Annotated in this window: 47 protein-coding genes and 1 riboswitch (1 of these 48 running past the window's edge); of the genes, 30 read left to right on the forward strand and 17 right to left on the reverse strand. The window is 52.6% G+C overall.

The genetic code is table 11. The features are described 5' to 3' along the window. Positions 1 to 226 precede the first annotated feature (226 nt). A complete protein-coding gene (locus tag ACFVTB_RS26195) occupies positions 227 to 640 on the forward strand; it encodes a hypothetical protein (RefSeq protein ID WP_387756087.1) in 414 nt (137 codons plus the stop codon). A 69-nt stretch (positions 641 to 709) separates the two neighbouring features. Here the strand turns inward: ACFVTB_RS26195 and ACFVTB_RS26200 are convergent, their stop codons facing one another. Next, positions 710 to 1,438, reverse strand: a complete 729-nt coding sequence (locus ACFVTB_RS26200; protein WP_387756089.1) for an SOS response-associated peptidase — start codon at positions 1,436 to 1,438, stop codon at positions 710 to 712. Between the two features lie 224 nt (positions 1,439 to 1,662). Between ACFVTB_RS26200 and ACFVTB_RS26205 the strand changes: the two genes are divergently transcribed. Beyond that, entirely contained in the window at positions 1,663 to 2,928 is a 1,266-nt protein-coding gene (locus tag ACFVTB_RS26205; protein ID WP_387756091.1) for a DUF2515 domain-containing protein, read from the forward strand. A 168-nt stretch (positions 2,929 to 3,096) separates the two neighbouring features. Beyond that, the gene (locus tag ACFVTB_RS26210; protein WP_387756093.1) at positions 3,097 to 3,714 is read left to right on the forward strand and encodes a cyclase family protein; all 618 of its coding nucleotides are present in this window, start codon (positions 3,097 to 3,099) and stop codon (positions 3,712 to 3,714) included. 81 nt (positions 3,715 to 3,795) lie between these two features. On the opposite strand, the gene ACFVTB_RS26215 is transcribed toward ACFVTB_RS26210, so the two are convergent. Continuing rightward, positions 3,796 to 4,263, reverse strand: coding sequence for a YhjD family protein (locus ACFVTB_RS26215; protein ID WP_387756095.1), 468 nt, complete (start codon positions 4,261 to 4,263; stop codon positions 3,796 to 3,798). Beyond that, positions 4,260 to 5,516, reverse strand: a complete 1,257-nt coding sequence (locus ACFVTB_RS26220; RefSeq protein WP_387756097.1) for a DNA polymerase IV — start codon at positions 5,514 to 5,516, stop codon at positions 4,260 to 4,262. Before ACFVTB_RS26220 ends, ACFVTB_RS26215 begins: the two co-directional genes overlap by 4 nt. 428 nt (positions 5,517 to 5,944) lie before the next feature. On the opposite strand from ACFVTB_RS26220, the gene ACFVTB_RS26225 reads away from it, so the two are divergent. The 8 genes from ACFVTB_RS26225 (at position 5,945) to ACFVTB_RS26260 (ending at position 12,533) form a co-directional block, all read left to right on the forward strand. Further along, positions 5,945 to 6,403: a putative periplasmic lipoprotein gene (locus ACFVTB_RS26225; protein ID WP_387756099.1), complete on the forward strand. Its 459-nt coding sequence runs from the start codon at positions 5,945 to 5,947 to the stop codon at positions 6,401 to 6,403. 40 nt (positions 6,404 to 6,443) lie between these two features. Continuing rightward, positions 6,444 to 6,887, forward strand: a complete 444-nt coding sequence (locus ACFVTB_RS26230; RefSeq protein WP_387756217.1) for an NUDIX domain-containing protein — start codon at positions 6,444 to 6,446, stop codon at positions 6,885 to 6,887. A gap of 38 nt (positions 6,888 to 6,925) precedes the next feature. Then, on the forward strand, positions 6,926 to 7,627 hold the full coding sequence (locus tag ACFVTB_RS26235; RefSeq protein ID WP_387756101.1) for a Crp/Fnr family transcriptional regulator: 702 nt from the start codon (positions 6,926 to 6,928) through the stop codon (positions 7,625 to 7,627). A 19-nt stretch (positions 7,628 to 7,646) separates the two neighbouring features. Further along, positions 7,647 to 8,237 (forward strand): hypothetical protein, encoded by a 591-nt coding sequence (locus ACFVTB_RS26240; protein WP_387756103.1) that lies wholly within the window; start codon positions 7,647 to 7,649, stop codon positions 8,235 to 8,237. Between the two features lie 14 nt (positions 8,238 to 8,251). Next, complete coding sequence (locus ACFVTB_RS26245) at positions 8,252 to 9,031, forward strand: energy-coupling factor transporter transmembrane component T family protein (protein WP_387756105.1); 780 nt, start codon at positions 8,252 to 8,254, stop codon at positions 9,029 to 9,031. 18 nt (positions 9,032 to 9,049) lie between these two features. Further along, positions 9,050 to 10,804 carry an ABC transporter ATP-binding protein gene (locus ACFVTB_RS26250; protein WP_387756107.1) on the forward strand — a complete coding sequence of 585 codons (1,755 nt, stop codon included), beginning with the start codon at positions 9,050 to 9,052 and terminating at the stop codon, positions 10,802 to 10,804. Beyond that, positions 10,801 to 11,583 carry an MBL fold metallo-hydrolase gene (locus ACFVTB_RS26255; protein ID WP_387756109.1) on the forward strand — a complete coding sequence of 261 codons (783 nt, stop codon included), beginning with the start codon at positions 10,801 to 10,803 and terminating at the stop codon, positions 11,581 to 11,583. Before ACFVTB_RS26250 ends, ACFVTB_RS26255 begins: the two co-directional genes overlap by 4 nt. Positions 11,584 to 11,819: 236 nt before the next feature. Then, the gene (locus ACFVTB_RS26260) at positions 11,820 to 12,533 is read left to right on the forward strand and encodes an HD domain-containing protein (RefSeq protein WP_387756111.1); all 714 of its coding nucleotides are present in this window, start codon (positions 11,820 to 11,822) and stop codon (positions 12,531 to 12,533) included. 148 nt (positions 12,534 to 12,681) lie between these two features. On the opposite strand, the gene ACFVTB_RS26265 is transcribed toward ACFVTB_RS26260, so the two are convergent. Both ACFVTB_RS26265 and ACFVTB_RS26270 read right to left on the reverse strand, forming a co-directional pair. After that, entirely contained in the window at positions 12,682 to 14,001 is a 1,320-nt protein-coding gene (locus tag ACFVTB_RS26265; RefSeq protein WP_387756113.1) for a DUF4179 domain-containing protein, read from the reverse strand. Beyond that, positions 13,998 to 14,510 (reverse strand): sigma-70 family RNA polymerase sigma factor, encoded by a 513-nt coding sequence (locus tag ACFVTB_RS26270; RefSeq protein WP_387756115.1) that lies wholly within the window; start codon positions 14,508 to 14,510, stop codon positions 13,998 to 14,000. The genes ACFVTB_RS26265 and ACFVTB_RS26270 overlap by 4 nt, the downstream gene beginning before the upstream one ends. A 257-nt stretch (positions 14,511 to 14,767) precedes the next feature. Between ACFVTB_RS26270 and rpoD the strand changes: the two genes are divergently transcribed. From rpoD to ACFVTB_RS26285, 3 genes are all read left to right on the forward strand, one after another. Beyond that, the gene (gene rpoD / locus ACFVTB_RS26275) at positions 14,768 to 15,739 is read left to right on the forward strand and encodes an RNA polymerase sigma factor RpoD (RefSeq protein ID WP_387756117.1); all 972 of its coding nucleotides are present in this window, start codon (positions 14,768 to 14,770) and stop codon (positions 15,737 to 15,739) included. A 361-nt stretch (positions 15,740 to 16,100) separates the two neighbouring features. After that, the gene (locus ACFVTB_RS26280) at positions 16,101 to 16,670 is read left to right on the forward strand and encodes a histidine phosphatase family protein (RefSeq protein WP_387756119.1); all 570 of its coding nucleotides are present in this window, start codon (positions 16,101 to 16,103) and stop codon (positions 16,668 to 16,670) included. A 118-nt stretch (positions 16,671 to 16,788) separates the two neighbouring features. Further along, the gene (locus tag ACFVTB_RS26285; RefSeq protein WP_387756121.1) at positions 16,789 to 17,358 is read left to right on the forward strand and encodes a histidine phosphatase family protein; all 570 of its coding nucleotides are present in this window, start codon (positions 16,789 to 16,791) and stop codon (positions 17,356 to 17,358) included. Positions 17,359 to 17,532: 174 nt separating this feature from the next. Here the strand turns inward: ACFVTB_RS26285 and ACFVTB_RS26290 are convergent, their stop codons facing one another. Then, positions 17,533 to 18,888 (reverse strand): dicarboxylate/amino acid:cation symporter, encoded by a 1,356-nt coding sequence (locus ACFVTB_RS26290; RefSeq protein ID WP_387756123.1) that lies wholly within the window; start codon positions 18,886 to 18,888, stop codon positions 17,533 to 17,535. A 470-nt stretch (positions 18,889 to 19,358) separates the two neighbouring features. On the opposite strand from ACFVTB_RS26290, the gene ACFVTB_RS26295 reads away from it, so the two are divergent. Next, positions 19,359 to 21,035: a cellulase family glycosylhydrolase gene (locus ACFVTB_RS26295; protein ID WP_387756125.1), complete on the forward strand. Its 1,677-nt coding sequence runs from the start codon at positions 19,359 to 19,361 to the stop codon at positions 21,033 to 21,035. A gap of 163 nt (positions 21,036 to 21,198) precedes the next feature. Here the strand turns inward: ACFVTB_RS26295 and ACFVTB_RS26300 are convergent, their stop codons facing one another. After that, a complete protein-coding gene (locus ACFVTB_RS26300) occupies positions 21,199 to 21,903 on the reverse strand; it encodes a FadR/GntR family transcriptional regulator (protein ID WP_387756127.1) in 705 nt (234 codons plus the stop codon). Between the two features lie 140 nt (positions 21,904 to 22,043). On the opposite strand from ACFVTB_RS26300, the gene ACFVTB_RS26305 reads away from it, so the two are divergent. The 5 genes from ACFVTB_RS26305 (at position 22,044) to ACFVTB_RS26325 (ending at position 34,369) form a co-directional block, all read left to right on the forward strand. Next, a complete protein-coding gene (locus ACFVTB_RS26305) occupies positions 22,044 to 23,459 on the forward strand; it encodes an FAD-binding oxidoreductase (RefSeq protein ID WP_387756129.1) in 1,416 nt (471 codons plus the stop codon). Continuing rightward, a complete protein-coding gene (locus tag ACFVTB_RS26310) occupies positions 23,452 to 24,825 on the forward strand; it encodes a (Fe-S)-binding protein (protein WP_387756131.1) in 1,374 nt (457 codons plus the stop codon). The genes ACFVTB_RS26305 and ACFVTB_RS26310 overlap by 8 nt, the downstream gene beginning before the upstream one ends. Before the next feature lie 229 nt (positions 24,826 to 25,054). Then, entirely contained in the window at positions 25,055 to 31,132 is a 6,078-nt protein-coding gene (locus ACFVTB_RS26315) for an S-layer homology domain-containing protein (RefSeq protein ID WP_387756133.1), read from the forward strand. A 155-nt stretch (positions 31,133 to 31,287) separates the two neighbouring features. Further along, the gene (locus ACFVTB_RS26320; RefSeq protein WP_387756135.1) at positions 31,288 to 32,163 is read left to right on the forward strand and encodes a hypothetical protein; all 876 of its coding nucleotides are present in this window, start codon (positions 31,288 to 31,290) and stop codon (positions 32,161 to 32,163) included. Between the two features lie 190 nt (positions 32,164 to 32,353). After that, the gene (locus ACFVTB_RS26325) at positions 32,354 to 34,369 is read left to right on the forward strand and encodes a copper amine oxidase (RefSeq protein ID WP_387756137.1); all 2,016 of its coding nucleotides are present in this window, start codon (positions 32,354 to 32,356) and stop codon (positions 34,367 to 34,369) included. Positions 34,370 to 34,588: 219 nt separating this feature from the next. Here ACFVTB_RS26325 and ACFVTB_RS26330 read toward each other — a convergent pair whose 3' ends face one another. Together ACFVTB_RS26330 and ACFVTB_RS26335 are read right to left on the reverse strand one after the other, a co-directional pair. Then, on the reverse strand, positions 34,589 to 36,757 hold the full coding sequence (locus ACFVTB_RS26330) for a sensor histidine kinase (protein ID WP_387756139.1): 2,169 nt from the start codon (positions 36,755 to 36,757) through the stop codon (positions 34,589 to 34,591). Further along, positions 36,735 to 37,448: a response regulator gene (locus tag ACFVTB_RS26335; RefSeq protein ID WP_387756141.1), complete on the reverse strand. Its 714-nt coding sequence runs from the start codon at positions 37,446 to 37,448 to the stop codon at positions 36,735 to 36,737. The genes ACFVTB_RS26330 and ACFVTB_RS26335 overlap by 23 nt, the downstream gene beginning before the upstream one ends. Positions 37,449 to 37,726: 278 nt before the next feature. Between ACFVTB_RS26335 and ACFVTB_RS26340 the strand changes: the two genes are divergently transcribed. Together ACFVTB_RS26340 and ACFVTB_RS26345 are read left to right on the forward strand one after the other, a co-directional pair. Further along, positions 37,727 to 38,410: a DUF554 domain-containing protein gene (locus ACFVTB_RS26340; protein WP_387756143.1), complete on the forward strand. Its 684-nt coding sequence runs from the start codon at positions 37,727 to 37,729 to the stop codon at positions 38,408 to 38,410. A gap of 387 nt (positions 38,411 to 38,797) precedes the next feature. After that, a complete protein-coding gene (locus ACFVTB_RS26345; RefSeq protein WP_387756145.1) occupies positions 38,798 to 40,297 on the forward strand; it encodes an IMP dehydrogenase in 1,500 nt (499 codons plus the stop codon). A gap of 104 nt (positions 40,298 to 40,401) precedes the next feature. Here ACFVTB_RS26345 and ACFVTB_RS26350 read toward each other — a convergent pair whose 3' ends face one another. Beyond that, the gene (locus ACFVTB_RS26350) at positions 40,402 to 40,548 is read right to left on the reverse strand and encodes a hypothetical protein (RefSeq protein ID WP_387756147.1); all 147 of its coding nucleotides are present in this window, start codon (positions 40,546 to 40,548) and stop codon (positions 40,402 to 40,404) included. A gap of 135 nt (positions 40,549 to 40,683) precedes the next feature. Beyond that, positions 40,684 to 40,833: riboswitch (FMN riboswitch) on the forward strand. A 131-nt stretch (positions 40,834 to 40,964) separates the two neighbouring features. Here ACFVTB_RS26350 and ACFVTB_RS26355 point away from each other — a divergent pair. Beyond that, entirely contained in the window at positions 40,965 to 41,912 is a 948-nt protein-coding gene (locus ACFVTB_RS26355; RefSeq protein ID WP_387756149.1) for an EamA family transporter, read from the forward strand. A 135-nt stretch (positions 41,913 to 42,047) separates the two neighbouring features. Then, positions 42,048 to 43,262, forward strand: coding sequence for an NO-inducible flavohemoprotein (hmpA, locus tag ACFVTB_RS26360; RefSeq protein ID WP_387756151.1), 1,215 nt, complete (start codon positions 42,048 to 42,050; stop codon positions 43,260 to 43,262). Here hmpA and ACFVTB_RS26365 read toward each other — a convergent pair. Further along, complete coding sequence (locus ACFVTB_RS26365; protein WP_387756153.1) at positions 43,229 to 43,747, reverse strand: Crp/Fnr family transcriptional regulator; 519 nt, start codon at positions 43,745 to 43,747, stop codon at positions 43,229 to 43,231. The two genes, hmpA and ACFVTB_RS26365, sit on opposite strands and share 34 nt — an antisense overlap. 257 nt (positions 43,748 to 44,004) lie before the next feature. Between ACFVTB_RS26365 and gmd the strand changes: the two genes are divergently transcribed. Next, positions 44,005 to 45,117, forward strand: a complete 1,113-nt coding sequence (gmd, locus tag ACFVTB_RS26370) for a GDP-mannose 4,6-dehydratase (protein ID WP_387756155.1) — start codon at positions 44,005 to 44,007, stop codon at positions 45,115 to 45,117. A 44-nt stretch (positions 45,118 to 45,161) separates the two neighbouring features. Here the strand turns inward: gmd and ACFVTB_RS26375 are convergent, their stop codons facing one another. Beyond that, positions 45,162 to 45,887, reverse strand: a complete 726-nt coding sequence (locus ACFVTB_RS26375) for a TioE family transcriptional regulator (protein WP_387756157.1) — start codon at positions 45,885 to 45,887, stop codon at positions 45,162 to 45,164. Positions 45,888 to 46,112: 225 nt separating this feature from the next. On the opposite strand from ACFVTB_RS26375, the gene ACFVTB_RS26380 reads away from it, so the two are divergent. Beyond that, complete coding sequence (locus ACFVTB_RS26380) at positions 46,113 to 48,572, forward strand: ATP-binding cassette domain-containing protein (protein ID WP_387756159.1); 2,460 nt, start codon at positions 46,113 to 46,115, stop codon at positions 48,570 to 48,572. Between the two features lie 145 nt (positions 48,573 to 48,717). Here the strand turns inward: ACFVTB_RS26380 and ACFVTB_RS26385 are convergent, their stop codons facing one another. Beyond that, positions 48,718 to 49,836, reverse strand: a complete 1,119-nt coding sequence (locus ACFVTB_RS26385) for a DegT/DnrJ/EryC1/StrS family aminotransferase (RefSeq protein WP_387756161.1) — start codon at positions 49,834 to 49,836, stop codon at positions 48,718 to 48,720. A gap of 42 nt (positions 49,837 to 49,878) precedes the next feature. Further along, positions 49,879 to 50,523, reverse strand: coding sequence for an acetyltransferase (locus ACFVTB_RS26390; protein ID WP_387756163.1), 645 nt, complete (start codon positions 50,521 to 50,523; stop codon positions 49,879 to 49,881). A 215-nt stretch (positions 50,524 to 50,738) separates the two neighbouring features. Between ACFVTB_RS26390 and ACFVTB_RS26395 the strand changes: the two genes are divergently transcribed. Beyond that, positions 50,739 to 52,631 (forward strand): glycosyltransferase, encoded by a 1,893-nt coding sequence (locus ACFVTB_RS26395; protein ID WP_387756165.1) that lies wholly within the window; start codon positions 50,739 to 50,741, stop codon positions 52,629 to 52,631. On the opposite strand, the gene ACFVTB_RS26400 is transcribed toward ACFVTB_RS26395, so the two are convergent. Genes ACFVTB_RS26400 through ACFVTB_RS26410 form a run of 3 tightly spaced genes read right to left on the reverse strand, consistent with a single transcriptional unit; the run spans position 52,628 to position 55,592 of the window. Beyond that, entirely contained in the window at positions 52,628 to 53,800 is a 1,173-nt protein-coding gene (locus ACFVTB_RS26400) for a glycosyltransferase family 4 protein (protein WP_387756167.1), read from the reverse strand. The two genes, ACFVTB_RS26395 and ACFVTB_RS26400, sit on opposite strands and share 4 nt — an antisense overlap. A 26-nt stretch (positions 53,801 to 53,826) precedes the next feature. Continuing rightward, on the reverse strand, positions 53,827 to 54,909 hold the full coding sequence (locus tag ACFVTB_RS26405; RefSeq protein WP_387756169.1) for a glycosyltransferase family 61 protein: 1,083 nt from the start codon (positions 54,907 to 54,909) through the stop codon (positions 53,827 to 53,829). 5 nt (positions 54,910 to 54,914) lie between these two features. Further along, positions 54,915 to 55,592 carry a class I SAM-dependent methyltransferase gene (locus tag ACFVTB_RS26410; RefSeq protein ID WP_387756171.1) on the reverse strand — a complete coding sequence of 226 codons (678 nt, stop codon included), beginning with the start codon at positions 55,590 to 55,592 and terminating at the stop codon, positions 54,915 to 54,917. Between the two features lie 194 nt (positions 55,593 to 55,786). Between ACFVTB_RS26410 and ACFVTB_RS26415 the strand changes: the two genes are divergently transcribed. The 3 genes in view from ACFVTB_RS26415 to ACFVTB_RS26425 are tightly spaced (at most 30 nt apart) and all read left to right on the forward strand, a layout consistent with a single transcriptional unit that may run on beyond the window. Continuing rightward, positions 55,787 to 56,842: a glycosyltransferase family 2 protein gene (locus tag ACFVTB_RS26415; RefSeq protein WP_387756173.1), complete on the forward strand. Its 1,056-nt coding sequence runs from the start codon at positions 55,787 to 55,789 to the stop codon at positions 56,840 to 56,842. Beyond that, positions 56,839 to 57,573 carry a glycosyltransferase family 2 protein gene (locus tag ACFVTB_RS26420; protein ID WP_387756175.1) on the forward strand — a complete coding sequence of 245 codons (735 nt, stop codon included), beginning with the start codon at positions 56,839 to 56,841 and terminating at the stop codon, positions 57,571 to 57,573. The genes ACFVTB_RS26415 and ACFVTB_RS26420 overlap by 4 nt, the downstream gene beginning before the upstream one ends. Positions 57,574 to 57,603: 30 nt before the next feature. Beyond that, positions 57,604 to 57,671, forward strand: partial view of a GT-D fold domain-containing protein gene (locus tag ACFVTB_RS26425; RefSeq protein WP_387756176.1) — the 5' end (the start) only. Its footprint extends 988 nt past the window's final position; only the first 68 of its 1,056 coding nucleotides appear in the window; its start codon is at positions 57,604 to 57,606; its stop codon lies beyond the right edge, outside the window.

A 57,671-nucleotide genomic window follows, 5' to 3' on the forward strand; every position in this document is an offset into this window, starting at 1 on the left:
TATTGGTTACATGACCCCACATCTGTGTGAAAAACGTTACTACGAGCAGCACCAGGTTGCATAATGAGCGTGTCTACTTTCTTGACAGAGGTACATCGTCGCCTCGAAACGACGCTGTAAGGCACCGAAGCGCCTTGCAGGATCCGCGCCGGCTGCCTTTAATCGGGTCTGTAAGCTGGAAAACCGTCTTACAGAGGCAGCTGGCTCGCTGAAACGAGTCTGTAAGGTGGAAAACCGTCTTACAGAGGCAGTTGTCTCGCTGAAACGAGTCTGTAAGGCGGAAAACCGTCTTACAGAGGCAATTGTCTCGCTGAAACGGGTCTGTAAGGCGGAAAACCGTCTTACAGAGGCAATTGTCTCGCTGAAACGAGTCTGTAAGGCGGAAAACCGTCTTACAGAGGCAATTGGCTCGTCGAAACGGATCTGTAAGACGGAAAACCGTCTTACAGAGGCAATTGTCTCGTTGAAACGAGTCTGTAAGGCGGAAAACCGTCTTACAGAGGCAGTTGACTCGCCGAAACGGGTCTGTAAGGCGGAAAACCGTCTTACAGAGGCAGTTGACTCGCGAAAATGGATCTGTAAGACGGAAAACCGTCTTACAGATCCATTTTTCAAGTTTGTCGTATGCACGCATTCATAGCTTTTGAGCGGAGTTTCGACGAAATAGTTCTTGGTGTGTGTATTGGTTAGTTAAAGTGCCGATGCCGAGTTACCAGAGCTCCATTTGTCCGCCATTTCCTTCTACAGGGTCTTTTGTCGGGAGTTCGATCGGATTGATGCAGTCGGGTTCGTCATAGCGGACATTGCCTACAGCGGCCGTAACCGGGTATGCTTCGAGCTCGTCCGATGCATAAGGGGAGAACAGCTGAATGAGCGCCTGCGGTTCCTGTACGCGCCGGTCCAGCCAGAGGGCCTCATCTTCCGGGTGAAGAATAACCGGCATCCGGTCATGTATCGGCTCCATCAACGAGTTAGCTCCCGTCGTCATAATGGTGCAGCTGCTTACAGTCGTGCCATCCGCAGCAATCCACGTTTCGTACAAGCCGGCCATGCTGAACAATGAACGATCTTTGCGAACAATGCGCATTGGCTGCTTTTTCTGATTGCCGGATTCGTTCTTCCACTCGTAAAACCCGTCGGCTGGAATGAGGCAGCGTTTGCGCTGAAGCGGCGTTTTGAAAGCCGGCTTGGTTGAGGCCGTCTCTGAACGGGCGTTAAGCATGCTGTACCCGACTTTGGGATTGTCCGCCCATGGAGGGATTAAACCCCATTTGAGCTCGCCAAGCCGGTTTTGCTTGCCGTCATTCACGACAGCGAGAATCATCTGTCCAGGAGCTACATTGTATTTGGGGCGATGATAAGGAACCGACACCGCGCCGATCATGTAGCGGATCATCAATTCCTCAAGCGATACGGTTATCGTATATCTGCCGCACATGGCCCCGCCCTCCTTCGTTCCACTTCTTCTTGTTATCTATTATAAACGATTCGCGGCCATTGACTCTTCTCCTTTAGCGGAACGCACAGCTGTATGACTAAAACGAACAGCGGCGAAATACGTTACAATAGAGCACCGCTTGGAAATCTGTTCCGGTTTGATCCTTGCGAGAACGGTAAATGATGAGAGTAGACGATTTCCGTTTTTGGGAGAGGATGACTGCAATGAGTGAACGCCCGTCATCGCGAAGCAGCAGGGAAGGCCCGCTAGGTTGGTTAAAACGGATAGCAGCATTGCCAGGAACGGCCATAGGCTATGCGATTGGAAAATGGAAGGGGCTGTCGAAGTCTCACCAGATGTCCGCCGATGCAGTACCGCTTCGGCTGGAGCAAGGCGCGGTGGAAGAGCTGATGGCCGCTTGGCGGAGGTTAGAGATGACGCCGGCCGCTCCGTTACAGGAATCGTTCGAGCCTGCATTGATTGAACGCATACGCGGTGAAACGTCGCACTGGAATCGCAACAACACAACGCGCACCGAGGCTTACCGGCTTGTCTACGTTCGTCAGCCGGAGCTCCATTGGGCGATGCTAGCTCACCTCGTTTCCCGCAACGGGGGCTGGAACATGACCGATTTGCAAGGCGAGTGGGTGCCAAGGCTTCTTTCTACCGAACAAAGGGAGGACGTGTTCCGTTTCTTGGAGCGGGCCAATGCGCTTATTTTTCAGGATGCGTATCCCCAGTTGCTGCTTTATGAGCAAAGTTTGCGTGAGGGTCGATCATTGTTTCACTTGCTTCCGGCATTCGGTGTGTCGCGTTTTATGAGGCCGGTATGGGAACGATTCTGGGTGCGTCGCGATTCGCCGTTACTGACGACGGCGCTAATTGTAAATGAGCAGCATTATATCGAGGAGCGTGTCGTCAAGCACCCTTACTTTCGCGAAAATGTCGTCGATACGCTGTTTTTTGGCATGCAATCGCTGCTGCAGCTTAATGCCGTTTGTTTTCCTTACGGGCCTCCTGGCGAAATGCGGCTGGCTGGGCTTGTTATTGAGCGCTTCGAACATTTAAAGGAACGGATCGAGTTCGGCAAAAGGTTGTATGCACTGTTGTTCGGCATTCCGGCAATTCTCGACGGTTCGCACGCTTTCGCAAGCCGGATCCGTCACAGCGGCTCACGTACCGATTATGCGCCTCAGTTGTTCGCGAAGCTTCGCCGCAACCCACCGGAAAAACGGTATACCGAGCGGCTTCAAGGAGGACGTCTGCTGGCGGGTGCGGCCCCTCTTTTTAGCCCGGAGCTGGAAGCAGCTTGGCTTGACCGGCCGGTTGAGCCCGCGGAGCAAGGTGACTGGTTTGTTTCCGCGGCAGATGTTGAAAAGTATTTTCGCAAGCTTCCGTTACCGCATACTTTCGAAATAACGAATGAGTATGGACTGCTGTTAAACAAAATTGAGCTTGCGGTGCTGGCAGCTGAGCAATGGAAGTCATAGGAGTGATGTGGAGGTGCTAGAGAATAGGGCGGCGCGTTACCCATAACGAAGAGCAAGAACGGCATAGCCCGCCGGGCTCCTTGCGCCGCTCCGGCTATCTTCTTCCTTCATACCGCGTTTGTGGTAAACTATAGGAAAAGCCACTTTTTATCGAAAGGAAGATTGCGTGTGATCATCGATCTTTCACGGCGGGTCGAAGAGGGGATGCCGGTTTATCCTGGCGATACGCAAACGGTCCTTGCGCAGACAAGCTCGGTGCCGCAGGACGGCTATACGAACCATTTGCTGACGATTAATATGCACGCCGGCACCCATATCGACGGTCCCATGCATTTGCTGGACTGCAACGTTTATTTAGATGAATTTCCTATCGAATCATTTATTGGGGACGGCTGCTTGTTGGATGCGACTGGACAACCGGACGTCGATTATGACGAACGGTACGAGACGCTCATTCCCGAAGGAAGCATCGTTGTCGTACATACCGGTCACGGCGAGTTTTACGGGCAGTCGGACTATTTCACGCAATATCCGTCGTTGACCGAGGCGTTCGCCGAACTGCTCATCCGAAAAAGGGTGAAAATGGTCGTTCTCGACACGCCGTCACCGGACTATTCACCGTTCGCGATTCACAAGCTTCTGTTCCGCAACCGCGTTCTGATCGCGGAGAATGCGGTCAACACCGAACGGCTGCTTGGCGCAGGCGCTTTCGAGGTCACGGCGCTGCCGCTTCATATCCGCGCAGATTCCTCTCCGGCTCGCATCGTCGCGCGTTTGAAATCATAGCTTTGTTGTATGTATGGCGCTTCCCTTATGGTGTCCGATGGCTCGGCAAGGGCAAGCGTCTTTTTCTGTCTTTGGCCGATTTTATTTGAACATTTTAGCAATATATTTTGAAATGCCGACGCTGATCTCCGCCCGGGCGACGTCGCGAATGATCGAGAAACGGTCCTCGTAACCCCGACAGACGAACCGATAATGAATCGCGCCCCCTTCGCTTTCCATCTCATCTTGATATACTTTGATCTTATGAGCCTTCAGTTCCTTCCGAACGGCGTCCAGATCGCGGTGAATGATGGTCATCAGGGCGTGGGAGGCTCTGATATAAAGCGGCTTCATCGAGTAAAAGCTCAGCTCGATATCCCGGCTGTTTTTCTCGACGACGCTTAGCATCATCGGCAGCAGAATGCAATCGCGCACCCATTCCAGCTCTTCCTTGGTTGGAACTTGGACGGGCGATTGCGGCGCACGCTGCTGCAAAAATTGCTCCCGGTGCTCGGGCAGCATCATGCGGCTCGATTCCCAGCGGCCGTTTCCTTCCAGTTTTTTGCTCATTTATAATGCCCCCCAATTTTGACGCTGCGTTCGCGGGCCTGAGCCGCATCGAGCAGAGAGGAAGCCCGCAGTATCGCGGTCGTTCCAAATTTGTTTCGAATGGCGTCCGTCATGCGCTCCAATCTTCGTTCCTTTTCCCGGTTGCCAAACAGCGTCAGCTGGTACTGATCGTCGGGAACGAGCCGCGACAGCGTCACGCCGAGCTTACGCACGGGAAGACGGTCCCAATGGGCGTAAAACAACGTTTTCGCCGCAGCGTATACTTCCTTCGCGATGTTCGTCGGATCGGGAACCGTCATTTGCCGGAAAAAGCCGGTCGGCTGGCTGAAATCGGCTCCTTGCGCTCCAGCCGCTACCACATGCCCCATATAGCCCTTAGCCCGGCTGCGACGGCATACCTCCTCGCTCAGCTCCAGCAGCACGACGTCAATCTCGCGCGGCTCGGAATAATCGCGCGGCAGCGTCATCTGATGGCCGACCGCCTGCTGGGCGTCGTGCGTGCTCGGCTTGACGGGACTCGGATCGATGCCGTTCGCCGTCTGCCAGAACAGCTCCGCTTGAATGTCGCTGTTTCGTCCCATGCGGGCGCGCATACGGCGCTTTAAATCAGCGAGCGGCATACGGCCGAGATCGCCGATCGTATCGATGCCCATTCGATGGAAATGAGCGGTCATGCGCGAGCCGACGCCGAACATCGCTTGAATCGGCTGCGGCCAAAGCACCCGTTCCACATCCAGCTTCCGTAAGGTGAAAATGCCGCTCTCGCTTTTTTTCGCCCAAATGTCTGTCGCCATCTTCGCTAAAATCTTGTTCGAGCCGATGCCTACCCGCGACCATACACCGGTGTACAGCAGAATTCTCGTCTGAATTTGGACCGCAATCTCCTCGGGCGCGCCAAAGTAAGGAATGGAGCCGGTGACGTCGAGAAATTGCTCGTCGATAGAAAAGGGCTCGACTAGATCGGTGTATTTGCCGAAAATGCCGCTGATGAGCAGAGATACGTCGATGTAGTTTTGCATGCGGGGACGGATGATGACGAGCTCCGGGCATTTGCCGAGCGCCTCGCCGAGCGATTCGGCGGTCTTGACGCCGCGGCTCTTCGCGATCGGGCAGGCGGCTAGAATGATGCCGGAACGGCGCGAAGGATCACCGGCGACGGCGACCGGAGCGTCCTTATGCTCGGGATGCGCCGCCTTCTCGACCGAGGCGTAAAACGATTGGCCGTCGATCAGCATAATGGTTCGTTCTTGCATAAGTTCACCTTCGATGCGAAAGTATGTTCGTATCCTTATTATATACCGAATGTATGTTCTGTATGCAAGGGATAAATGCAGGTAATTTCAGACAGGGGGCTAAACACGCGAAAAGAATATAATTAAACATGAGCGAGCATTTAAAGCAATAGATCCGTATATCTAGTAGCTGGCATTCGTACATCCTTCTAGTGTGCCTCTGGCAAGTTGCTTTAGAAGAAGGAGTAAACAGTATTGCTAATCCTTCCATTAAATGGACGTGGAGGGGTTTATCATTATTACATGGTTCTTCATCAAAATCAGTTCTTGACAAAGAAAAAGAGAGTAGCGGAAGAACCCTCTGACCTGCAGCGATTCCCCTCGCTTCAAGTCAAGCACTGATTTCGGTTTTGAGCCTATTACATTAAATAAACAAGGTTGTAAATACAATGAAAATCAAATTAAATTTAATGATTATGGTGATTATACTCTTGCTGCTGGCTGGTTGTTCACAGAATAACTCCACTTATCCTAGCTCCGTAATTGTCAATGACAAAGTATACGGAATTTCTGTGAGTGAAGTGTCAGCTGATAAAGTTGGGGAAAAACTCGGTAAAGTTCTTAAGAACCGTCAACCCATGCCAAAAGAAAATTGGGAATCAAACAATGATAAAAGCAGAACGGATATTGGAAGAGCCTTAATAAGATTTGGAGGGCGTAGCAAGCCACTTGGTGATAATAGGGGAAAATATTCATATAGGACATTCCGAATGGGAGCTAAATTCCATTCAGAATGTCCTTTTTATAAGTTTAACATTCATTTTACCGAATACGACCCGTTAGTTAACACTACTAGACAATTGTCCTTTTTTCGAATTGCGAGGATCTCTAAAATAAAAATCAAATAAGGCAAGCGAATGGAGGTGAGAAGAAATCGAGCAGAAGCGAATTAGAGAATTTACCGCTACGGTTTATGTCTTGAATGAAGAGCACAACGCATTATTGTTTATGCGGAGGCGAAAACCGCCGTTTGTGGGGTGCTTTTTTCCGCCAGGCGGGCACTTGGAGTCGAACGAAACACCGGATGAAGCGGCTGTCAGAGAGGTGCTAGAAGAGACAGGCTATTCGATTCGGCTGTTGTCGGCACAAGAAGACAGTCATCCAGAGCCTGGTGTAATCCCCTTGGCTTTCCCGATCAACATTCAGCTCGAACGTATCGATGATCAGCATGACCATATCGATTACATCTATGTTGGAGAAGTTCTTCGCAGAGAGCGAACGGAAGTCGGGGAGGAGTGGATGTGGTTTGATGACGCCCAATTAGATGAAAAGTCGGTGCCAGCAGCTATTCGGGAAGTCGCCAAGCGAGTCTTGCAAGACCACAAGCACTAGGGGAATACTAGCTGTAAAAAGGTAATTGGAGGCTGCAAATGGACAAGTCAGTCCTGCTCAACATGATGAACAACTACAGATGGCTGCATGAAATGCTGGAGCACATGCCGCCGGACCTGTTTGTCCATTGGGAGCTATGGCGCTATTATCCGGAAGAGCTGGTATGCGAGCAAGGAGAGCATCCTGATGTCTTCTATATCGTTATAGAGGGGCACTTGAAAGTAGAGCACATTCTGGATGACGGTACGGTCCTTATTATCGCCTATCTTTATCCGGGTCAGATGATCAGTGATATCGAAATTGCCTTAATGACGCCGTACGTCTGCCGCATTACAGCTGAGACCCAGGCTTCTACGCTTGTGTTGAAAAAGGAAATTTATCAAAAATGGCTGCTGGCGGATAACCACTTCTTGCTGTACTTGACGAAACAGTTGGCCGGGAAGCTGTATGAGACGGTGCGCAAATCGATTGACAATGTGTCGATGTCTCTCAGGCACAAGCTGCTCCGCTATTTGTACAGCCAGGTCGAGCCTATCAATTTTAATCAGCAAGCTTCATTTATCATTCCCATCTCGCGTGAAGATATTGCCTCCCAGTGGGGAGTGACGCTGCGCAGCGTGAACCGAGTGCTCAAGGAACTGAAGGACCGGGAGATCATTTACGTAGATAAAAACCGGATTATTTGCAATGAGTGGAGCCGCTTTTTATTAAAAAAAGAATTAACGGACATGGAAAAATAACATCTAGGGAGTGTTTATTGTGAACCAAATGAATTCCATGCAATCAGGATTACCCAATAGAGGAGTGACTGCCCGCCATATTGTGGCGATGGTGATCAGTGCGCTGATTTTTGGAGCGACCATCTATATTTCCCGATTTGTCCCGATCAAGCTAGGTACGGTTCAAGTGCTGTATCCTGCTGCGATCTTTGCTCCGCTGTTCGGCGTTTGGTTTGGCGTATGGGGCTCGGCGGGACTTGTGATCGGCAATGTTTTATCGATGGTCGTTGTTGGCATGAATCCAGCGATCTATCCTTTAGCTTTGCTCGCTCAATTCGTTATGGGATTCGTTCCGGGGATCGCTTTCCGCAAAGTTCGGTTTGAAGGCGCAAGGGATCGTATCGTTTTCATCGTAACGGTAACTCTCGGCATGGTGCTGTCCACTGTCCTTGTAGCACTCAATCTCGTCCTTATTCAAAAAATTCCCGGCAACGTCGTATGGGGCACCATTTGGCCTTGGATGCAGGTCAGCAATACGCTTGCTGCCGCGATCTTCAGCCCGCTTCTGTTCGCTTGGATGTCTGATTATATGAATAAATCCGGTTTGTTTTTCAAAAGGTTTCTAGGCTGACGGGGGTTGCGCTTATGCAATTGTATTATCCATCGAATTCGCTTCTGCACTACTTGCATGGCTTTACGAAGATCTTAGTCTTTGGTCTGCTCTTTACCTTAATTCCGTTGTTTATGGATCAGCTCGCAAGTCTGACAGCTCTCCTGCTGATCTGCCTGACATTATTCATCTATATTCGTCCATCGCGTTGGCACTGGCTTTTGCTGATTCCCGTACTGATCCTGTCGTTTACGATGAGTTTGTCTTACTTTCTATCCGACGCTGGCGGCACGATATACTTTCAGGCGGATTTGGGATATTGGAAAGTCATCATTTCATCCAGTAACATCGAGACTTCGCTAAAATTTATGTGCCGTATGCTGATCTGGTCTCTGCTCTTCTTCCTGATCCTGTTTACGACTTCCAATGAAGATATTGTGATGGGGTTGAAGAAATTCGGGCTGCCTGAATTCGTGACGCTGTCTGTGTCGCTTGCGCTGCGGTACTGGAGTCTGATGATTTTCGATGTTAAAACGGTCATGGATGCGCAATACGTACGAGGCGTCGACTTTCGCTCGGGTAATCTGTATACCCGCTCCGTCCGGTTCGCAAGTACGCTCGTTCCGGTCCTGTTCGTCTTCTTGAAGCGGTTCCGCACCACCAGTTTCGCCCTGACACTGAAAGGTGCAGGGCGAAAAAACAAGCGGACTTATTACTACAATCCCAGAATTACCGAACTCGATAAGCGGGTTATTCTGACCGGGGGACTGTTGTTTACAGCTTGGCTCGTATTAAGATGCTTTTTTACATTATAGCAACGGAGGAGAGTCAAGATGATCACTTTCGATAATTACAGCTGCACGTATTCGTCGGGAAAGCCGATGCTGCATCGATTGAATCTGAACATTACACCCGGCGAATTTGTGTTTGTTACAGGGCCGAGCGGCGGCGGGAAGTCGACACTTTGCTTTTCGATCAACGGATTGATACCGCATGAAACAGAAGGCTCCACGTATCAAGGCAGTGTGACGGTGGACGGGAACCGGGTACAGGATGTCTATCCGAATGATCTCGTCTCTGTGGTCGGGACGGTGCTGCAGGACCCGGAGTGGCAGCTTGTCAGGGGCACGGTGAAGGAAGAACTGACTTTCACGCTTGAAAATATAGGCCTCTCCACTGACGAGATTGATCGGCGCTTGGAAGAAGTAGTGGAAAGAGTAGAGATTCAATCGCTGCTGCTGCGCTCAACACTAGACCTGTCCGGCGGCCAGAAGCAGCGGGTGGCGATTGCTGCCTGTCTGATGACGAAACCGAAGGTCATTGTACTTGACGAGCCGACCGCGGAGCTTGATCCGCTTGGCAAAGAGATGGTGTTGGATACGATTCGCCAACTGCATCAAGAATGGGGATATACGATTGTTTTTGTCGATCATAATCTTGATGTGTCCATGCCCTATGTTGATCGGGTTATCGTAGTGGCGGAAGGAAAAATCGTAGCGGACGCGCCGCCAAGCCGTCTGTATGATGAGCCGCTTGTTCGTGAATGGCTGCCGATGCCGCAGGTGATTGAATTGGCCCGCAAGTTAGGCGTGAAAATAGATGACGAACAGCGCTACGAATGCGATCCGCTGACCGTAGAAGAGCTGAGGAAGGCATTGCACCATCGAGGCGTCATCCGCCCTGAGCCTCCTAAGCAGCGTACGAATCATAAGTCTGAAGCAGAGGCAGTACCCGCTGGTGAAACGCTGCTTGAGCTGAAGAACATCACGTTCCGCTATCGCAAACAGGAGGACGAGATGACCATCAAGCCGCTGAATCTTCGGATCGGCAGAGGCGAATTTGCAGCAGTCATCGGCCGCAACGGTGCGGGTAAGTCCACCCTCTGCAAGCTGATTACCGGCCTTTTGCAACCGCATGGCGGAGAACTGCTTATTCACGGCAAGCCTTCAAGCGAATACCGGGCCGACCAACGCGTGCGTCATATCGGCTTTGTTTTTCAAAATCCGGACTATCAGTTTGTCCGCCGTACTGTGTATGACGAAGTCGCATATGGATTAAATGTTCAGAAGCTGCCGGCCGACGAGATAGATGCGCGTGTCAAGAAAGTTACTAAGCTGCTGCAAATCGATAAGTATCTGCAGGAGCACCCCCATTTCTTAAGCCGTGGCGAACGGCGCAGGGTGGCGATTGCCTCCATACTGGTGATGCAGCCGGAAGTGATCATTCTGGACGAGCCGACGACCGGACTTGATTCTGTAAGGTGCAGAGAGATGATGGATTACATTACCGAGCTCTGGCGCCAAGGACATACGATCATTATGCTTACACATGACATGCGGGTGGTAGCAGATTATATTCCGCGCACGATTGTGCTGTCCCAGGGGCAGATTGTATGGGATGCGCCTACCCGTGAGGTCTTCTCGAAGGGAAAAGAGCTGGAGCGCTATCATATTACGCTTCCGCCGGCGGTTGAACTGTCACATGTCTGGGGCTGGGCACAGGTTGCACTGACCTCCGATGAATTGGTGGACGCCTTATCCGTACATGACCTGCGAGAGCCTGTTCTCGGCGGAGGAGGAAGCGTATGAGCCAGCAATTCCGCATTATGATGCTCGGCGTCGGCAACGGATTTGTAAAATCCACTTATCATAATAATGCGCTGCTGGAAATCAGCCGCCGCCGCTATCTGATTGATTGCGGTGCGCTGGCTTGGCAAAGCTTGTATGAACTCGGACTCGGATTTGAGGATATCGACGGCATTTTTATTACACATCTGCATTACGATCATTGCGGAGGGCTGGATGAAGCCGCTTTGTATGGAGCCTATGCTGCCAGGCGTAAGATGAAGCTCTGGCTTCCTGCTCCGTTGCAGCACGCTTTATGGGAGCAACATTTACGCGGAACCTTAGAGAATGTCGCTGACGGAAAAACATCGTTAGCAGACTACTTTGATATACAGACGGTCGAAGAAGGAGAACCTTTTTGGTTAACGGCCGGCATAAGTGCTGGTGATGCTGGAGCGGACCGCCCGCCCCTCTCCATGCGCTGGATGTCCACACACCACGTGCCATCCAAGTTCAGCTGTTCGCTCGTGATTGACAGTCGCCTATTTTATAGCGCGGATATGGTGGCGGATGAAGCTCTGGTGTCCAGGCTTCACCAAGAAGGAATTACGGATTTTTACCACGATTGCAGCTTTGATTCCAGTCCCGTCCATGCCAGCTTTGAGGCATTATGCCAATACCCTGCGGCCATTCGCCAACATACCTATTTAATGCATTATGGGGAAGCCCCGAGCGGGTTGGAGGAAGAAGCGCTGTGCGGAATGAAGCTGCTTAGGCAGCATGAGTGGCGCACATGGCCGTAAGGGAAGAGGAGACGGCAAGAGAATGAACTCTGTAGGGCACTTTTCCAAAAATTAAGCTACAATAAAATGGGTTCTACATCAAAATCAATTCTTGACGGAAAAGAAGGGGCAGAGGGATTCTGGAGAAACGGCAGTGGTGGCTTTTAAAGCATGATTCCTACCTCAAACCTCTATTAAATAAAGGAATTAGGCTTTAATGGCGATCGGAAGAACCCAAAGCATTAGGAGGAATAGGTGTGACGAAGCTGAATTTTCCGTATATTACAATGCCTTTGCCGGAATGGATCGGACCTGTTGTGGCTAAGGTGTTCGCCAAGATGTGCGATGATTCGACCGGCCATGATTTTTTGCACGCGGTACGAGTGATGGAACTGGCTGCAATGATTGCGGATGAACTCCACGCCGATGCAGATATCGCTGCAGCAGCCGGACTAATGCATGATTATTATCGAAAAGAAGAGAAGGAAACCGGCCGGTTGCATTTTGGCCCGGAGGCGATAGCCGATCTGCGACGGGAGTTCGGTCCGCTGATCATTCCAGAGATCGGGGAGAACGACTTCGATCGAATCCTTGATGCCATAGCGCTTCATGAAAGCTATAGTGCTAATGCCGCTCTCTCGCTGGATACGCAGATTTTGCAAGATGCAGACCGGCTGGAAGCACTGGGTGCGGTCGGGATCGCCCGCACCTTTATGTTCGGAGGCGCACATGGCCTGCCGATGATCGAGGAGAAGCGGAAGACGGCAGCAGCTGAATTCGATCCTAACGTTGCCCCTAATGGTTCGGTCCATATGCACTTCTATGAAAAGCTCTTAAAGCTGGCAGACGGAATGCATACAGCACCGGGGAAACGAATGGCTGCACAGCGACATCAGGTGATGGTCACCTTTTTAGAACAATTCGAGAACGAACTGGGGCTTATCTCCCCTACAGTAATCAACGGGACGTAAACTTAGATAAGAACGTGAGAGATTATCGAACGAACAGACTTAGAAAAGGCTATCGTCGACGATGTTGAGCCCCTTTATGAACAAAAAAAAGCGCCCCCTTCCCTCGTCCACATGACAAGGAAAAGGGGCGCTTTTTTCAAGCGACCGCCTATTTCAATTCAACCTGCACCCGGCCGATGCCGGATAAATATTGCTCGTAGTGCGTGATCTCCAGTTTGACCGGGTTCGTCGGAGGCTTCTTCGCACGGTTGACGTCATACAATTCGCCCATGACCGTCTCGTCCTCGTAACTTGAGGTCCGTGTACTATAGGAGTGATAAGTTTCACCTTCGGCATCGATTAATTTGCCAAGCATGGCTCTGTGCTGATTTTGCTTGTACGGACGAAATTTGTATTGGACTTCGTAGTTATCTTTGATTTCAAGCTCGATCTTAATAGCGTCAGGCTGGCTGATCACGGTTTTTTTATCGAAATCAACGACAATAAAGGCGTCGGCTTTATCGATCGCTTCAATCTCGCGGAATTCGATCGTAACGCTTTTCGGAATACGGAAATAGTTGCTCTCCAGCATCAAGCTGAATTGCTCGTCTTCATAAGTTCCAAATCCGATAATGCCGTTTTGAATTTTGCCCAGTTCGACTTGATGCTCATCAAAAATGCGAATATCCTCAAAGTTTAAAATTTTCTTCGTGTTCGCTGGATCAATCGACATCTTCAGCTCGCATCGAAGCGGGGAAATAACGAGCTCATGAATCGTAAACCGCTGGCCGTCGACGGTTATCTCTTTGTTTACAGGGTAGCGCTTGGAGGCTTTAATCTCATGGGTCAGCTTAAACGGAATTTCAAAAACGGTTTCCGGAAATCCATTAAGTGATAATTGAAGCTTAAATTCCTTCGATGAATAATCCATCCCTGGGCTTGCAGCCACATCCAGCGTATTCTCGGTCTCATAAGTTCCTTTCTCCAATGCTCCCCAACCGCTGCCGACCGCAGCCTGCATAGGTTCGTTTCCTTGCGTCAATTCGGTGCGCACGCCGGTGACTACTGATAAATCCTCATCAGAATCAATTTTGTACGAAATGATCATGCCGGACTCATCCGCCACAACGCCTGTAACCGTAAGTGTTTTGCCGTTAATCGTTTGACTCGCGTTAATGTACTCGTAGTACTCGTTATTGATAATATCTTCGATGCCTCTGTCGAAGGCGATCATTTCGACGAGAGGCTTCAGCCCGGGAATTTGCGCCACGGCAGAAGCGAAAGCGGGCGACACCTGAATCGAACCGATAAAGGCAATGAACGCGACAGCGGCAAGAATCGCCGATTGCAGCCAGCGTCTGCGTCGTATTTTTTTCCTTCGAAGGCGATTGTGAGCGATTAACTCGGCATCGGAGGGAAGCGGGGGAATGGGCACCGCGTCTAATAGTTCGATATATCTTTTTTGCTGTTCTTCACTCATCGCATTCATGAAATATCCCCCTCTCCCATTAAGCGGCGAAGTTTTTTTAACGTCTGATGCAATCTTGATTTGACGGTTCCCTCGGGAATGTTTTGCAAAGTCGCAATTTCACTATTCTTGAGATCTTTGAAATATTTCAAATGTATAAGTTCTTGCTGCTCCACCGGCAGTTGCGACAGGACATCATTCAGCTCGAACAGCTCCGAATCGGAATGCTGCTGTTCCGGCTCCTGCACGTTATTCGTGATGACGATCCGGCGCTGCTTTCGTTTCATCATTAAACAAGTGTTGATGACAATGCGAACAAGCCATGTTTTAAAATATTGCGGAGCTTGTACTTGATGAATATGCTTTAAGCATTGATAATTCATTTCTTGCAGGGCGTCTCTTGCGTCATGCTCATTTTGCATATAGCTGTAAGCAACGCGGTACATCGGTTCTTTATATAAAGCCAACAGCTGGACTTGCGCTTCTTTATTGCCGTTAATAGCTTGTTGAGCCAGCTCAATTGCATCCATTGCGGAGCCTCCTTTAGCGATTAGATGCAACAGCCGAACAAATCGTTCATTTCTTTCAGCGGGATAGTAAAAATTTATATAACGATATAAAAAAGCCGACCTCCATTAAGAGATCGGCTTTATACTATTTATTGGTTATTGATTGAAGGCAATAGTTTTGATATAATATCACTTGCACAACTTATATTTTATTCAATCTTTTTCATAATATCACAAATCTAAATAAAAGTCAATATAGAATTAGGGGAGGGTAAAAGATGGTCTCAAACGATACGTATACAAACGGAGAACATGAACAGACGAAAAATATCCTTTCCGAGCCTCATACCGATTCCGGCAAAACGGACGGATTGTCCGATAATTTGTCGGTTCACACGGATTATATTTTGCCTCCGGGAGTCCGCACGGATGATTCGGTACGCATGTATTTGAAAGAGATCGGCCGGGTGCCGCTGCTCTCTGGGGAAGAGGAAGTGGAGCTGGCGAAACGAATCGAACAAGGGGATGAATGGGCGAAGCGAAAGCTGGCAGAATCGAATTTGCGGCTTGTTGTCAGTATAGCTCGAAAGTACGCCGGACGCGGTATGCATCTGCTTGATTTAATTCAAGAGGGCAATATGGGGCTCATGAAAGCCGTTAACAAATTTGATCACTCGAAAGGCTTCAAGTTCAGCACATATGCCACATGGTGGGTGCGTCAAGCCATTACTCGCGCCATTGCGGACCAGTCCAGAACGATTCGTCTTCCCGTTCACATGGTAGAGACCATTAATAAATTTGTTCGCGTCTCGAGACAGCTTCTGCAAAGCAGCGGCCGTGAGCCTACAGAGGAAGAAATAGCGAAAGAAATGGATATTACCGTAGATAAAGTGAAGGACCTGATGAAGATCATCCAGGAGCCGATTTCGTTAGAAACGCCGATTGGCGATGAAGAGGATTCGAATCTAGGCAACTTCATTGAAGATAAGGAGTCCCAGTCGACAGCCGACGCTGCTACCTCTACTCTTTTGAAAGAGCTGCTGAACGACGTGTTGGACACCTTAACGGAGAGGGAGGAGCAGGTGCTGCGGCTTCGTTTCGGTCTGGATGACGGACGCAATCGCACGCTTGAAGAAGTGGGCCATAGCTTTGGAGTAACGCGCGAGCGTATTCGTCAAATTGAGGCGAAGGCGCTTAGAAAGTTAAGACATCCGGGCCGGAGCAAACGATTGAAGGATTTTTTGGAGTAATCCGTCAGATTTCAAGCCATTGCGGCAATGCTCTGGATGAGTATAGCCGATTCGATTCGATCAAGTACTATATTCTCCCCTGTAAGCAAGAAGGTTAGATAAATAACCTTCTTGCCTGCAGGGGAGTTTTTTTTGGCCCAAACATAGGGTTCCAGCGAAGCAAACAAATATTGCATTTCTTCTGAAAATAGCCTTTATGCGCACCGTTTTTCACGGGACAAGCGACTGTTCTATTTTCAATTTCAGGAATAATTAGTGGGATTCAAACAACTTTCTAGTGTTTTCGAGCGTCTAATGTTTGGAAGATAGTGGTTGATTTCCAGCACTGAATTCGGTTCTAAGCGAGAAGTAGGAGTGGCCTATGGAAATTACATTGATCAGACACGGTAAATCGTTATGGATTGAAGATAAGCCTGTAACTTGTGGAGCGTTTAAGCATTGGGTTGAAAAATACGATAACAACGGCGTATTCGAAGAAAAGTCGTATCCTGCGGAAACGGTTGAAAAAGCAAGCGCAGCAACCGTTGTTGTGACAAGCGATTTAAAGAGGGCGATCGAATCTGCAAAGCTTTTAAATTCCAGCCTGCCTGCTGTTTCAGACCCATTATTTCGTGAAACAGAATTACCGGCGCCTTCAGTGAAATTAGGGGGATTGAGGTTAAATCCCAGTCTTTGGGCGGTCATGTTGAGATGCCTATGGTTTAGCGGTTATGCACGTGAGTGCGAGTCTTTGAAGGACGCTCAAATAAGGGCTGAAAAGGCTGCTGCGTTTTTAGATCAATGCGCAAAAGAAAATCAAAACGTCGTTTTGGTTGGGCATGGTTTCTTTAATAGGTTCATTGGTAAAGAGCTCAAAAAAAGAGGCTGGGATGGAGTGAAAAAACCAAGCTCGAAGCATTGGCATTGTACAACCTATACATTTAATCGGTAATGCCATAGTTAGTATGTTCAATGTTCAACACGCAGGCAAGCTATATGCGCCGTCAACCCTGCCATGAGTGCCGGTACCGACTACCGGATTTCATTTTAAAGAGGAGGAAGGATTCGTTATGTACACGACAATCTACATGGTGCGGCATGCAGAGTCGCCATATACGGAAGGGAATGAACGGACGCGTGGTTTGACAGCCGACGGTTGGCAAAAGGCGCAAGCCGTTACCGAGGCATTGCGGAATGAAGGCATTCAGGCGTTTGTGTCCAGTCCGTATGCGCGAGCCGTCTTAACGATCGAAGGGCTCGCCAAGCAGCTTCAGCTGCCAATCGAAACGATAGAAGATTTGCGGGAGAGGCAATTTGCCGGAGAGGATTACATCATTTCAGACGAACAATTCATACCTGCTATCGAAAAAATGTTTAGTGATCCCGATTATGCGCTGCCTGGCGGCGAAACGAGCAGCGATTGCCAGAACCGTGCAATTGCCGCTTTGAAAACGATTTTGACCGCTTATAAAGGAATGAAAGTTGCGATCGGCACGCACGGGAACGTCATGACGCTAATGATGCAATACTTCGATCCAGCGTATAATCTTGCCTTTTTTAATCAAACAAGGAAGCCCGACATTTATAAATTGCAATTTGAACAATTGGAATTGAAGCAGGTAACTCGCATTGAAATATAAGTCGTAGAACTTTTGTTCAATCAGCGGTGTCCGGCATCGTTTAACCTCGAATAGAGTCAAAAAGGTTTCATCGCATAGCCGCCGCGGTCGCAGCACAGGATGGGCATGTGGGCGTTGCCGAAAAAAAACAGCGCCCGCCTTCCGGCGAACGCTGTTTCGTTTTGTTGTGATTCCTTAAGCCGGGTTCAATTCCAGCTCGTCGTTTTTGTCGCTATCGAAGATGCTGCGGTCAAGCTCGCCCTCGGAGTTGGCAACGAGCGCTGCTGTAACCGTTGTACCGGTTGCGTTGACTGCCGTACGGCCCATGTCGATCAGCGATTCAACCGCAACGACCATAGCCAAGCCTTCAAGCGGCAGGCCAAGCGCTGTCAGAACGACAGTAGTGGAGATCGAAGCGGGACCCGGAACGCCGGCTACACCGATAGAGGAAATGACGCTCACGGCGACGATCAATACGTAGTCTGTTACGCTAAGCGGAACATTGTACACATGGGAGACGAAGACGGCAACGATTGCCGGCCAAATGCCGCCGCATCCGTTGAAGTTCATCGTTGCGCCAAGCGGAGCGACGAAGCTCGCAATACGCGGCGATACGCCGATACGTTTCGTAATGACTTCCAGGTTAACCGGCAGCGTCGCGTAGCTGCTGCGGGTTGTAAAAGCAACGGCGATCGTCGGATACGCCTTTTTAAAGAAGCGGAACGGATTCAGCTTGCCGACGAAGGCTACGAGGCCGCCGAATACGAGCACGAAATGCAGAGCCAAAGCGATGTAGCTAACCAGAATAAGCGTCGCCAGCGGCTTGAGCGTTTCCAGGCCGTATTTTGCGCCCATTACCGCGATCAAGGCGTAAACGCCGTACGGAGTGAAGCGCAGTACAAATTTAACGACTTGGTGCAGCACTTCCGTTAAGGAAGCGAACAGCGCCTTGACCGGTTGAACCGCATCCGGCTTTTTAGCTCCTACCTTCACGATCGCAATCGCGATGAAGATGGCGAAGATCAGCACAGGGAGAACTTTGCCTGTCGCTGCTTCATTGATTGGGTTCGAAGGAACGAGATCCAAAATAACTTGGAAGAAGCTAGGCACTTCACGTGCCTGGAAGCCTTCAGGCGTTGATGCTTCGAAGGAGCCGGCAGGGTTGATCGCCAGTGCGACCAGAAGACCGATAATAGCGGCTACGCCGGTCGTGCCAAGGAACCAGGCGACCGTTTTAATACCGATTTTTTTCAGGAATGCGATATTTGTTATCGAAATAATACTGTTGATGACGAGAACGAACACGAGCGGAATAACGATCATTTTGATCAAGCTGACGTAAATGGAGCCGATCGTACCGACGCCTTCGAATTTTAATTCGAATTGATTGAAAATAACGCCTGCGACAAGGCCTAGGCCGAGTGCGATAAGAACGCGGGTGCCGAAGCCTACCCGTTTTTTAGCCAAGAAATAAAGAAAAGCAAGAATAATTGCGGATACGCCCAATGTAATCCAGTTATCTTGAAGGGCGGTAACCAAGTTGTTTTCCATGATGATGAACATCCTTTCTTGATAATCAATAATGTCTACCTGATTACTATGAATTAGAATGAAAACAATATATCACCCGCAATGTCAGGCTGTCAATTCTATTTTTTGAAAAACAGAATGGAAGCGCTTCCTTTTATAGTCAGAAAGTCTGATTTCGTTCCTTCCTTTTTTTGCTATAATGATCCTAAAATGAATTCGATTTCATTTTTCTTGCTTGCTAGCGGAGAGAGAGAAAACCGTTCTTTATTCAGCAATGATAACTCCTTATAAAAGGATTTATCATAAGCAAACATCCGTTTCTTTTTGCAAACGATTTCATTTCATCGTGGAGGTGGTGCAGCCAACAGCTTGTTAAGGCGGTCTATGCAGCAAAACAGCTAAAGCGTGCATTGGCAGCAGGATAGAAGGGACGATTGTTCGATGGAAGTCGGTAAGCGTTTCTAATTTCAATTTCGGCGGGAGGGATTGTAATGAGAAGAAGAACGAAAGGTCAAACCGTAGTGGCAACGTTGCTGGCATTTTTAATGACAGCCGCAGTTTTATTGTCTTTTCCAGGGCTGCAGACGAAAGCGCAAGCCGCTTTCGGTACATCCGATTTTTTGAAAACGAACGGCAAGGTGATTCGCAATAATTCGGGAACCGGCGCTATCGTCAACTTGCGGGGGCCGAATCTCGGCGGGTGGCTGCTGCAGGAGCAGTGGATGTCGCCGATGAACACCCCGGACCAGTATACGCTGACGAAGACGCTGTGGACCCGCTTTGGCACCGACGGCAATCACAGCTTGCAGGACGCGTATCAAGATTATTGGATTCAGGCAAGCGATCTCGATAACATTAAAAATATGGGACTGAACGCCGTTCGCGTGCCGATCTACTGGGAAGACTTCATGAACCCGGACGGCTCGATGAAGTCGGATTCCATCTCGTTCCGCGAGCTTGATTGGCTTATCAACCAAAGCGCGCAGCGCAATATATATGTCATTATCGATTTCCATGGCGTACAGGGAGGCGCTTGTCCGTGGCATTCTTGCGGTATAACCAACTCCAATCAGCTGTGGAGCAACTCGACGTTTCAAAACCGGACGGTGCAAATTTGGGAGCGCATCGCTGAGCGTTATAACGGGAATCCGACTGTCGCCGCATACGATTTGCTGAACGAGCCGCTGCTCACCTCCGGCGCAGCGGAAAATGCCGCGCAAGTTCAACAGAAGTTTAATTATTATGACCGGCTTTACAAGGCCGTCAGAGCGAAGGATCCGAATCATATCATTATCGTCGCGGCGTTTTTCGATTTTGAGCAGGCCCTTCCGCCGTCTGCGTACGGCTGGACGAACGTCGTGTACGAAACGCATAATTACAACTTCGATCAATATGACAATTGGAACGTGACAAACTCCATGATGAACAACTGGCTGGCCAAAATAGCGCAGTACCAGACGGCATGGAACGTGCCGGTGTACGCGGGCGAATTTTCGTATGGTCAGCTTGATTTATGGGAGAAATGGCTGGGCGGGCTCAATTCGCTCAACGTCTCGTGGTCGAACTGGTCGTATAAGGTGACGGGAGCAGGCAACTGGGGCTATTACAACAACAATGCGAACCCGGTGCCGGACATCTATAACGACAGCGCAGCCGTCATTACGTCCAAATGGAGCAAATTTACGACCGCCAACTTCCAGCCAAACACAGGCTTGATCAACGTAATCAAAAAATACGCCTCGCAGCCGCCTGCGCCCGTAACACCCGTCGCGGCGACGTCGAGCTTGCGCGCGGCGGCTAATAACAGCTACGTAAGCGCGGAAAATGCTGGCGCAGGCTCGCTTGTCGCCAATCGTACGACGGTCGGCGGCTGGGAGAAGTTCACGATTGTCAACAATGCAGACGGTACCGTATCGTTCCTGTCGGCTGCCAACAACAAATACGTTACCGCCGTTATCGACGAGAATACGCAGCTAGTAGCGCGGGCAACGACGATTCAGGCTTGGGAAAAGTTCCGTCTGGTCGATCGCGGCAACGGCAGGGTGGCGATTCAATCGACGGCCAACAATAAGTATGTCAGCGCCGATCAGAACCTAGGCTCAGTGCTGTACGCCAATAGGGACAGCGCCTCGCAGTGGGAAGAGTTTACGATCGCTTCCGCTCCGTAATGTTCATACGGGCGGCAAGACGGAATCGTTAAAGGCGGTTAAATGCAGTTAAATGCAGTTAAATGCAGTTATTGCATGAGGTGTACCACGCAATGAGCGGCAACTAGACGAAAAAAAATCCCCGTTTGCCGAAGCGAGCATTCGCTTCGGCGGCGGGGATTTTTTACGCATGGATGGACGGCTTAAGCACCGATTCGACCTTGGTGAGATGCTCGCCAATCCGTTCGGCCGCCAGCATAGAATCGGCCTGCCGGATAGCTTCATAAATCGACCGGTGCTCCTCCAGCAGCCGTTCCGCGGTAGAGCGCTCCTGGAAAAACCACAGCTCCCGCGTCTTGCCGATCGTCTCGCCAAGCCGCTGCGCCAAGGAATCCATCATTTGAATGAGCAGCGTATTGCGGGAGGCGGCGGCGATGGCCGCGTGAAAGTCGAGATCGGCTTTCTCGCCTTCCGCTGTGTCGTCCGCCCGAAGCGCCTGCTCCATACGATTCAGAATCACTTCCAGCTTGATAAGGTCATCGTCCGTTCGCCGTTTCGCAGCAAAAGAGGCGGTACCGGTCTCCAAAATTTGCCGAACCTCGAGCAGCTCCAGGATCGAATCGGCCTCTTGAAACAGGGAGGAGCCAGCCGGCGCTTCGGTCGGCAGCACTGGCTTCACGAACGTGCCGCCGCCGTGCCGGATGTCGAGCCAGCCGGTCGCCTTCAGCGCGCTTAACGCTTCGCGCACGGTCGAGCGGCCGACGCCGAATTGCTCGGAAAGCTGGGTGACGGACGGCAGTCTCGCGCCAGGCGGCCATTCGCCGCCTTCGATTTTATCTAATATAATACGGCCTACGATTTCGTGGCCTTTCTTCGTTTCGATTTTCATATCGCGTACGGGCAGCTCCCTTGATTGATTTCGATTTCGCGCTTTGCAAATTTTTCTGTATTTCTATCTAATCATAAGCTATAATGATTGAAAAGTCATCAGATGACCTGATGAATATTAAAGGAGGCAGCTTCGAACCGATGCTGAATGCTGAAATCACATCCAAACTGAGAGCTATCGTCGGAGAAAAGGGCTATCGTGACGATATGGAATCGCGAGTCGCCCATTCTTACGACGGCACGCCAATGCTGCAAGCGCTTCCGAACGGCGTTATTTATCCTTCATCCACGGCGGAAGTGTCCGACATTATGAAAGTGCTGCACGAGCATCGTATCCCGCTTGTCAGCCGCGGCTCCGGGTCGAATTTATGCGGAGGCACGGTGCCGCTTGAGGGCGGAATTGTCATGGTGATGCATCGCATGAATGCGATCATGGAGGTCGATATGGAAAATTTGACGGCCGTCGTTCAGCCGGGACTCATTACGGCTGAGTTTATAGCCCATATCGAAAGTCTGGGGCTATTCTATCCGCCCGATCCGAGCAGCATGAAGATTAGCACAATCGGCGGCAACATCGCGGAATGCTCCGGCGGGCTGCGCGGCTTGAAGTACGGCACGACGAAAGACTATGTGATTGGGCTGGAAGCGGTGCTGGCTGACGGTCGCATTATTCGCACCGGCGGCAAGCTGATGAAGGATGTGGCCGGTTACGACTTGACGAAGCTGCTCGTCGGTTCGGAAGGAACGCTGGCCGTCATTACGGAGGCCACGCTGAAGCTGATCCCGCCGCCGAAAACGAAAAAAACGATGCTGGCGATGTATCGCGACTTATACAGCGCCGCTCGCACCGTGTCCAAAATCATCGAGTCGAAAATTATTCCGGCAACGCTCGAATTTATGGACAATCCGACTGTGCGCGTCGTGGACGACTTTGCGAAGCTCGGCTTGCCGCTTGATATGGAGGCGATTTTGCTGATCGAGCAGGACGGCGATCCGGAGACGGTTGAGCGCGACATCGCGCGGATCCGAGACATTTGCGAATCCGAGAAAGCCGATCGTATCGAGGTGGCCGAGAGCCGGCAGGAAGCAGAACGGCTGTTAACCGCGCGTCGCAGCGCATTCACGGCGCTGGCGCGGCTTCGCCCGACGACGATACTCGAAGACGCTACCGTTCCGCGCTCGCGAATTGCCGATATGGTCAAGCGCATTAATGAAATCGCACAAAAATATAACGTGACAATTGCGACGTTCGGACATGCCGGGGACGGCAATCTGCATCCTACGGCAACGACGGATGCAAGGGACGCCGAGGAAATTCATCGGGTAGAGGAGGCGTTCGCCGAAATTTTCGAAGCTTCCATCGAGCTGGGCGGCACGATTACGGGCGAGCACGGCGTGGGTGTCGTGAAAGCTCCTTATTTGGAATGGAAGGTCGGCGCTGCAGGCATGGACGTCATGCGCGGCATTAAAGACGCTTTCGATCCGCATCATCTGCTTAATCCGGGAAAGATGTTCGCCAAACAATCGAGAAAAAGGGTGGTTCTTCAGCATGATTGAATCGAAAATCAAGAGCAAGCCCGATATTCAGCATGAGAATCCGCTGGCGCAGACGCTGCTGGGCAAGCTGGATTACGATCAGCTGACCAATTGTATGCGCTGCGGCTTCTGCCTGCCGGCGTGCCCAACCTTCCGCGAGACAGGTATCGAGCAGGAGTCGCCGCGCGGAAGAATCGCTTTAATGAAAGCGGTGGCCGACGGCTTGATGGACCCGGATCAGGCTTTTCAGGATCAGATGAATCACTGCCTCGGCTGCCGGGCCTGTGAGCCGGTTTGTCCGGCCGATGTGAAATATGGACAGCTGATCGAGCAGGCTAGAGACGCAATCGAGGACTACTCGCCGCACAGCGCGCCGGTGAAGGGACTGCGGAAGCTGATGTTCAAGGGCGTTTTCCCACATCGCGGCAGCCTGAAGCTGCTGGGCGGATCTCTCGGCTTTTATCAAAAATCGGGCCTTCGCAAGCTGGCGAGAGGAGCCGGTGTCATGAAGCTGTTCCCGGCCCATTTGCGGGAGATGGAATCGATACTGCCGGATGCGTCGTCCAAAGGCGTCGTAGAGCGGCTGGGCAGCTACTATCCAGCTAAGGGAGAGCCGATCGGACGCGCGGCGCTGTTCCGGGGCTGTATTATGGACGTTATGTTCGCGGACACGAACGTCAACACGGTGAAGCTGCTGTCGGAGGCAGGTTTCGACGTTATCATTCCGAAGACGCAGGCTTGCTGTGGAGCGCTTCATGCGCATAGCGGGGAGATGAACGAGGCGAAAGCTTTGGCGAGAACGAATATTGCAGCGTTCAAGGAAGCCAGCGTCGATTATATCGTCTCCAATGCGGGTGGCTGCGGCGCTCTGCTCGTCGAATACGATCATTTGCTGCACGACGATCCCGATGAAGCGGTGCAGGCCGATGCGAAATGGTTTGCTGAGCGTGTAATTGACGTTAGCGCGCTGATCGCGGAGAAGGGGCGTCTTCCTCGCTTTGCCGACTTATCGGAAGGAGAGAGCGGCGTAACTACGGTTACGTATCAGGATTCCTGCCATTTGCGAAACGTGATGAAGAGCGCGGATGCGCCGCGCCGGCTGCTGCGCGGCGTCGAGGGCGCGTGCTTTGAGGAGATGAAGGAGGCGGACCGCTGCTGCGGCTCTGCGGGCATTTACAATGTGGTGCAACCGGAAATGGCCGGACAAATTTTGGAGCATAAGATGGAGCATGCCGCAGCGACGAATGCCCGTTATATGCTGACGAGCAATCCGGGCTGCCTGCTGCAAATGAAGCTTGGCATCGAGAAACATCGGCCGCCGGAACCGATGGAAGCGATGCATATTGTCGACTATTTGTATGAGCGAGTCGTTTCGACATCCTCATAAATGCGGCGAAAAAGATGTCGGTGAAATTACCCACCGCTCTCTTATAAAGAGCAGTGGGTAATTTTTTTACTTTTTTTAGAAGAAAAAAGAGGAAAAAGGACCTATTGTTCAGAAATTGTATAGATACTTTTGTCATAATTTGCTTAGCGATTTCTGTCAAGATTTGCTTGACAGCATGACGAGATGGGATCGAAGCAGCCTACTAATGGAGAGGAGAACTATCACTTTGATGAAAGAGCAAAAATTAAAACGGGCAAGCGGGAAGCGCTGGCTATCGACCGCGCTGATCGCGGCGCTGGTCACTTCCAGCTTTTCGTGGCTGCCGGTCCGCAACGCAGAAGCGGCGTCGGCCGTGCAGACGGATCCAGGAAAAGTCTATGTATCGTTGAAGAACGCCGATTTCGGAGCGAGCAATCCGCTTGCGGCTGGCGTAGTGAAAGGAGTGGAGGAGAGCAAGAACGGCATCGACCAGCTCGGAAGCTTCTCCACGGATTATTTGCAGTTCAACTACGGGAAGCAGAATCCGAAATACAATCCGGCGGAATCGATTGTCGGTTTTCTGAAGAAAACCGTAGACGGTACCCCAAAGGATATCGTACGTCTCGCGGCTTCGAACCAAAACACCGCTTTCGGCAGTGTATTCAATCAACAGCGCGTGACGCTGTCGGACAACCGTTCTTTTAGCACTTATTTCAGCTTCAAAATGGAAGGCGGTTCCCAGGCGGACGGCATCGTCTTCGCCCTGCAAACGGCTTCCAACGAAGCTGGCGCAAGCGGCGGCGGTCTTGGCTATTCCGGCGTACAAAAAAGTATTGGCGTTGAGTATGATACGTATTACAACGTTGGCATCGACCAAGGACAGCCCCGCAACGATCCGCCTCCTGTCGAGGGAGTGACTGGTAACCGCTCCTCGCATGTCGCGCTGGTGAAAAACGGCGACGTAAATCACGGCGAGTCGGGAAAAGCTTCTGCGGACAACGGAGTCCCCGTTGAAGGCAAAAATATGGCTACGCTCGACCTGCTTCAAATGTCGCTCGCACAGACGAATACGGAAGCGACGGCGGACCCTTACAAAGCGTTTCACTCATGGATCGATTACAATGGCTTGACGCATCAATTCCGCGTCTATTTAATTCGCGAGAATAATGACGGCACGTATTGGGCGCCTGTCGTTGGCGCGAACGGTATGCTTGATCGCGAAACGATCGGCGGCAATTCAAGGATTAAAACGGTTAAGCTCGCTTCTTTCCCAATCGCCGATAACGGCCAATTGATTGCCGAACTTACGGGCAATCAAGGCACGGTGACAGTTCAGCCGATACTGGCGGATACGACCGATCTGTCGAAGCAGCTGCTGCAGGACGACGTATTCATGGGCTTCACGGCAGCAACGGGCGGGGCTACGCAAAATCATGATATTTACTCGTGGCATTTCAACAACTTCAGCGGTCTGATTGCACCGCAAGCGGCAGTTACGCCGCAAGAGGCTGTCGAGCAGGCGCCTACGGGCATTCAGATTTTGAATCGGACGACACTCCAATTGAAAGACGGTACTCCGGTCGGCTTCAATAAAGCGACGAACTTCGAAAACAAGCCGTACGGCACCAATGTTGTTCCGGTATCCGGCGGCGGAACGACCGAGAACGGCATTGTCGCGACGGGCTCGAAGGCAAGCGTCGAGGCGGAAGTGAGGACGATTAAAGACAAGCTTATTGAAGGATACCCTGTAACGTTCTCGCTGTATTACGTCGAGAAATATGCGAACGTCAACATCGGCAGCGGCAGAACGGCGATCGCCGCAACGCAGAAAGACGACGAGCCGCTTTATTTGACAGCCGAGGGCTATACGGTGAAAACGCGTTACTACGATCGCGACGGCCAAACGATTACCGTCCGCGAAATTACGGTGCCGACCGACACGAACGGCATCGCAACCGTCAATGTTTGGAATATGGGCGACCCCAAGCATCTGACGAACGTAAAAGCGAGAATCGGCGGTGAATTAAACGGCATAACGTACGGAGGAGGCAATTTCGATTCCGCGCCCGTGCTGTTTGAGGAAGCGATTGCTCCGCAAGTTGAAAAGGCTGAGGTCGGACCGGACCGCCGTACGGTTATCGTTGAACTGGATAAACCCGTCGCTTATGACAAGGGCAAGCCAGGCGGCTTCTCGATCAACATCGGCACCGACACCAATCCGGTGCTTGTGCCTTTGAAAGTGAAAGATTTCGTAAAAGATCCGTACGGCGAGGAAGATCCGTTCCGGCTGGTGCTGGAGGTCGATCCGTCCGATCCAGCCTTTCCGCCGCATCTTCCGACTGATTATGTCATCCCGGCCGGCAGCAAACCTCCGCTGCAGTATGATAAGGATGCCGGTTCGGTGAAAGGCGCCGGTCCCGGCGGCGCACCGCTCGAAAGCTTCCCGATATCGGGCGGCACAGGCGTGGAGATCGTGAATCGATTCGCGCCGACCGGTATGAGCGTTGTGAACGATCAGGAGCGCAGCAAGATCGAAGTGTCTTTCCCGGGCGATGTGGTCGTGCCGAACGCCGCTGTGGATGCATTCAAAGTGACGATTAATAACGGCGTCGACCCGGAATATACGATTACTTTGAACGATGTGAATGCGGAGTTGTCCGTTGATCCTTCGTCGCCGGACAAGCTTTCCATCCTGTTGAAGGATGACCGCATTCCGTTGAATGCGAAAGTATCGCTGACATACAGCCCAGATAAGCTTGATCCATCCGAACGCATTAAGGACACTCAGGGCTCCGAGCTCGATGTGTTCGTCAATGATCCGGTGAAAAATCAAATGAAGCCGCAGCAGGCCGTTGTTATTAATGATACGACCCGCGATAAAGTGAAAGTGACCTTCAGCAAGCCTCTTGATCCGGCTTCTGTAGCCAACAGCGTGTACGCCTTCTCGTTTACGATCGACGGCTCCTTGGAAGTGAAGCCGAATGCGGTTGAACTCGGCGCCGATGGCAAATCGCTTGTCTTTACGCTCGGCGACGGACTTCCGCAAGGAGGCATTCCGGTCCTGCAAAACGAGACGGACCCGACCAACATTGTGATGAACTATGCGACGGGACAAGCTAACCCGAGCGACAGTTCTCTGATAGACGTTCGGGAAATGGGGCCTAACGGCCGCAGTCTCGGATGGCTGACGGAATTCCCGGTGGCTAACCAGTTATGGTTTGAGCCTGAAAAAGCGGCCGTCGATAACGACCGCAACAAGGTGAAGGTGAAATTCTCGTCCGAAACGGCCGTGGAAGGCAGCCCGGAGATTTGGGTAACGGTGTATAGCGAGACCGGCCAGCCGCGCTCCATTCCGGTTGCTTCGATTGACGGCGGCGGCACCGATACGCTGACGCTGACGCTTGGAAACGGCGAACAAATTCCGCCGGGAGCCAAAGTTGAGCTCAGCTACTCGCCGAATGGCGGCAGCATCGTCGATGCAGACGATCCCGAGCGGACGTTGAAGCCGCAAAGCGGCTTCCCGGTCAGCAACGTGTATGTCACGATCGATACGCCGGCGGACGGCTGGAAAGGCAGCAGGCCGGTGACGCAAATTGCTGGCAAGAGCGAAGCTGGTTCAGACGTTACGATCGTCGTTCGAGACGGTCAGAACGTGGTAGTGGACGGCACTCTGACGACGTCTCCGGATGGAAGCTGGAGCTGGGTTCCGGATGCGCCGATCTCGGCTAACGGCAAATATACCGTCGAAGCGACGGCAAAAGGCGCATTTAATACGACAGACGAGGCCGTAAGCGCATTTACAATGGATTCATCCATTCCGCTTGGAGGCGGCGTTGAGCTGAAAGCCAACCCGCTGCGCAACGTCGGTGACGGCGAAACGTCGACCACATTGACGGCTACAGTCAAAGATTCGAACGGTTACCCGGTTGCCGGGGCGAAAGTAACGTTCGAGGTGCCGGCAGCCGGCGGCCGTTTCGTAGATGCGAACGGCAACCCGCTGTCCGTTCCGGAAGCGCTAACGGGTCCAGACGGCAAAGCGGTCATTTATTATCAATCTCCTGACCTAACCGGCCAACCGTCGGTGCAAGAGATCGAAGTGAAAGCTTCCGTCTTCGATTTGTCTCATGATGTCAGCGGCGAGGCGGCATTTACGATTTATTTCGAACCGCCGAGGCTGAAAGGCAAGCTGACCGAAACGTTCGATTCTGTCGGCGTTGTGCCGCTTGCGGGCAAGACGGTTATTATTCGGGGAGAGGACGGCTCAGTAGTCGGTTCGGTTCAAACCGATGCGAACGGGGAGTACGAATTCCTTATTCCGAGCAAGCAGAAGTATACGATTGAATACACTCAAACAGTTGCCGGCGGTCAGACGATCGTTTACCGGCAAAAAGCGGTCGTCGATAAGCCGCTTAAGGGCGACGGCACCGACGAAGTGAAGGCAAATAAAGCAGTAGCAGGCGTATTGGGCGGCAAAGACGCCGACGGCAAGCTGCGCCTAATCGATTTCTCGGTATTGGACGGCTTGCCGAGCGCGCCGAGCTTCGTCGCTTTCCTGAAGAAAGGAAATGAATACGTCAACGCCGTCGATCCGTCCGGCTCTTTGCTGCAGACGGCAGGCGAAGGAGACGGCTTTGCGATTGACGAGAAAGGCCTGTTTATCGCGGACGGCTTGCCGCAAGGCAATACGGCTGCTGACAACGAGTACCAATTGGAAATCCGGTACTATTACAATGTGCTGGACGGCAGCGGCAACGTGACCGGCCGCAACTATGTCGTCATTAATGTGAAGCGCGACGGTGGCTTGCCTAGCGTAACGGTGCAATCCTCCGGTGAATTGAACATTAACGAAGAGCTGATCGATCCTTATGGCGATATTACCAATTCGTCAACGGGCAATGTGATTAACGACAGGGATGTTAAGGTCACCATTTGGTATGCGGATACCGTTCGCAATCGGAATAACGGCATAACGCCGGGGCCGGTAACGCTGCCGAAGCTGCCAGGCTTCCCTCCGGCCGACAACGACAGCCCGACGCAAACCGTGTCCGGCGGCGCTTACGCCTGGATGGTTTACGGCGACAGCGATTATTACATTACAGCCGAGGCGAACGGTTATTATTCATATGATAGCCGCGCCGATAAAGGGGCGCATCCAGAGAGCTCCGTCTATACCGAAAACGGACAATCCTTCATTAAAGTCGATCGATCCATTGTCCGGTTTGATTTCGCTATGGTTCCTGCGAGCAGCGGAGGCGGATCAACGACACAGCCATCGCCGTCACCAACACCAACACCAACACCGACGCCGACGCCAGGAGCTCCGAACCTAATCGTTAACGTGCAAACGGATCGCACCGTGCACCCGGAACAAAGCAACGGAACGATTGACGTTTTGTACAAAAACGACGGAAGCGCTGTGTTGGAACAAGGGCAAATTCGATTGAAGCTGCCTGAAGGGGTTCAAGTGATTGATGCGGCAGGCGGGAAGGTGCTTGCAGGCGCAATCGTATGGGATGTGAAAGACGTGAAGGCCGGTGCATCCGGCAGCTTCCGCGTCGTGCTGCAATGGCCAGCTCTCGCGGAAGGCGAGCAGGAGAGAACGGTTGTGCTGAAGAGCGAGTTCGCCGATCGCGATGGAAAAATCATTTCAGCCTCGACACTGCAACTGCTAGTCTACTCGAATCGAGCCGGGAATTTGCAGCATCAGCGTTACATTCTTGGCTATCCAGACGGTACATTCAAAGCTGATCGGTTCTTGAACCGCGCGGAGCTTGCGGCTATTATCGCAAGGCTGATCGGGGAATACGACGCAGAAGCGAAACCGTATTCGGATGTTCCGAAATCGCATTGGGCTTACAAGTATATCAATACGGTAACGAAGCATAACATTTTCCAAGGCGGCACCGACGGTAAGTTCCGTCCAAACGACCCGGTGACCCGGGGCGAGTTAGCGGCTGTAATGACCCGTTATCTTAAGCTGGAAACGGGCACGCCGATCGAGCTTCACTATTCGGACGTCAAAGGCTCCTATTGGGCTGCTGCCGCTATCGAATCGCTTTACCGCAACGGAATGACGACCGGTTATCCGGACGGCACCTTCAAGCCGTTAAACGGCATTATCCGTTCCGAGGCGGTCACGCTCATTAATCGGATGCTTTACAGAGGTCCGTTGACCGGCGTGGAGCAAACGTGGCCGGACATCGCTCCGTCCTTCTGGGCATTCGGACAAATTGAGGAAGCTTCGGTTTCTCATGAGTCGACCCGGGCGGAAGTGGACGGTAAAACAGTGGAAGTGTTCGTAAAGCGATTGCAAGATCAAGTGAGATAATCTAACAATAAAAGAGTCAAGGCTGCCCATTAAGGTCGAAAGACCGGGCGGACTTGGCTCTTTTTTTACCTGGGCTTTACCTGAATCGGAGCCGGCTTTTACCGGGCGCAGGTACAATGGGGTGAAACGAGGCTCCAGAGGAGGGTAATTCTGACATGAAGAACGCAAAGTGGTACTTGCTTACAGCCGCGCTCCTGCTCAGCTTCGGAGCTGTTGTATGGCTTCAAGGGGCCGGCAGATCGGATGCGTCAGGCGATTTGTCCGATCCATTTCTGGATCCCTACGCGATGACGCTAGCCCATCGTCATGCCGGTCCAAGCATGGAGACGGCCGCCGAAAAAGCCGTTGATATTGGTGTCGCATGGCCGAACGGCGCGCCCGCTGCGGGCAAGCAATCGCTGCTCGAGTTGACGGTTTCGGGCCAGGACGGGAAACTGATCGAGCAGTTTGAGATCGTGAACGAAAAGCTGCTTCATCTTGTTGCGGTAAGCGACGACCTGCAGCATTTTCAGCACGTGCATCCTGAATATAAAGGAAAAGGTAAATACGAGCTGCCGCTCCAGTTCGAATACGGCGGCAACTATAAGCTGTATGCCGATTTTCAGCCGTCCGGCATGAATGAGCTGACCCGTTACGCGGAAGCGGTTGTGGAGGGGCGGCAATCGCTGCGGGAGCCGTTAACAGCCAGTTCGACGCTTGAGGCCGATTATGGCGGCGCTCATGTCGCGCTTAGCTTTGATCAAACGCCGACGGCCATGCAGGCGATGACGATGACGTATACGTTCACGGATGCCGACAGCGGCAAGCCGCTGCAGGATTTGGAGCTGTATCTTGGCGCCGTCGGCCATGTCGTCGCGGTGGACGGAGGAATGAACGATTATTTGCACATTCATCCGCTAAACTGGGCTTCGTCGGGCCCGCAAGCCGTCTTTGGCGTCAGCTTTCCGCGCAGCGGGCTCTATAAGCTGTGGGGACAGTTCCAACGAAACGGAGAGGTTATGATCGTTCCTTTTACAATTAACGTGCAGTAGGCATAAGCTCGATCTTTAAAGCCTTGATTCGCTCCTGCGGGCGAATCAAGGCTTTTTGCATTCAGTCCCCGCCGATTGAGCGATACTTACTTCTTAGCTGAAGTTTACCTAAATCGGGTTATGATTTTACCTTCTCTTGTTACAATTTCTCACATGAAAGACAATCCAATAGACTAGACGGAGGGAAAACATGAACAAGAAAAAGTGGATTATCCCAATGGTTGCGGCAAGCATTGCGCTGAGTTCGACGGGGATCGGCTACGGCGTATTTGGCAGCGGCAAGCTGAGCGCGGCGGAAGTCGAAGCGATTGTATACCATCCGTTGAACCCGCTTACCCCGCAGGAGATTGAGAAGGCGGCGCAAATTGTGTTCAAGTCGTCGCATGCGGCCGAAGGACTTTATTTTGCGGAGATTAAGCTGGAAGATCCAGAAAAAGCAAAGGTGTGGGAGTGGGAGTTCTCGGACGGCAGCAAGCGCTTGCCGCGTCAAGCGACGTTTACGGCGATTCAAAAAGATAAGCCGTATGAAGGCATTGTCGACCTGGACAAAGGGGAAGTCGTGAAATGGACCGCCGTTACACAAGGGTGGCCGCTGTATACCGAGTTTGGAAGCACGGGGGATATTGTTAAAAAAGATCCAGAAGCGGTAGCTGCATTGAAACGGCATGGCGTAACCGATTTGACCAAAATCCGGTTCAGCGACGGCCCGCTTGGCGACTATGGTCCGGAGTTGACGCCAAAAGGCTCCCGTCTCGCGATGTCGGTTCCGAGACCGATCATTGAGAACGCGGCCAACAATTTTGCACATCCGATGGACGGACTCGCTTTCCTGGTCGATCTGAACGCAAAGAAGGTCGTCAAAATTTACGATTACGCGAATCCGCCGGTGCCGACTGATCCGAACGATTATTCCAAAGTAATCAAGAGCAAGCGTACCGAGCAAATTAAGCCTTTAATTATTTCGCAGCCGAATGGTGCGAGCTTTGATGTCGCGGGCAATCAGATCGATTGGCAAAATTGGAACTTCCACTTCCGTCTCGATCCGCGCGTCGGTCCGATCGTTTCGACGGTCACCTACGATGACGACGGCAATAAGCGAAAAATTATGTACGAAGGCTACATGGGCGGCATGATGGTGCCGTACGGCGATCCGGAACCGGCTTGGTTGTATAAAATTTTCATGGATGCCGGCGAATACGGCGTTGGCATGTCCACACGGCCGCTCAACATTGGCAGCGACGTGCCGAAAAACGCGACGCTGTTCGATGCAGCGATTAATGACACGGCCGGCAAAGCGCAAGTGATCAAAAATGCTTTCGCCTTGTTCGAGCGTTACGCTGATCCAGAATGGTCGCATAACGGGGAGGCTCGCGAGCGCCGTGAGCTGGTGCTCCGTTCCATCGCAACGATCGGCAACTACGACTATGTGCTGGACTGGGTATTCCTGCAAAACGGCTCAATTAAAATTATGGTAGGGGCAACTGGTCTTGCGCAAATTAAACCTGTTGTGACGAAAACGATGAACGATCCTACGGCAACCAAAGATACGAGAAACGGCACGCTCGTCGATTACAACATCGTCGCACCGACTCATCAGCATATTTTCAATTTCCGTCTCGATATGGACGTAGACGGCGAAACGAACTCGGTCAGTGAAATCTTGCCAAAGGCTGAGACGGTGGCAAATCCGGAATTTGCCCGCAGCGAGATGATTACGCTTGAGAAGACGTACAAAAAAGAGCAGGACGCGATTCAAAAATTCGACCCGGACAAAATCGTTCTCGTCACTAGCGAGAAGTCGAAAAACCGCCTCGGCAATTCGACGGGCTACCAAATCATCCCTTATGCAGGCGGCACGCATCCATTCATGGAAGAGCCGCTGTTCACGAAGACGGACTACGTACTGAAACGCGCGGAATTTATTAAAAATCATATTTGGGTAACGCCGTACCGCAAAGAAGAGCAATATTCCGAAGGCAAGTATACGACACACAATACCGATACCGGACTCGGCTTGTGGACGCAAAAGAACCGCAGCATTGAGAATAAGGATACGGTCGTTTGGATCACGACGGGTACAACCCACGTGATGCGCGCCGAAGAGTTCCCGATCATGCCGACCGAATGGGTGACGGCCATGATCAAGCCTTGGAACTTCTTCAACGAGACGCCAACGCTCGATCTGATGGCTCCGCCAACAGAGTAATAGAAAGCAAAAGAAGAGAGGTCCGAATCAGGGACTCTCTTCTTTATTTGTGAATAGCGTTACATCTGGCGACAGCGGTATTAGGATATAGACAGGCAGCGGACTCGATATAGCGAACAAGCAGCGGTCTCAATATAGCGAAATTAATGGCACGCGGTGTTCGGTCACACGTCGGCGGTCAAACGATCCGTCACCCGTGTGGACTGGCATTTGCGCCATTCAACCAGCTTCGACTGACGCAGCTGGCCGTTCATACAACGGCAAGGACAGTGTGAACGTGCAGCCGTCGCCCGAAGGCGCGTTAAGGCGCAGGCTTAGCTCGCCGCCGTGCATGGCGGCGATTTCTTTGGCGATCGATAAGCCGAGGCCGCTGCCGGGGATATCGCTGTTGCGCGATTTGTCTACCCGGTAGAAGGAGTCGAAAATAAAGGGGATTTCGTCCCGCGGAATGCCAGGGCCGGCGTCGATGACGCTAAATTGGACTGCATTGTCCGAGAGAGAATATCGGAAGATGATCGGACAGTCCGCTCCTGTATATTTGATAGCGTTCTCTATCAAATTGTCCAGCACTCGCTCCAGCAAGTGGGCGTCCCCCTGCACGAAACTGTCTGCTGCAGCGCCCTCCGCGGCAAACCGCCGCTTTTCAAGCTCCATATAGGGCTCCCATTTGCCCTTAACTGACCGGAATAGCACGTTGGAATGGAGCGGCTTCATATCGGCTTGCAGTTGGCGGGTTTCGAGCAGGCTAAGCTCGTTCAAGTTACGGGCCAGCCGGGTAATGGTGCGAATGCCTTCATGGATGCGCTTCAAGTATGTATCGATCTGCGCCTCCGGTATTGTGCCGTCGTTGATGGCCTCAATATAGCCTTGAATGAGCGTGATCGGCGTTTTTAAATCATGCGAGATGTTCATAAACAGCTCCTTGCGCCATTGCTCCAGCCGGATCAAATCGCCAATTCGCTCCTCCAGCTCCCAATTCATCTCCCGCAGTTCAATCGTACGCAGTTGGACCTTGCTTTCCAGTTCCTTGTTCAGCTGCGCCTGTTCCTCCAGCAGCTCGCTAATTTTGCCTGCCATTCGATTGAAAGAGTAGAGAAGCCGGTTGAACTCGAGAACACGGGTGTCTCCCGCCCGAAGCTCGACCGGTCCGCGGCCGATCCGCGAGAACGCCTCGGTTAGCATGTTGACGGGCCTTGCGATTCTCGAACGCAAATAAAAAGCGAGCCCGATGCTTAGCGCAATAGCCAAGCCGCATAATAGAGCAAGCTGGATGAATAGCGTCTTCTCCGTCTGTTGATTCAGCTCTTTGGTCGCGGAATAGACGGGCTCCAGCAGCTTTTGTTCGGAAATCACGTAACCGAGCGTCCAATTGGTTGCCGGTATGACCTGGCTGAAGACCGCTTTGGCTTCGCCGTTCAGCTCCAGCCTGCGGTAGTTGTCAGTCCGATACGCTTCGGGTGTATGAAATACCGCCGACAGATTCATCTGATTGATTTGCGAAATGCCGTGCTTCTGCGAGGCGATCAAATGGTAATCGGTATCGAGCAGCAAGGCGTAACCGTCTTGATTGTCGAAGCTGGTGTCCACGACATTGCCTAAAAAATTGTCGATCGTTACGTCCGCGGCGACGATCCCTTTCAACCGTTGTTGCTCGTCATATACGGGAGTAGTGGCCGTAAACATCCAACCTCTCGGCGTAATGTCAAAGTAAGGCTTCGTCCATACGACCCGGTTCGCGCCAGGCGGAATTTGCAAAGCATCCGTATAAAAAGGATAGGTCGTCAGCTTGTTGATTTTCCGGGGTGTCAGCTCTTGCGGCCCTTCATAGCCCGGGTAATGAAAGGAGCCGGAATGCGGATGAATGTAGTACATGGATACGATGTTGCGGTTGTAGGCCGTCTCCGACTGGAAAATGGGGAACAGTGCTTTGCTTATGGCAAAATCCTGGGCTTGTTCGGGAGTCGGCCGTTCGCTTTCTCGATCGACCCGAATCGTCACTTCGCCTTTGCTGCCGGAAGCAGGGTCGTAATAGAGTGACCGCTCGCCGTCAAAGACAAAGGAGAGCGGGTTTGCATACGGCGCAGGATCGGAAAAGATCGCTTCAGCCATCGATTTGGCGACGAGGACGGCGCTCTCTACTTTGCGCAGCTCGGAGTCGATCGATTGCACCTGTTCCGCAATATTATTTTCGTACATGTGGATATAATTGGCTTCGGTCCGCGCTACGCTCATCGCGCCGGACTTTTGCAGCTGGCTGAGCACCGTCTGTCCGGCGAAGACGGAAAGGAGAAGCAGCGGCACAAGCGATCCGGTCAGCACGGCCAGAAGCAGCTGAACGGCAAACGACTTCGGCCGGCCGCCGAATTTATACCGTTTGGACAGCTTCATCGAATTTGTACCCGAAGCCGCGTATCGTTACGATGCGCTCGGGATTGGCAGGATCGCGCTCGATTTTTTTGCGCAGATGGCCGATGTGGACTTGAAGTGTTTTCGTATCAAGCGTGCTTTCATAACCCCATACATTCGTGAGCAGCCGCTCGCCGCTCAGCACCTGTCTGGCGTTTCGCATAAAGTAGGAGAGCAGTTGGAACTCCTTCGCGGACAATTCGAGACGGCTGCCGTCGACGAATGCTTCATGGGTAGCGACGGAGAGACGGACATGCTGGGATGCAAGGACGGGGGGAGCAGCGGCCGCCTCACGCCGATGGACGATACGGTTGCGGCGAAGCTGGGCTTTAATGCGGGCAACGAGCTCCACCGGGCTAAAGGGCTTGCTCACGTAATCGTCCGCCCCTACCGTAAGGCCGACGACTTTATCGATCTCGGAATCTTTGCAAGTGAGGAAGACGATCGGAATATCCGTTTGCTGGCGAAGCCGGGCGCACAGCTCATAGCCCTCCATATCGGGAAGGAGCACATCGAGCACGATTAGGGCGGGCGGATCGCTTTCCGCGATTTCAAGCGCCTGCTTGCCGTTTGTCGCCATGCGGTGGCGGAAGCCGTCCTTCTCCAGGTACATGCCAACCAGTTCGCTGATGCGGGATTCATCGTCAACGGTTAATATCAATTCTCCTGACATGCTGCTCACCTCATCTGCTTTAACTTATTCGTATGGTAGTTTCGTGTAATGATCACGGACGATATATCCTTTATATTAGGGTGAAAACGTAATAATGGCAATATCAATGTAAGAATACATTACATAAATTCATGATTCGATTAAATCGTCCATTCACCTTCGCTTAAAACTATAGGCTAGAAGAAGCCGATTTTTCAGGGAAGGCGGTTGCCGGTAAAGCGGCTTCCATTTATAGTAGACAGGAGAGAAAGGCAACGTAAAGAGAGGAACGGGGTAACGTGACAGCAACGATCTTGAATGCAGTCTTTATTGTCATCGGCAGTTTGATCGGCAGTATTTTCAAGCGGGGAATGAAGGAACGGTATGAAGAAATATTAATGCAAGGGATGGGGCTCGCGGTCATTGGTCTCGGCATTTATGCCGTATCGAAGCATATGCCTGAAAGCCAGCATCCGGTTTTATTTATAGTAAGTATGGCGCTCGGCGGTTTAATCGGGGAGAAGCTCGATATGGAGCGCCGCTTCAAGCAGATCATCGAAAGGTTCTCCAAAGGCAATTTGGCGGAGGGGCTGTCAACCGCCGTGCTGCTGTTTTGCATCGGCACGATGTCCATCGTAGGGCCGATCGAGAGCGCGCTAAATGGCAATCAAACGTATGTGTTCACGAATGCGATTCTCGATTTGGTCACCTCGATTGTACTCGCCGCATCCTTCGGCTTCGGCATTGCGCTATCGGCAGTTGTACTGCTGTGCTGGCAAGCGTTCTTTTATTATTCGGCCGGCGCTGTGGCAGCTTATATTACGTCTGATTTGCTGACGGAAATATCGATTATCGGCGGTGTGCTCATCCTGAGCTCGGGACTTAGCATTCTTGGCATCAAAAAGTTCCGGACGATCAACCTTGTTCCGGCGTTGCTCGTTCCCGTCGTCTATTTGACGGCCAGAAATTTGTTCGGGATATAGAAAAAAAACGGATCAAACATATAATCAGTGCTTCCCCTCAGTTCAAGTCATGTACTGATTTCGGTTTTGAGCAAAAAACATCTCGTTTCACAGTTTAAAGTGAAGCGGGATGTTTTTTTCACAAACTCAACTCGAAGCATGGCTGTAAAAACCGAAAAATGGCTTTTAAGACAGCCTTTAATTTTGCTTAACGGGAGGGAATCTTACTTATATAATGGAAGGTAAACGCTTTCGCCAATCGCGGCTGTCCGCTGAGAACGAATAAGCCTTGACACAACAAAAAACATTCTGCTATATTATTGAGAATTTAAACATCGTTTGTGTGGGCGCCGGTCCACGCATTCTTTTTCCGCCGCAATACAAAATCACATTGAGGAGCTGAGAGCATTGGCACAGTATTACTTGGAACCATCCCGAACATTCAGCGAGTTTCTGCTCATCCCGAACTTGACGACGAAAGAGTGTACGCCTCAAAACGTAACGCTGAAAACGCCGATCACGAAGTTCGCCAAAGGCGAGGAGCCTGCCATTTCTCTGAATATACCGTTCTCATCCGCGGTTATGCAGTCCGTATCCGACCATAATATGGCGACGGCGCTGGCCAGATGTGGCGGTATTTCTTTTATTTTCGGTTCCCAGTCGGTCGAGGATCAGGCCGCAATGGTACGCAAAGTAAAAGAATACAAAGCGGGCTTTGTCGTTAGCCGTTCCAACTTGAAGCCGAACCAAACGCTGGCCGATGTGCTTAAGCTCAAAGAAGAGAACGGACATTCGACCGTTGCGATTACAGAAGACGGTACATCCAGCGGCAAACTGCTCGGAATCGTCACCAGCCGTGATTACCGGCTGAGCCGCGATTCGCTGAGCAAGCCGATTAACGAGTTCATGACGCCTTTCACTTCGCTTATCTATGGAAATTCGGGCATTACGCTTCCTGAGGCAAACGATTTGATCTGGGAGAAAAAGCTCAACTGTTTGCCAATCGTCGATGAGAATCAATGCTTGCAGCATCTTGTTTTCCGTAAAGACTATGATGCGGATAAGGAAAATCCACAAGGATTGCTGGACGGCAACAAACGTTATATCGTCGGAGCCGGCATCAATACGAAGGATTATATGGAACGCGTACCTGCTCTCGTTGAAGCGGGCGTTGACATTCTTGTCATCGATTCCTCGGACGGATACAGCGAGTGGCAGGCTGAAACGGTTAAGTATGTGAAGGAAAACTTCGATGTGAAAATCGGCGCCGGCAACGTTGTTGACCGCGAGGGCTTCCTGTATCTGGTCAACGCCGGGGCAGACTTTGTGAAGGTCGGCATCGGCGGCGGTTCGATCTGTATTACCCGCGAACAGAAGGGTATCGGTCGCGGCCAAGCATCGTCATTAATTGAAGTGAATGAAGCCCGCGAGCAATATTATAAAGAGACGGGCATTTATGTGCCGATTTGTTCCGACGGCGGCATTGTCCACGACTACCACATTACGCTTGCTTTGGCGATGGGCGCCGATTTCGTCATGATGGGCCGTTATTTCGCTCGGTTTGACGAGAGCCCAACGAAGAAGCTGAAGGTAGGCAACAACTTCGTGAAGGAGTTCTGGGGCGAAGGCTCGAACCGTGCCCGCAACTGGCAGCGGTATGACACGGGCGGCAAGCAAGGACTTATCTTCGAGGAAGGCGTCGACTCGTACGTGCCGTACGCAGGCACGTTGAAAGAGAACCTCGACAAGACAATTCATAAAATCAAATCGACGATGTGCAACTGCGGTTCCATTTCGATCGCCGATATGCAGCAAAACGCAAGAATTACACTCGTTTCTGCGACCAGCCTTGTCGAAGGCGGCGCACATGACGTTATTATGAAAGATAACGGCTTGTCGGGCGAATAATACCTGTTCGAGACGATATGCTATCGTTATGGAGCCCGGAAGCTTGCTTGGACAAGCTTCCGGGCTTTTCATAAATCGTTTTATGAAAGACGGCATCCGTATGACTATTCTTTGTCTGCCAGCTCGCTGCCATTCGAGGCGCAAACGAAGCATATGGCTGACTTGTCGTCGCGTACGATCCCGTCCAGAAAGCCATCGAGGCAATACAGCGGTTTCTTGCATAAAGCGCAATAGCCGATAAACTCTTTCAAAAAGGATCACTTCCTTCCTGACATTAGTTTACAGAAAAAGGCCCATGATGAAAGGGCTTTATAAAATAAAGGTTGCTTTCTTATTTCCGACTGTGATACTATGCTTTACAAATCATTACTATTCTAAAACGAAATATGGATCTTCGGGGCAGGGTGAAATTCCTGACCGGCGGTGAAGCTCTTCTCGGAGCGCAGCCCGCGACTCTCTGAGCCGTCAACGGCAAGGAGACTGACTTGGTGCAATTCCAAGGCCGACGGTTATAGTCCGGATGGTAGAAGATCAACCGATTGGCATGCAGGGGCGTTAGCTCTGTTCTCGCATGTTTATTTGGCCAGCCCCGATTCGCGATTATGATGCGGATCGGGGTTTTTGCATCTCATCGCCGGTCCTGTTTCAACAAAAGGGGAAAACTGTTATGCAATCATCCGTTTCGTCTGTTTCATCCGCTCTGCGGTCGTCCAATTCTGGAAAAATGGCTTTTTGGCTCGTCGTATTGGGAGCGGCTCTATGGGGCGTCGATCCCGTATTCCGCATTATTTTGCTCGATTCGCTGACGTCTACGCAAATTGTATTGCTGGAGCATGTCATTTTATTTATGGCCGCAGCGCCGGTATTGTGGAAAAACCGCGCTGAGCTGCGGAGCGTCGGACTTCGCCAGGTTGGCGCGCTGCTGTTCGTCTCGTGGGGAGGATCTGCGCTGGCGACCATTTTGTTTACGGTCGCTTTATCGAACGGCAATCCAAACGCGGTGCTTCTGCTGCAAAAGCTGCAGCCGCTGTTCGCCATCGTCCTGGCCAGAGTCATGCTGAAGGAATTGCTGCCTCGTCGTATTGGCTCGTTGTTGCTGCTGGCATTGGCGGGCACGTACTTGCTGACCTTTGGCTTCTCGTTTCCGTTCAGTCATGTCGATGATTTAATGCAACTGGGCAGCCTGTTGTCGCTCGGTGCGGCGCTGCTATGGGGCGGCTCGACCGTCATGGGCCGCTATCTGCTCGGCTCGATGAAGTACGAAACGGTCACTTCGCTCCGCTTTGTGCTGGCGCTGCCGCTGCTGCTCGTTATTACCGCTTCCGAAGGCGCCGTCTGGCAATTGCCGGAGGGGACCGGAGCGCAGTTTGCCGTTCTGATCAATCTGCTGCTGCAGGCGCTGCTGCCGGGGCTGCTCAGCTTGCTTTTATATTACAAAGGACTGAGTAAAATAAAAGCGTCTTATGCGACACTCGCCGAACTCAGCTTTCCGATGGTCGGCGTACTGTTGAACTGGCTGGCGTTTGGCTCGATCGTAACTGGAGCGCAGCTGCTTGGCTTCCTGCTCATTTGGACGACGCTGTTCACGATATCGCGCCAGCAGGACCGGCTTTGATGTTCGCTCGGACGGCGGCTAGAAAGAGCCGTTTCGTCACAATTCATTCCCTTTTAGTGTGATTCCAATCACAATAGCGTTCGCCTCGCTCTAGGTATACTTGATGTATTCCATAGACAAGAGAGGCGAATCGCAATGCTAAACGAACAAACAATAGCTGTTATAAAATCGACCGTTCCGGTTCTCGAGGCGCACGGTACGACCATCACCAAAGTATTCTACGAGACGATGTTCGCCGATTATCCGGAGTTGCTTCATATATTCAACCATGCTAATCAAAAGCAGGGACGGCAGCAAACCGCTCTAGCGAATACTGTGCTTGCCGCAGCCCAGCATATCGATCGGCTGGAGGCGATTTTGCCGGTCGTCAAACAAATTGCACATAAGCACCGCAGCTTGGGCGTTAAAGCGGAACACTATCCGATTGTTGGCCAATATTTGCTAAAGGCGATCAAGGATGTATTGGGCGAAGCAGCGACTGATTCGATCCTGCAGGCTTGGGGCGAAGCGTATGGCGTTATCGCCGACGTCTTTATTGGCGTCGAGGCTGAGATGTATGAGAAAGCAGCGGAGCAAGCCGGAGGCTGGGCGGAATTTAGACCTTTTGTCGTGAGGCGGAAAGTGAAGGAAAGCAGCGTCATTACCTCCTTCTATTTGGAGCCAAAGGACGGCAAAGCGCTGGCAAACTTTGAGCCGGGGCAATATATCAGTTTGAAATTCAATATTCCTGGTGAGCGCTACGGACATATTCGCCAGTACAGCTTATCGGATGGACCAGGTAAAACACAATACCGCATTTCCGTTAAAAAGGAAGATGCGCAAGGCGGTCGGCCTGCGGGCAAAGTGTCGGTCTATTTGCACGAACAAGTGCAAGAAGGAGACGAGTTGCTCGTCTCGGCGCCTGCGGGCGCATTTACGCTCGAACGAAATGATCGTCGTCCGGCCGTCTTCATAAGCGGCGGCGTCGGATTAACGCCGATGGTCAGCATGCTGCAAGCCTCGGCGGAGCTTACGCCTGATCGTCCAGCCGTCTTTATCCATGCGACGAATAACGGAGAAACGCATGCGCTTCGAACCGAGGTTGAAGCATTAGCCGCCCGCCATCCGCAGCTGACGGCGTACTGGGTCTATGGCAATCCGACTGCCGAAGACCGTAAGGCAGGACAATTCCAGAAGGAAGGCTATCTCGATCATCCGTGGCTGCTAAGCGTCATTCCGACTCGCGACGCAAGCTTCTATTTCTGCGGCCCGCTTCCATTTATGAAAACAGTAAAAGAAGCTTTGCTTGCCGGCGGAGCAGCGGAAGACGATTTGCATTATGAATTTTTTGGTCCATCCGCCGCTCTTTGAGCGCGCAGCAGCCGATTGACCGTCTCGCGGCGCAAGCCGACAAATTGTCCAATCTCATCCTGAGTCAATATATCCGTCAATTCGTCTGAGCCGATGTAACGTTTGAACCAAAGCTGTGTTTTAACCAGTCGATCGGCGGGCGAAAGCTCGGTTAGTTGATCGATTCTCGCCTGCATCATGCGAAGCTTATCTTGCAGCAGAAGCGCAATTTGGCGGTAAGCGTCCTCCTGCTTCAGTTGGCTATACCAGTCTGCGGCAGGAATCATGTCGACGTCGCTTGTTATCAAAGCGATGGCCGTCCCGTAATAGGGCGACGGGCTGATCAAGGAGTGATGAGGGATTGTCTCGCCAGGTGTAATGATGTTAACGAGTAGAGGGCTGCCGTCCTGATGTACGCGGATGATTTTAAGCAAACCGCTGTTTAGCCGAAAGAGCGAGCCTGATTCTCCTTGACGGAACAGCGTCTCTCCTTTATGCAGTATCATTTCATGAATCTCCTTAAATGAACTTGGCTGCCTGCGTCTGCATGGCGGTCTTTTTTTGTAAACAGCAATTATGAACGGAAATAGGCTGATGTGACTCGCTTATTATACCACGTCGGGGTCAAGCAAAATGGTTGTTTATCCACAGCAGGCTCTCCGCTAGATTCATAACATAAAGGAAGGCAGGGCCAAGTCCCGGGCATTGCCGTTCATCGGCTGGCTTGGTGCAGGCTAACCAACAAAGAGCATCGGAGGGAACCATGAGCAAGGTCGCCTTCATTACAGGAATTACAGGCCAAGACGGCATGTATCTGGCCGAACTGCTGCTGGATAAAGGATATACCGTACACGGGCTGAGACGACGCAGCTCGCTGGCGAATACCGGCAGAATCGATCGATTGGTCGAGCGGGCTAATACCGGCGGACAGCAAAGATTGACGCTCCACTACGGTGACTTGACCGATTCGACGAATTTAATCCGGTTGGTGCAAGCGATACAGCCGGACGAGATTTACAACCTGGCTGCGATGAGCCACGTTCACGTCAGCTTCGATACGCCGGAGTATACGGCGAATGCGGACGGCATCGGCACGCTGCGGCTGCTGGAAGCGGTACGCCTGCTTGGCTTGTCCGGCAAGACGAGGCTGTACCAGGCTTCGACGTCGGAGCTTTACGGCTTGGTGCAAGCGGTGCCGCAAAGCGAAACGACGCCGTTTTATCCGCGCAGCCCTTATGCGGTGGCGAAGCTGTATGGCTATTGGATCACAGTCAATTATCGGGAAGCGTACGGCATATATGCGTGCAACGGCATTTTATTTAACCATGAGAGTCCGGTGCGAGGCGAAACGTTCGTAACGCGGAAAATTACGCGCGCAGTTGCCCGTATCGCCAACGGGCTGCAGGACACGCTGCCATTAGGCAATTTGTCGGCTAAGCGGGATTGGGGCCATGCGCGCGATTATGTGGACGCGATGTGGCGTATCCTGCAGCAGGACGAAGCGGAGGATTACGTTATTGCGACCGGACAGACGACGGAGGTGCGGGAATTTGTCCGTATGGCGTTTGCCGAGGCTGGCATCCAAGTGGACTTTGCAGACGAAGGGGAACGTGAATACGGTTATGTAACCGCAAGCGACAGATCCGAAGTGGGACCGGGACGAAAAGTGGTTGAGGTAGACCGCAGATTTTACCGTCCATCCGAGGTAGACTTGCTGCTTGGCGACCCGACAAAGGCGAGGACAAAGCTGGGCTGGGAGCCTGCGACCGGCTTGGCGGAGCTTGTGCGGGAGATGGTGGCATCCGATCTGGAGGAAACGAGGAAAATTGTAGAGCTGCGCAAGCTCGGCTTTGAAGCGAGTCTTGACGTCGAATGAGAAAAGGCCGTATCGCCGAAATATAAGGCGATGCGGTCTTTTCGTTATGGTGCAGACGGCTCGTCGTCGAGCAGGCCGACTTCTTTGCAAAGCTCGACCAATTGATGAATGCCGGATAACTGGTTGCGGTTGCGGACATTTATTGTAACGAGAGCGTCCTCCGCAAGTTTTTTTGCCTTTTCTAATTGATAATGCTGGGCGGCCTGCACGATCTCTTTCATATTGTCCAAGTAATAAACCGTTCGGCGCAGCGTACGGATGAGCAGTATTTGCCGTATATGCATGGGAGTAAAAAAACGGTAGCCGTTATCAGGATCGCGCTCGGGCGCAAGCAGTCCTTCCTTCTCCCAATGGCGGATCGCCGACGGCAGCACATCGGTTAATTTGGCGGCTTCGCCGATTGACATGCGCGGCTTCAGCCGTTTGTTCGGAACGACTGGAAGCTCGGGGTCCTGCAGCAGCTTGAGTGTTTCGGACGCAACCGTTTTTTCATGCTGCAAATCCGCTTGTTCTTTGTTGACCAGCCAGAATGCATCATCAATCCGGCCATGTTGAATATGAACGAGCACTTTGCAGGCAAACGCGATGCCGAAGCCGGGAAACATCGCCCTCAAGCAGCGGAAATAGGCCAAATGAACGGACGTGTACAGCCGATAGCCATTGTATGCACGCTCCGGAGCGGGAACGACTCCCCAAGACTCGTAATGCCGCAGCGCGCTTGTGCTGATATGAAGTTTCTTCGCGATTTCGATCGGTTTATAGTAGCGCAACAGTGTCAGCCTCTCCCGTAATAAGTAAAATCACTATATCAAAACCGTGCGAGCTTAGGCAACTTTCATCCAAGACTATAAAGTCCAACGCTAACCTTATCATAGGTAAATAAAGATTAAAAATACATAAACCTTATCACTTGCATGAATGTTGTATGATAAGCATTACAGTACGCGTACAGGTACCATAATCAAATGGATCAACTAAAATGAAGGAGGCTTTCTATGATTGATTTTATTCGAATACGAGGCGCCAGGGAAAATAATTTGAAGCGGGTTTCGCTTGATATTCCGAAGGGCAAGCTTGTTGTCGTTACCGGCCCGTCCGGCTCCGGCAAATCGACGCTGGCGATGGATATTTTACAAAGGGAGTGCCAGCGGCAGTATATGGAGTCGAGCGGTCAATCGGCGGAGGCGATCGAGAAGCCGAAGGTCGATTCCATCGAGGGACTGTCGCCATCCATCGCCGTCGGCCAGCACGTCACCAACCGCAATCCGCGTTCCACGGTCGGCACGGTTACCGATATGTATACCTATTTGCGGCTTGTTTTTCAGAAAAAAGGGCAGCGCCGCTGCGAGCGATGCGATCACGCCGTTCCAGAGGCTAATGCGGACGACAACGAGACGGTCGATTGTCCGGCTTGCGGGCATTTCAATAAAAGGCTGACCCAATCCGATTTCTCCTTCAACACGCCGAACGGCGCTTGCCGGACCTGCAGCGGACTCGGAACGGTCGTCGAGATCGACAAACATGCCGTATTCGATAGGGAGAAAAGCGTCAGAGAAGGTGCCGTTCGTTTCTGGAACGGCATGTTAATCGACTATCAAGCCGCTATTTTGGAGCAGGCTGGCAAGCATTACGGAATCCCGTTTGACGATCGGCAGGCGCTCAAGGACTATAATGAAGCGCAATGGGATTTGCTGCTGCACGGGGTGGAAAGCGAAGCGTTCTCGCGCCACTTTCCGGAGATTCCGCCGCCAAAAACGGTAAGCAAAGGGAAATTCGAAGGGGTGCTGAGCGGGATGTGGCGGCGTTACCGGGAGAAGGAAGGCCAGTCTGGCGAGGCAGGCTACTTTCTGTCTCAGTCCTGTTCCGACTGCGGAGGCGAGCGGCTGAAGAAGGAAAGCCGCTTGACGACGGTTGAAGGCGCAACGCTGCCGCAGCTTTCTATCCTGTCGCTCGAGGAGTTGGAGCAATGGATAAATCGCGTCGCTGATCGATACCGCCGGGACGGCGACGAGCTGTTGGAAACGGTGCTGCATGATTTGCGCACGAAAGTGACACGGATCGTCAATGTTGGTCTCGGATATTTATCGCTGGACCGCAACGCCGTGACTCTCTCCGGCGGAGAGGCGCAGAGGCTGCGCTTGGCCACTATTCTCGGATCTGGGCTGACCGGCGTGCTCTACTTACTGGACGAACCGACGTCGGGTCTTCATCCGAAGGATACCGACGGCCTCGTACAAGTGATGAAGCAGCTGCGCGACCTCGGCAATACGGTGCTTGTTATCGAGCATGATAAGACGGTAATCGCGCAAGCCGATCACGTAATCGACGTCGGCCCGGGGGCCGGCCGCTTCGGCGGAGAAATCGTCGGCCAAGGAACGCTGGAGGAGCTGCGGAGCCAGCCGCGATCGGTGACCGGATATTATATGAGCGAGCCGGCAGGCATGCAATCCACGCTTCGGAATGGCAATGGCTATAGGATTACGGTTAAGGGAGCTGAACTTCACAACTTGAGACGGGTGACCGCTTCATTCCCGTTGGGCTGTCTGGTTTCGGTGTCCGGTGTATCCGGCTCCGGCAAGTCGACGCTTGTGTTCGATTTGCTTGCCGCAGCGGCGACGGGAAGCGCGAAGAACAGCGTTAGAGGCTGCCACTCGATTGAAGGGATGGAGAACGTCGACAGCATCATTACGGTTGATCAATCGCCGTTATCGCGCATGCAGCGCTCCAGCGTCTCGACCTACATTGATTTATATACGCTTCTCCGTAAATTGTACGCGTCGCTTCCAGCTGCGAAAGCGGCGAGTTTGAAGGAAAACAGCTTTTCCTTCAATACGGCGGGCGGCCGGTGCGACCGCTGCGAGGGGCTGGGACAAGTGTCGGTTGACATGCATTTTCTGTCTCATCTGCAGGTCGTTTGTCCCGAATGCCGGGGCAAGCGCTTTAAGCCGGAGGTGTTGGCCGTCAAATATGAAGGCTATTCGATATCGGATGTGCTCGAACTCGGCATTGAGGAGAGCCTGACGCTGTTCAGCAAGCACAAAAAAATGGCCCGGCTGCTTGGACTGCTGTGCGAGGTCGGCCTCGGCTACTTGCAATGGGGCCAATCGGTGACGACGCTGTCCGGCGGAGAGGGACAGCGGCTGAAGCTGGCGAGGGAGCTGAGCAAACCCGCCGCCGGGCATACACTGTATTTGCTGGACGAGCCGTCGACCGGCTTGCATACGCAGGATGTACGCAATTTGCTCGTCCTGTTGAACAAACTAGTCGATGCCGGTCACACCGTCGTTATGGTGGAGCACAACACCGATCTGATCGGCGCTTCCGATTATTGCATTGATATGGGGCCGGGCGGCGGAACCGCCGGTGGCGAGATCATCGCGTGCGGCACCCCGTTCGAGCTTGCGAGTTCGAAAGACTCGGTGACCGGACAGTTTTTGGAGCTGTCTCACGGATAGACGACGTTCGTTCGCGCGACTAAAGAAAGCGATCCGGCCCGTGTGAACAACAATGTGAACGAGAAGAAGCTCCTGTCCCCTTGAGTTGAGGGAGCAGGAGCTTCTTGTTTTGCGTCTTCGCTGCTGCGTTGCCGTGCGGCAGGCGTCAGAGGTCTTGAAGACGCTCTTTGATTTTGGAGGCGATATACGCAATGTCGGCCTCGGACAGCCCGCCGTAAGTCGGAACATTGAAGCCTTGGGCGGCGATGCGGTTTGCGACGGGATAGTCGCCGTATTCCCGGCCTTCCAAGTATGGCGGCAAAATATGCATCGGGTAGAAGAAGGGGCGCGTTTCGATGCCGTCTTCCTTGAGCAGCGCCATCATCCGGTCGCGCGCCGCTTCGTTCGCGTCCTCCAGAATGACGCTGAACATCCAGTACACATTTTTGGCAAAGTCTCGCTGCACCGGCAGCCCGATGCCGTCGATCCCTTGCAAATGCTCGCGATAATGGGAGGCGACCCGAATGCGTTCGCCGATATGCCAATCTATGTTCTCCAGTTGCGCGCAGCCGACAGCTGCCTGCATGTTCGTCATCCGGTAATTGTAGCCGATGACCGGAAACCAATATTTTTTAATCGGATCGATGCCTTGGCCGCGCAGCGTGCGCAGCGTTTGGGCAAGCTCTTCGTCGTCGGTCGTAATCATGCCGCCTTCGCCGGTCGTAATAATTTTGTTGCCGAACAGACTGAATGTTGCGCAATGAGCGAGCGAACCCGTTTTTTTGCCTCTATACTCGGCTCCAAGCGCTTCGGCGGCGTCTTCTATGACGAACAAAGCGTGTTTCCGGGCAATCTCGTTAATAGTCTCCATATCGGCCGGATGGCCGTACAGGTGAACGGGGACAATGCCTTTCGTTCGCGGAGTAATCAAAGACTCAACATGTGCGGGGCTCAAATTCCACGTATCGGGCTCGCAATCCGCGAACACCGGCTTCGCGCCGCAGTAGACGACTGCGTTCGCCGTCGCGATGAAGGTCAGCGTCGGGACGATCACCTCGTCGCCGGGGCCGACGCCGTGAGCCAGAAGCGCCAGATGAAGCGCGGTCGTTCCGTTGCTGCAAGAGATGGCATACCGCGTGCCGCAGTAAGCCGCGAACGCTTCCTCGAAAGCGGTAATATATTTGCCGGTGGAGGAGATCCACGTCGAATCGATGCAATCCATTACATATTTTTTCTCGTTGCCGTTCAAGACAGGTACGGCAACGGGATAAAATTTGCCTTCCATACCAAACCTTCTCCCTCCGTAATGCGCTTGTTGCTGCTTGCTTTAAGCTTGAATGCGTTTGATGATCGCCGGGACGCCGACGGCGAGCGCCCGGTCCGGAATGTGGCGGATGATGACCGCGCCCGCTCCAATCATGCAATCGGAGCCGATCCGCATGCCGTCGATCACCTTCGCTCCGGTGCCGAGGAAGCTTCTTTCGCCGACGAAAACGCTGCCTGACAAAGCACAGCCGGGCGCAATGTGCGCGGCTTCTCCGATCGTCGTATCATGATCGACTGTCGCCCCCGTATTAATAATCGAATAAGAGCCGATTGTCGCTGCTGGCTGGACAATGGCGCCGGCCATGATCGCGACGCCCCGTCCGAGTGAGGCGCTCGGGGAAACGTAAGCGTGCGGGCTGACGGCATTAACGAGCTCGAAGCCGATCGCTTCGGCTTTCTTGGCAAGCTGCATGCGCCGCGCGTTGTTGCCGATCGCAATAAAGGCGTGGTGAACGCCTTGCTCAAGCAGGCGCGACAGTTCGTCGTCGCCGCCGATAACCGGCAGTCCGAGCACTGCCAAGTCCCGCCCTTGCCCGAGGCACCCGACGAGCTCGACGCTCGCATCGGCTCTCAGCACGTCGACCACGACTTTGGCATGGCCGCCGGCTCCTACGATGACCGTACGGCGCGGAACGGAATCGTCCATCCCAATCGACTCCTTCAGCGATTGATAGAATAGCGGTTATAGAAACGCGGTTACTTTACTATATTCGCGGGGTGTTGAAATGCTTCAAAAAAGAGTAGACAGCCGTCTAAATTCTGAAATATGGTTGCAATCCCTATGCGGGAGGGGCAAATGCCGTTGCTTTTTCAAACCGTGACAATACTCTAACTATGAAGAAGACGGATTGGAGGCTCGGTATGAAACGAAAAAGAAATCGCAGACGAAGCTCCGTAAAACGAGGCCGGAAACCGCGCGCGCTGCGCCGCAGAAGAAAGCGTGGCAAGTCGCGCAGCCTGTCAGCGAGACGCGGCAAAGGACGCAAAAGAGGACGCAAGGGCAAACGCCGTCGTCTAGCTCGCGTCCGGCGGCGCGGACGATTCGATAATAGTCCGGATGCGGAGGCGCTCCGAGAAGGCAACAAGCAATTTCGAACGAGGCTCGCGCCCGGCGGCCGAATTCTCGATTGGTTTCGCGAAGCGTTCCAGCTTGATACGGACGCATTCCTTTGGGAAATGTACCGGCAAACGCTGCAAAGAGAGCCGGATATAGAAGGCTTTGCCGCTCATAAGCAGCGTCTCGGCTCCGGTACGCCGAAGATCGTCGTCACCGCTGCTTTTATCGACAACTCGGAAGCGGAGAAGTTATATGGGAAAGCGCCTGGCGGCGATGCCGATACGGCGGCTCATGTCTTCCAGCAGCTTTATAAAGCCAATGATTTGGAGTTCGTTCACGGCGCGCACGCTCATCTGCTCGGGCGGGAACCGGAAGGAGCCAAAGTGGGCGAGTACGTCGAATCGCTGCGGCAGGGACTGCCTCGCAATGTGTTTATCGCCCGGTTGCTCGTCAGCGAGGAAGCGCAAAGACTGATTAGCGGCAGCGGCCTTCCGGCTGCAGCTCCGGTCGATCCGGCAACGGTCGCCTCCCGCAACATCGGCATTTTTCTCTGCTTCGGTTCCAAAATATCGATGGACGGCGAAGGAATAGGGCGGTTTATCGTCAGACTCTCGGAAGGGCTGCTATCACTGGATCGGGGTTACTTGCTCCATATCGCGACTACCGATGCAAATGCAGCAGAAACGGCTGCCATTTTCAGCGGATTGACCGAAACATTCAAGGGCCGGGTGCGCATTTATCACTCCGACAGCATGGAGACGATCAACCGGATCGTTCCGGCGCACGTATGGATCGTGCCTTACGTCGGCATGGCGCTGGCGCAATATTTGGCAAAACCGACAATTGTCTGCTTGCATGATCTTGTTTATATGCATTTCCCTGACCTGTATGCCGGCAATCAAGCGCACTATCAGTATATCCACGGAATCGCACAAAAGGTAACGGCGAGCGCGGCAGCAGTCGTGTTCGACTCAGAGTTTACCCGCAACCACGAAGGCTTGCGCTTTTTGTCTTTGCCAGCCCATAAGACGGCGGTCATTCGGTTCGCGGCGCCGCATGAGGAATACGCTTCATTCGGCGTGATCGGGGAGGACCGGTTCCGCGCGAGCTATAACCTATACGGCCCGTATATTACGTTCCCTTCCGTTATTCGCCTGCACAAAAACCACGACCGGCTTATCGATGCCTTTCATCGTTTCCGCTTGACGGCAACGGGGGCTGCCTCCGGCTTGAAGCTCGTTTTTACCGACGAAATAGCGCTTCGACCGCGGCAAAATGAAATTATCGCGGCGCTGAATGGGATTGCAGACCCGGCCATCCGCTCGTCGATTCTGTTTCTTGGCCGCATTTCCTCGTCGCACTTGCCGTCCTTATACAAATATGCCAGCGGAACCGTTGTGCCGACCTTGTTCGAAGGCAGCTGCCCGTTCCCTATTTTAGAGTCGCTGCTAATGGACACGCCCGTCGCTTACGGACGGCTTGAAGTCGTGAACGAAGTCATCGTCGACCCGAGCAGCTTCGCTACCTTCGATCCGACCAATTCGATCGAGATGGCGGAGGCGATTCGTCTGCTGTGGCTTCAGGGCAAAGGAGCCGCTCCGCAGCAGAAGGCCGCACTCGGCGACATTTTGAATCGGAGCTGGCTCTTTGTAGCTAACGATTATGCCGCTTTAATCGATCGTATCGCGGCCGGTTAATAAATGCGCTTCGCGTAGTATCGATAATACGTTTCCCGCATGACGGCCACGTACGCGGCGGCAATATCGTCCCAAGTTTGAGTTGGATCGTGAATGCCTTGAATGGCTGACAGTTTGTAATCATCATAATTCGTGAACAGTTCATCAAGGGCGTCCGCGATCGAGTCTGGGTTATGCGGGTCGAACCAGGCGATTTTAGCACTGTGTCTGGACAGATGCTCCCGCATGACCGGGATATCGGAGCACAGAACCGGCGTCCCGAGACGAAGCGCTTCTTCGACTGGATAGCTGCCGCCCCCTTCCGACAGGCTGGGCATGATGAGCGCCTTGGCGTTTTTAATTAATGCCGGAATATCCTGATCGGATACGAAACCGAGCGGGAACACGTCGGCGCCAACGCGGAGACCGGTGGAATTCATCGTCGAGGCCAGTGTAGGAATCCAACTGTGTTCGGACGAGAAGTTCGGGAAAGGCATGCGCAGCAGATCGGTTAAATATCCGGTTAACACTAACGGATATTTTTTTCTTTCTTTGAAGCGGGACAGGCCGAGCAGCAGGTTGTTGTGGTTTTTGTGCGGCGACGTATTCGACGGATAGATGATGTAGTCTTCCGGGATGGCGGCTGCGATCGCATGCGACACTTGGTTAGAGAACGTATGGGCGATCGGCGTAATCGCATGCGGAATGACGAAAGCGTTCGCGTTGCGGGGGCCGAAGTGGGCAATCAGCCGATTTTTGACATGCTGTGACGAAACGGCGACGGCTGTAACGTGTTCCAGCCACGATTGGGACAGCGTCCAGTGCAGCTTAAGCTGCGGACCGTCGATGAAAGGCGGAACAAAATCGAAGAAGGTCGTATCGTGAAACGTGCAAAGCGTCGGCCGGTCGATTGGACGGTATAGCTGCGTATGCGGCCAGAAATAATAGACGACGTCCACGTTAGCCAGCAAATAAGAGGCATTGGGATGGTCGATGAACGAGTCGTGAAACACGACGCTCACATTCGGGATCGAATTGAGCTCGTTGGCGTTGCGGAGCAGCGATTGCGAACCGACAACAAGCCGGATATGCTCGACGCCCGGCTGGCGCGCCATCGCTCGGGTCAAGTTATGGAGCAGCCGCATTCCTCCGCCGATGGAGAAGTTGACCGTCCAGATCAAAATTCGCATGAGCTTGCCTCCTGAGTAGTAGCGTTTTAGATACCGGAAAGGGATAAAACCTGCTTCAATTTGTTCATGTTCACGATCAGGTTGTCGGAGCCTAAAACCGCTTTGGGCGGCTGCTCGACCTCACACAGAATTTCATGATAGTGAACGCCCGCATGCCCGCACAGCTTCCAGAAATAGTTGTCGGCCAGGTTGTTTGGCGACAGCTCGAATAGCGATGCGCCCGGCTCGCAGAAGGCGACATTGGCGCTGCCGCTGCCGTAAGGGGCGACAATGATTCGCGCGGCGGAGAAAATAGACACTTTTTGCTCGGTCGTCAGCGGAGTCAACAAAATTTTGCGGAAGCCTTTGGCCGACAAATACTGCAGCACTTCGTCCTCGTTGACGACGAATCTTGCGGCGGCGTCCTGCCGGGTAATGTAGATGCGTTCGTAACCTTCCGCCTTCGGGATGGACTGCTCATGCTTTAACTTGGCCGTAATATAGCGGGAAGCCCAAGGCGGACATTTTCCAACCATAACAGGCACCGCCGGTACGACCAGTTGTTCCGCTATAAGATGAAAGTCGAGCCGTTCGACTTCAATCAGCTTCTCCTGCGGAATGCCGAGCATTTGGAGCGATTCATATTGAAACGGATGCTCCAGCTTGCCGATCAAGTAATAATCGATGGGGATACCGCTTCGCTCAAGCAGATGGAAGCGGGGCAAAATATCGAAAAACCAATGGCCGAAAACGTTATGCGTCCGGCTTCCCGGTATGTTCCAGCCCCATAGCACGGTTGCAACCGTTTTGTCCGTATATACCGGATCCGGCAGCTTGGCGTTCGTGAAAAAGGGGCAATCGTATTCAACGTCGCGTACCCTCTTGTTGTCCGGTGTAATAACGTAACAATTGCTCGTCGCTACTCTTCCTTTCGGAATAATAGCGGCGTAAGCTTCTTCGAAGCCGCATATTTGGGCCCATCTCGGCGGATCGATGCCGCGGATGCCCGGCAGCGTCACAATTTCCGCTGGATAGACCGGTTTGTAAAACTGAGGCAGCACGGATGGAGGAAAAGTCGCTTTTGCCCAATCGATCAGCTTTTCGTGAAACTCGTTCGGTACGGTGTACATGGCGGTCAACTCCAGTTATTTGAATAGTGCGCCCTCACATCGTCCTGCCGCTCGATCAGATAGCTTAACGACGCCGGACAGCCTTTCGGAAAGAGTACGCCCAGTCCGTTGGAGTGAGCGAATTCAAGACGGGGGTAATCGCGCAGCTGCTCCCATAGCTTATAAACGCCAAAATCCGACATTCGCACCATGATGTCGTGGAACAAAATAACGCCGCCTTCGGCTACTTTAGGCAGCCATGTCTGCAGATCGTGCAGGACCGCTTCATAAGTATGGAAGCCGTCGATATGAAGCACATCGACAGAGCCGTCGGCAAAAAGCGGAAGCGCCTGATCGAAGGTGCCCCGGAGCAAATGGCCGATGCCGCTAAAGATCCGGTTATTGAACAGTTGAACGTTTAAAAACACAGAGTCGTCATAGGCGCCGGTATGCCCGTCCCCGAACCATGTGTCCACAGCGAAGCATTTGGTGTTCAAGGCGCCGTCCTTGACAGCCTGGCAGAAGCTGAAAAAGGACGTTCCGTATAAGGTGCCAAGCTCAGTCACCACTCGCGGTTTCATATTGCGGACAAGGTCGTAAGCGAATCGGCGGTGGCCGGACCAGGCTCCGTTTTGCATAAACTCAATCGGCAGCTCATGCGCGCGGTCGGCGGAGAAATAAGGGTCGTAATACTTCCAGTTCATCGGGCTAGCCTCCTTTATTAAGCGCACGGTTATCGTATTCTATGTAACCGAAGGCTGATAGGATAGGGCAATTGAGCCTTGTAAATATGCACATTTCTTCCTGAAACGGCCGTACAAATGCCGTTGCGAGACGATTGGGGGCACATACTATGTCATAGTAAATCATTCCATAGAACTAGATACGGGGTGAATCGATGAAAACCAATAGGAATGGCGTCCGGCGGTCGCGGCAGACGATTCGAGGCAGCGGCCGCAAGCGGCGCGGCAGGCCCGGGAAAGGGAAAAGCCGCGCCATTGGCCGGACGTCGGCCGCCTGGCGGTACGGAAGAGCCGCCGCGGAGCAGGGCGAGAGGAGAGCGGATCAGAGCGAGCAGCAGTTTGTTCAGGAGAAATGGCTGGCTTTCTCGGGACGCTCCGGTGCTCGCACCGGGAGTTATAAAGAACGAATGTCCGCTTACTTGTCGGGATACTTTTCGGTTACCGGCAGTAAGCCGCCGGATTGGCTGCTGCTGCCGGCCACAGGCACAGTCGCCGCCGTCGTTATGGCAAAGAACGAGGAGCAATCGATCGAAGCCGTTATCGCGCAATTGGAGCGGATGCCGCTCCACGAGATCGTCGTTGTCATTAACGGCAGCACGGATCAAAGCTTAAGCAGAGCACGGACGAGCGAGAGAGCCGTCTTGCTTCACTATAGCAGCGCGCTTGGGCATGACGTCGGCCGCGCGATAGGAGCCAGGGCAACGGTCTCCGACATCGTCTTGTTTCTCGACGCCGATATTCCGATTGCCGCTGAGAAGCTGCTGCCGTTTATCGAAAAGGCAGCGAACGGCGCGGATGTTGTTCTGAACGATCTGAGTCCTTATATCGGCTTGTTCGGGAGCCGTGACGAAGTAACGATGTTGAAGGAGTTTTTAAATCGTTCTGTAGGGCGCGAGGATTTGTCCGCCAATTCGCTGACAGCAGTGCCTCACGCGCTTACCCGTCATGCCATTCAAACGATCGGGGCGGCGAGCTTGGCGGTACCGCCAAAAGCGCAAGCAATGGCCGTTAAGGGAGGGCTGCGCGTCGTCTCGGGAAGCAGCGTCGACGTCATTGGACCAAATCGGGTGCGGCGATCCAATACAGGAACGGGCAACGCTATGGTTCAATTGATTGTTGGCGATCATCTCGAAGCGTTGGATTGGGCGATGGGCAAGCAGCGTCCGAGATTGCAATACGAGGACCATCACCGGAAAAGGAGCGTGCCATGAACGGGGCGACCGGTTTGACAAGCATTATCATTCCTACCTATAACGGTTTGTCTTGGCTGCGGGAAGCTGTAGCGTCAATTTCCCGCTGCACGCCCGAGCCGCATGAGATCATCGTTGTAGACAACGGCTCGACGGACGGGACGCTGTCATTTTTACAGGAGCAGAACATAACGTTCGTCTCACATCCGGGGAATACCGGTTTCCCAACGGCCTGCAACTGGGGATTGCGCATGGCTAGAGGCGACTACTTGCTGCTGTTGAACGACGATGTGCTGGTAACCGACCATTGGCTGGGCGGCATGCTGGATGCGTTCGCGAAAGATCCGGAGATCGGCATTGTCGGCCCGCTGTCCAATTACGTGAGCGGCAGGCAGCAGGTCGATATGCCGAGCAGCTATACGGATACGGCGGCATCGATACGCAAAGCGGCGCTGGGGCAGGTGGAATACGTCAATCGTGTGATCGGCTTTTGTATGCTGATTTCACGCCGGTTGCTGGATCGGATCGGTCTGCTTGACGAGCAGTTTTCACCAGGACACTTTGAAGACGACGACTACTGTTACAGGGCAAGAGCAGCGGGCTTCCGCATTGCAATTGCGAAGGACGTATTCATCTATCACGACGGCAGCGCCAGCTTTAAACGCGAACCAGGAGCGGTCGATCAACTGCTGGCTCGCAATCGGCAATTGTTCGTCAGCAAATGGGGCGTAGATCCTCATCTATTTATATAATCGCCGCCATGCGGCTGGGAGGGGAAACGGATGAGAGCAAGCGTTAGAAATGGAAAGCAAAGGAGCAGGCGGCGCAAACGGGCGGGTAAAAGAATTGT

Source organism: Paenibacillus sp. NPDC058071, assembly GCF_042885235.1.
GTDB lineage: Bacteria > Bacillota > Bacilli > Paenibacillales > Paenibacillaceae > Pristimantibacillus.

Excerpts from the sequence above, each read along its gene's own strand:
- ACFVTB_RS26330 (WP_387756139.1), bottom strand. The coding sequence starts at position 36,757 with ATGAAGCTGTCCAAACGGTATAAATTCGGCGGCCGGCCGAAGTCGTTT.
- rpoD (WP_387756117.1), top strand. The coding sequence starts at position 14,768 with ATGGTCTCAAACGATACGTATACAAACGGAGAACATGAACAGACGAAA.
- ACFVTB_RS26415 (WP_387756173.1), top strand. The coding sequence starts at position 55,787 with ATGAAAACCAATAGGAATGGCGTCCGGCGGTCGCGGCAGACGATTCGA.
- ACFVTB_RS26410 (WP_387756171.1), bottom strand. The coding sequence starts at position 55,592 with ATGAACTGGAAGTATTACGACCCTTATTTCTCCGCCGACCGCGCGCAT.
- ACFVTB_RS26335 (WP_387756141.1), bottom strand. The coding sequence starts at position 37,448 with ATGTCAGGAGAATTGATATTAACCGTTGACGATGAATCCCGCATCAGC.
- ACFVTB_RS26405 (WP_387756169.1), bottom strand. The coding sequence starts at position 54,909 with ATGTACACCGTACCGAACGAGTTTCACGAAAAGCTGATCGATTGGGCA.
- ACFVTB_RS26255 (WP_387756109.1), top strand. The coding sequence starts at position 10,801 with ATGAGCCAGCAATTCCGCATTATGATGCTCGGCGTCGGCAACGGATTT.
- ACFVTB_RS26300 (WP_387756127.1), bottom strand. The coding sequence starts at position 21,903 with ATGAAAATCGAAACGAAGAAAGGCCACGAAATCGTAGGCCGTATTATA.
- ACFVTB_RS26390 (WP_387756163.1), bottom strand. The coding sequence starts at position 50,523 with ATGGACGATTCCGTTCCGCGCCGTACGGTCATCGTAGGAGCCGGCGGC.
- ACFVTB_RS26280 (WP_387756119.1), top strand. The coding sequence starts at position 16,101 with ATGGAAATTACATTGATCAGACACGGTAAATCGTTATGGATTGAAGAT.
- ACFVTB_RS26420 (WP_387756175.1), top strand. The coding sequence starts at position 56,839 with ATGAACGGGGCGACCGGTTTGACAAGCATTATCATTCCTACCTATAAC.
- ACFVTB_RS26380 (WP_387756159.1), top strand. The coding sequence starts at position 46,113 with ATGATTGATTTTATTCGAATACGAGGCGCCAGGGAAAATAATTTGAAG.
- ACFVTB_RS26235 (WP_387756101.1), top strand. The coding sequence starts at position 6,926 with ATGGACAAGTCAGTCCTGCTCAACATGATGAACAACTACAGATGGCTG.
- ACFVTB_RS26320 (WP_387756135.1), top strand. The coding sequence starts at position 31,288 with ATGAAGAACGCAAAGTGGTACTTGCTTACAGCCGCGCTCCTGCTCAGC.
- ACFVTB_RS26285 (WP_387756121.1), top strand. The coding sequence starts at position 16,789 with ATGTACACGACAATCTACATGGTGCGGCATGCAGAGTCGCCATATACG.
- ACFVTB_RS26250 (WP_387756107.1), top strand. The coding sequence starts at position 9,050 with ATGATCACTTTCGATAATTACAGCTGCACGTATTCGTCGGGAAAGCCG.
- ACFVTB_RS26225 (WP_387756099.1), top strand. The coding sequence starts at position 5,945 with ATGAAAATCAAATTAAATTTAATGATTATGGTGATTATACTCTTGCTG.
- ACFVTB_RS26365 (WP_387756153.1), bottom strand. The coding sequence starts at position 43,747 with ATGATACTGCATAAAGGAGAGACGCTGTTCCGTCAAGGAGAATCAGGC.
- ACFVTB_RS26355 (WP_387756149.1), top strand. The coding sequence starts at position 40,965 with ATGCAATCATCCGTTTCGTCTGTTTCATCCGCTCTGCGGTCGTCCAAT.
- ACFVTB_RS26310 (WP_387756131.1), top strand. The coding sequence starts at position 23,452 with ATGATTGAATCGAAAATCAAGAGCAAGCCCGATATTCAGCATGAGAAT.
- hmpA (WP_387756151.1), top strand. The coding sequence starts at position 42,048 with ATGCTAAACGAACAAACAATAGCTGTTATAAAATCGACCGTTCCGGTT.
- ACFVTB_RS26305 (WP_387756129.1), top strand. The coding sequence starts at position 22,044 with ATGCTGAATGCTGAAATCACATCCAAACTGAGAGCTATCGTCGGAGAA.
- ACFVTB_RS26200 (WP_387756089.1), bottom strand. The coding sequence starts at position 1,438 with ATGTGCGGCAGATATACGATAACCGTATCGCTTGAGGAATTGATGATC.
- ACFVTB_RS26270 (WP_387756115.1), bottom strand. The coding sequence starts at position 14,510 with ATGGATGCAATTGAGCTGGCTCAACAAGCTATTAACGGCAATAAAGAA.
- ACFVTB_RS26295 (WP_387756125.1), top strand. The coding sequence starts at position 19,359 with ATGAGAAGAAGAACGAAAGGTCAAACCGTAGTGGCAACGTTGCTGGCA.
- ACFVTB_RS26265 (WP_387756113.1), bottom strand. The coding sequence starts at position 14,001 with ATGAATGCGATGAGTGAAGAACAGCAAAAAAGATATATCGAACTATTA.
- ACFVTB_RS26205 (WP_387756091.1), top strand. The coding sequence starts at position 1,663 with ATGAGTGAACGCCCGTCATCGCGAAGCAGCAGGGAAGGCCCGCTAGGT.
- ACFVTB_RS26385 (WP_387756161.1), bottom strand. The coding sequence starts at position 49,836 with ATGGAAGGCAAATTTTATCCCGTTGCCGTACCTGTCTTGAACGGCAAC.
- ACFVTB_RS26215 (WP_387756095.1), bottom strand. The coding sequence starts at position 4,263 with ATGAGCAAAAAACTGGAAGGAAACGGCCGCTGGGAATCGAGCCGCATG.
- ACFVTB_RS26325 (WP_387756137.1), top strand. The coding sequence starts at position 32,354 with ATGAACAAGAAAAAGTGGATTATCCCAATGGTTGCGGCAAGCATTGCG.
- ACFVTB_RS26395 (WP_387756165.1), top strand. The coding sequence starts at position 50,739 with ATGAAACGAAAAAGAAATCGCAGACGAAGCTCCGTAAAACGAGGCCGG.
- gmd (WP_387756155.1), top strand. The coding sequence starts at position 44,005 with ATGAGCAAGGTCGCCTTCATTACAGGAATTACAGGCCAAGACGGCATG.
- ACFVTB_RS26245 (WP_387756105.1), top strand. The coding sequence starts at position 8,252 with ATGCAATTGTATTATCCATCGAATTCGCTTCTGCACTACTTGCATGGC.
- ACFVTB_RS26315 (WP_387756133.1), top strand. The coding sequence starts at position 25,055 with ATGAAAGAGCAAAAATTAAAACGGGCAAGCGGGAAGCGCTGGCTATCG.
- ACFVTB_RS26400 (WP_387756167.1), bottom strand. The coding sequence starts at position 53,800 with ATGCGAATTTTGATCTGGACGGTCAACTTCTCCATCGGCGGAGGAATG.
- ACFVTB_RS26290 (WP_387756123.1), bottom strand. The coding sequence starts at position 18,888 with ATGGAAAACAACTTGGTTACCGCCCTTCAAGATAACTGGATTACATTG.
- ACFVTB_RS26220 (WP_387756097.1), bottom strand. The coding sequence starts at position 5,516 with ATGCAAGAACGAACCATTATGCTGATCGACGGCCAATCGTTTTACGCC.